The 57,671-nt window shown below is 37.5% G+C and carries 40 protein-coding genes, 1 tRNA gene and 3 pseudogenes (1 of these 44 cut by a window edge); 15 read left to right on the forward strand and 29 right to left on the reverse strand.

What is annotated here, in order from left to right; genetic code table 11:
• The 4 genes from V4B18_RS05910 to V4B18_RS05925 all read right to left on the reverse strand — a co-directional run.
• Window positions 1-406, reverse strand: partial view of a DUF6990 domain-containing protein gene (locus V4B18_RS05910; protein ID WP_455475524.1) — the 5' end (the start) only. It extends 2,264 nt beyond the left edge of the window; only the first 406 of its 2,670 coding nucleotides appear in the window; it begins with the start codon at window positions 404-406; its stop codon lies beyond the left edge, outside the window.
• Between the two features lie 2 nt (window positions 407-408).
• Window positions 409-8,022, reverse strand: a complete 7,614-nt coding sequence (locus tag V4B18_RS05915) for a two-partner secretion domain-containing protein (protein WP_455475525.1) — start codon at window positions 8,020-8,022, stop codon at window positions 409-411.
• A 95-nt stretch (window positions 8,023-8,117) separates the two neighbouring features.
• Window positions 8,118-9,875: a ShlB/FhaC/HecB family hemolysin secretion/activation protein gene (locus V4B18_RS05920; RefSeq protein ID WP_455475526.1), complete on the reverse strand. Its 1,758-nt coding sequence runs from the start codon at window positions 9,873-9,875 to the stop codon at window positions 8,118-8,120.
• A complete protein-coding gene (locus V4B18_RS05925; RefSeq protein WP_455475527.1) occupies window positions 9,875-10,045 on the reverse strand; it encodes a hypothetical protein in 171 nt (56 codons plus the stop codon). The genes V4B18_RS05920 and V4B18_RS05925 overlap by 1 nt, the downstream gene beginning before the upstream one ends.
• 587 nt (window positions 10,046-10,632) lie before the next feature.
• Between V4B18_RS05925 and V4B18_RS05930 the strand changes: the two are divergent.
• The 3 pseudogenes from V4B18_RS05930 to V4B18_RS05940 form a co-directional block, all read left to right on the forward strand.
• Window positions 10,633-11,007, forward strand: a pseudogene (locus tag V4B18_RS05930) (lambda exonuclease family protein); the annotation flags it as partial.
• A 140-nt stretch (window positions 11,008-11,147) separates the two neighbouring features.
• Window positions 11,148-11,344: pseudogene (locus tag V4B18_RS05935) on the forward strand (hypothetical protein).
• A gap of 7 nt (window positions 11,345-11,351) precedes the next feature.
• Window positions 11,352-12,387, forward strand: a pseudogene (locus tag V4B18_RS05940) (tyrosine-type recombinase/integrase).
• An 818-nt stretch (window positions 12,388-13,205) separates the two neighbouring features.
• Here the strand turns inward: V4B18_RS05940 and V4B18_RS05945 are convergent.
• The 3 genes from V4B18_RS05945 to V4B18_RS05955 all read right to left on the reverse strand — a co-directional run bounded on the left by V4B18_RS05945 (window position 13,206) and on the right by V4B18_RS05955 (window position 17,306).
• Window positions 13,206-14,594: an amino acid permease gene (locus tag V4B18_RS05945; protein WP_455475528.1), complete on the reverse strand. Its 1,389-nt coding sequence runs from the start codon at window positions 14,592-14,594 to the stop codon at window positions 13,206-13,208.
• Between the two features lie 569 nt (window positions 14,595-15,163).
• A complete protein-coding gene (gene hutH / locus V4B18_RS05950; RefSeq protein ID WP_455475529.1) occupies window positions 15,164-16,702 on the reverse strand; it encodes a histidine ammonia-lyase in 1,539 nt (512 codons plus the stop codon).
• A 527-nt stretch (window positions 16,703-17,229) separates the two neighbouring features.
• Window positions 17,230-17,306, reverse strand: a tRNA-Arg gene (locus V4B18_RS05955).
• A gap of 267 nt (window positions 17,307-17,573) precedes the next feature.
• Here V4B18_RS05955 and V4B18_RS05960 point away from each other — a divergent pair.
• Together V4B18_RS05960 and V4B18_RS05965 are read left to right on the forward strand one after the other, a co-directional pair.
• A complete protein-coding gene (locus V4B18_RS05960) occupies window positions 17,574-18,347 on the forward strand; it encodes an NAD kinase (RefSeq protein WP_455475530.1) in 774 nt (257 codons plus the stop codon).
• Window positions 18,348-18,491: 144 nt separating this feature from the next.
• Entirely contained in the window at window positions 18,492-19,901 is a 1,410-nt protein-coding gene (locus V4B18_RS05965; RefSeq protein WP_455475531.1) for a DEAD/DEAH box helicase, read from the forward strand.
• 47 nt (window positions 19,902-19,948) lie between these two features.
• Here V4B18_RS05965 and gltX (V4B18_RS05970) read toward each other — a convergent pair whose 3' ends face one another.
• The 7 genes from gltX (V4B18_RS05970) to V4B18_RS06000 all read right to left on the reverse strand — a co-directional run bounded on the left by gltX (V4B18_RS05970) (window position 19,949) and on the right by V4B18_RS06000 (window position 30,055).
• Complete coding sequence (gltX, locus tag V4B18_RS05970) at window positions 19,949-21,334, reverse strand: glutamate--tRNA ligase (protein WP_455475532.1); 1,386 nt, start codon at window positions 21,332-21,334, stop codon at window positions 19,949-19,951.
• Window positions 21,335-21,344: 10 nt separating this feature from the next.
• On the reverse strand, window positions 21,345-23,021 hold the full coding sequence (locus V4B18_RS05975) for an NAD+ synthase (RefSeq protein WP_455475533.1): 1,677 nt from the start codon (window positions 23,019-23,021) through the stop codon (window positions 21,345-21,347).
• Between the two features lie 106 nt (window positions 23,022-23,127).
• Entirely contained in the window at window positions 23,128-24,507 is a 1,380-nt protein-coding gene (locus V4B18_RS05980) for a class II 3-deoxy-7-phosphoheptulonate synthase (RefSeq protein ID WP_455475534.1), read from the reverse strand.
• 73 nt (window positions 24,508-24,580) lie between these two features.
• On the reverse strand, window positions 24,581-25,966 hold the full coding sequence (gene gor / locus V4B18_RS05985) for a glutathione-disulfide reductase (protein ID WP_455475535.1): 1,386 nt from the start codon (window positions 25,964-25,966) through the stop codon (window positions 24,581-24,583).
• Between the two features lie 188 nt (window positions 25,967-26,154).
• Window positions 26,155-26,712 carry a DUF2059 domain-containing protein gene (locus tag V4B18_RS05990; RefSeq protein WP_455475536.1) on the reverse strand — a complete coding sequence of 186 codons (558 nt, stop codon included), beginning with the start codon at window positions 26,710-26,712 and terminating at the stop codon, window positions 26,155-26,157.
• A gap of 106 nt (window positions 26,713-26,818) precedes the next feature.
• Window positions 26,819-27,523 carry a ribose-5-phosphate isomerase RpiA gene (rpiA, locus tag V4B18_RS05995; protein ID WP_455475537.1) on the reverse strand — a complete coding sequence of 235 codons (705 nt, stop codon included), beginning with the start codon at window positions 27,521-27,523 and terminating at the stop codon, window positions 26,819-26,821.
• A 282-nt stretch (window positions 27,524-27,805) separates the two neighbouring features.
• Window positions 27,806-30,055, reverse strand: a complete 2,250-nt coding sequence (locus tag V4B18_RS06000; RefSeq protein WP_455475538.1) for a ComEC/Rec2 family competence protein — start codon at window positions 30,053-30,055, stop codon at window positions 27,806-27,808.
• A gap of 113 nt (window positions 30,056-30,168) precedes the next feature.
• Between V4B18_RS06000 and gltX (V4B18_RS06005) the strand changes: the two genes are divergently transcribed.
• The 6 genes from gltX (V4B18_RS06005) to V4B18_RS06030 all read left to right on the forward strand — a co-directional run bounded on the left by gltX (V4B18_RS06005) (window position 30,169) and on the right by V4B18_RS06030 (window position 37,235).
• Complete coding sequence (gltX, locus tag V4B18_RS06005; RefSeq protein ID WP_455475539.1) at window positions 30,169-31,596, forward strand: glutamate--tRNA ligase; 1,428 nt, start codon at window positions 30,169-30,171, stop codon at window positions 31,594-31,596.
• Window positions 31,597-31,858: 262 nt separating this feature from the next.
• Window positions 31,859-33,154 (forward strand): citrate synthase, encoded by a 1,296-nt coding sequence (gene gltA / locus V4B18_RS06010; RefSeq protein ID WP_455475540.1) that lies wholly within the window; start codon window positions 31,859-31,861, stop codon window positions 33,152-33,154.
• A gap of 970 nt (window positions 33,155-34,124) precedes the next feature.
• Window positions 34,125-34,877 carry a transporter substrate-binding domain-containing protein gene (locus tag V4B18_RS06015; RefSeq protein WP_455475541.1) on the forward strand — a complete coding sequence of 251 codons (753 nt, stop codon included), beginning with the start codon at window positions 34,125-34,127 and terminating at the stop codon, window positions 34,875-34,877.
• 78 nt (window positions 34,878-34,955) lie between these two features.
• A complete protein-coding gene (locus tag V4B18_RS06020) occupies window positions 34,956-35,675 on the forward strand; it encodes an ABC transporter permease (RefSeq protein WP_455475542.1) in 720 nt (239 codons plus the stop codon).
• Window positions 35,675-36,382, forward strand: a complete 708-nt coding sequence (locus tag V4B18_RS06025) for an ABC transporter permease (RefSeq protein WP_455475543.1) — start codon at window positions 35,675-35,677, stop codon at window positions 36,380-36,382. The genes V4B18_RS06020 and V4B18_RS06025 overlap by 1 nt, the downstream gene beginning before the upstream one ends.
• Before the next feature lie 79 nt (window positions 36,383-36,461).
• Entirely contained in the window at window positions 36,462-37,235 is a 774-nt protein-coding gene (locus V4B18_RS06030) for an amino acid ABC transporter ATP-binding protein (RefSeq protein ID WP_455475544.1), read from the forward strand.
• A gap of 18 nt (window positions 37,236-37,253) precedes the next feature.
• Here the strand turns inward: V4B18_RS06030 and lpxB are convergent, their stop codons facing one another.
• The 13 genes from lpxB to V4B18_RS06095 form a co-directional block, all read right to left on the reverse strand.
• A complete protein-coding gene (lpxB, locus tag V4B18_RS06035; RefSeq protein ID WP_455475545.1) occupies window positions 37,254-38,438 on the reverse strand; it encodes a lipid-A-disaccharide synthase in 1,185 nt (394 codons plus the stop codon).
• On the reverse strand, window positions 38,431-39,303 hold the full coding sequence (locus V4B18_RS06040; RefSeq protein WP_455475546.1) for an LpxI family protein: 873 nt from the start codon (window positions 39,301-39,303) through the stop codon (window positions 38,431-38,433). The genes lpxB and V4B18_RS06040 overlap by 8 nt, the downstream gene beginning before the upstream one ends.
• A 2-nt stretch (window positions 39,304-39,305) precedes the next feature.
• Window positions 39,306-40,130, reverse strand: coding sequence for an acyl-ACP--UDP-N-acetylglucosamine O-acyltransferase (lpxA, locus tag V4B18_RS06045; protein WP_455475547.1), 825 nt, complete (start codon window positions 40,128-40,130; stop codon window positions 39,306-39,308).
• A gap of 22 nt (window positions 40,131-40,152) precedes the next feature.
• The gene (gene fabZ, locus V4B18_RS06050) at window positions 40,153-40,620 is read right to left on the reverse strand and encodes a 3-hydroxyacyl-ACP dehydratase FabZ (RefSeq protein ID WP_455475548.1); all 468 of its coding nucleotides are present in this window, start codon (window positions 40,618-40,620) and stop codon (window positions 40,153-40,155) included.
• 1 nt (window position 40,621) lies between these two features.
• Window positions 40,622-41,668, reverse strand: a complete 1,047-nt coding sequence (gene lpxD, locus V4B18_RS06055; protein ID WP_455475549.1) for a UDP-3-O-(3-hydroxymyristoyl)glucosamine N-acyltransferase — start codon at window positions 41,666-41,668, stop codon at window positions 40,622-40,624.
• Between the two features lie 71 nt (window positions 41,669-41,739).
• Window positions 41,740-44,133 carry an outer membrane protein assembly factor BamA gene (gene bamA / locus V4B18_RS06060; protein WP_455475550.1) on the reverse strand — a complete coding sequence of 798 codons (2,394 nt, stop codon included), beginning with the start codon at window positions 44,131-44,133 and terminating at the stop codon, window positions 41,740-41,742.
• 226 nt (window positions 44,134-44,359) lie between these two features.
• Complete coding sequence (gene rseP / locus V4B18_RS06065) at window positions 44,360-45,499, reverse strand: RIP metalloprotease RseP (protein WP_455475551.1); 1,140 nt, start codon at window positions 45,497-45,499, stop codon at window positions 44,360-44,362.
• Window positions 45,500-45,514: 15 nt separating this feature from the next.
• Complete coding sequence (locus V4B18_RS06070; protein WP_455475552.1) at window positions 45,515-46,330, reverse strand: phosphatidate cytidylyltransferase; 816 nt, start codon at window positions 46,328-46,330, stop codon at window positions 45,515-45,517.
• Window positions 46,331-47,113: 783 nt separating this feature from the next.
• On the reverse strand, window positions 47,114-47,674 hold the full coding sequence (frr, locus tag V4B18_RS06075) for a ribosome recycling factor (protein ID WP_455475553.1): 561 nt from the start codon (window positions 47,672-47,674) through the stop codon (window positions 47,114-47,116).
• A gap of 37 nt (window positions 47,675-47,711) precedes the next feature.
• Window positions 47,712-48,431 carry a UMP kinase gene (pyrH, locus tag V4B18_RS06080; RefSeq protein WP_455475554.1) on the reverse strand — a complete coding sequence of 240 codons (720 nt, stop codon included), beginning with the start codon at window positions 48,429-48,431 and terminating at the stop codon, window positions 47,712-47,714.
• A gap of 162 nt (window positions 48,432-48,593) precedes the next feature.
• A complete protein-coding gene (tsf, locus tag V4B18_RS06085) occupies window positions 48,594-49,517 on the reverse strand; it encodes a translation elongation factor Ts (RefSeq protein ID WP_455475555.1) in 924 nt (307 codons plus the stop codon).
• A gap of 104 nt (window positions 49,518-49,621) precedes the next feature.
• A complete protein-coding gene (rpsB, locus tag V4B18_RS06090) occupies window positions 49,622-50,395 on the reverse strand; it encodes a 30S ribosomal protein S2 (protein ID WP_455475556.1) in 774 nt (257 codons plus the stop codon).
• 158 nt (window positions 50,396-50,553) lie between these two features.
• On the reverse strand, window positions 50,554-51,378 hold the full coding sequence (locus V4B18_RS06095) for a cell envelope integrity EipB family protein (protein WP_455475557.1): 825 nt from the start codon (window positions 51,376-51,378) through the stop codon (window positions 50,554-50,556).
• A 264-nt stretch (window positions 51,379-51,642) separates the two neighbouring features.
• Between V4B18_RS06095 and V4B18_RS06100 the strand changes: the two genes are divergently transcribed.
• Together V4B18_RS06100 and V4B18_RS06105 are read left to right on the forward strand one after the other, a co-directional pair.
• The gene (locus V4B18_RS06100) at window positions 51,643-52,104 is read left to right on the forward strand and encodes a RidA family protein (RefSeq protein ID WP_455475558.1); all 462 of its coding nucleotides are present in this window, start codon (window positions 51,643-51,645) and stop codon (window positions 52,102-52,104) included.
• Window positions 52,105-52,240: 136 nt separating this feature from the next.
• Complete coding sequence (locus V4B18_RS06105) at window positions 52,241-52,663, forward strand: HIT family protein (RefSeq protein WP_455475559.1); 423 nt, start codon at window positions 52,241-52,243, stop codon at window positions 52,661-52,663.
• Window positions 52,664-52,672: 9 nt separating this feature from the next.
• Here V4B18_RS06105 and clpA read toward each other — a convergent pair whose 3' ends face one another.
• Complete coding sequence (clpA, locus tag V4B18_RS06110) at window positions 52,673-55,024, reverse strand: ATP-dependent Clp protease ATP-binding subunit ClpA (protein ID WP_455475560.1); 2,352 nt, start codon at window positions 55,022-55,024, stop codon at window positions 52,673-52,675.
• 6 nt (window positions 55,025-55,030) lie between these two features.
• A complete protein-coding gene (gene clpS, locus V4B18_RS06115; protein ID WP_455475561.1) occupies window positions 55,031-55,408 on the reverse strand; it encodes an ATP-dependent Clp protease adapter ClpS in 378 nt (125 codons plus the stop codon).
• Window positions 55,409-55,644: 236 nt separating this feature from the next.
• Here clpS and V4B18_RS06120 point away from each other — a divergent pair, with 236 nt between their 5' ends.
• Together V4B18_RS06120 and V4B18_RS06125 are read left to right on the forward strand one after the other, a co-directional pair.
• On the forward strand, window positions 55,645-56,994 hold the full coding sequence (locus V4B18_RS06120) for a D-alanyl-D-alanine carboxypeptidase (protein WP_455475562.1): 1,350 nt from the start codon (window positions 55,645-55,647) through the stop codon (window positions 56,992-56,994).
• A gap of 32 nt (window positions 56,995-57,026) precedes the next feature.
• Window positions 57,027-57,305: a hypothetical protein gene (locus tag V4B18_RS06125; RefSeq protein ID WP_455475563.1), complete on the forward strand. Its 279-nt coding sequence runs from the start codon at window positions 57,027-57,029 to the stop codon at window positions 57,303-57,305.
• Window positions 57,306-57,671: the final 366 nt, after the last annotated feature.

The raw sequence follows: 57,671 nt of genomic DNA on the forward strand, positions 1-57,671 counted from the left end.
CAGCGGTTGCAGCAAGAAAATGATCGGCAGCTTTTTCGCGTAATATTTGTTCGATATCCTTTGCTTGTGCCCACGCAAGCACCCTATTTAATGCCGCTTCAACATCACTTTCAGAAAGGTCTGGAGCTGTAACTTCGAACTTCTCCTCTGTAGAAATAAGCTTATCTTCATACGGATCCCGCTTTTCACCCATATAATATTCCCAAGCAAGACAATAAGGAGCAGTGGTGAGCTCAACCATCCGTAACTTCAAGCTTCCCTCGCCTCCTCCATAATTTTTAACATTATAGCCCATGCTCACAATACGATCAGGAAAATGATACCGCGCATAGGTATCATTCGCGTCATCACGATAAGTCTTCCAACCATGCTTTTTTAAAATTGCTGTGACATCTTTTGTTTTCATTATTATTCTTTCACTTCTAAACGACCTGGATAACGGATGATCTCATAGCTATGAATTTTCAGTCCATCCTTGAACTGCTTCTTTTGCTCGTTAAGCCACTTTGTATCCAATGCCTTCAGTTGTTCATCAAATTCCTTTGCAGTTCCTGTAAAACCATTCTTAAGTTTTATGAATTTTTTCTGATAGTCAGGAAAGACATGTTTATTTTCGTTCATAAATTCCCAAAAATTTTCCCCTGTAGGTATTGCAGTATTTGTTTTATAGGCCTCTCCCAAAATCTTTTGGTTGTCGCTTAATTTACCTTCACCCGTTTTTATTTCAATAAGGTTGATGTTAACATCCTGATCCATATAAATAATATCAGGGCGTGAACTGACCCACGAAACACCATCCGCATCTGTACGCTTACCACTCTCATGTTGCGTCTTAAATGTTGGTTCCTTTTTACATGCTATACACCCAGCTGCCTCTAATTCTTGTATTTTTTCTTTACGCTTTTCGTCATGATGATCCTTGTTTTTCTTAGCTGTTCCTTCATTTTTTTCCTGAGGATCTTTGACCTTTTTACCAGCCTCATTGACTTTAGAGCTGTTTTTTTCGAGGGATTGGGCAACTTCACTGCCTGTTTTTATAACCGCTGCTTCAGTTTTAGCCGCGACTTTAAGCCCCTGCTTTACAACTTTTCCTGTAAGCTTCACGCCTCCCGTAACTAATCCAGCACCAGCAAAAGCTATAGACCCAACGTCAGCTGTTAAGTTTCCTGTTCCAAAACCAGCATTAAATGCTCCGTCAACACCAGCTTTTTCGAAATTCTCTATGGTATTAGTAACGGACTGTTCAATATCTCCAACAATAGAATTCCATACATTTCCACTCGTAGCCCAAGATATTATTCCTTCGCTTGTTTCGATTGGATGGCTCAAAGTGTCATAAACAACCCTAGGCAGTTCTATGGCTGACATTATTGAACTTGCAATAACGCCAACCATCATACCTGTCGCAAAAAGGTTATCTTGCTCATTGTCAATCTCGTGCCATTTCTCGTTAATGTCTCTTCGACACTGATCGTCAAGACACTCAGCCAATTCTCTCTGCATCTGAGCTTGTTGTGCGCTGCTGAGGTAATTATTCTCTGCGGCATTGCCAGCCGCATCGGCACCGGTATTCACATCCCCACCAGCAAGTGCTGCTGCAAAGCCCCCCGCAACCCGCGCCACATCAATGGTCTGCACCTTAAAGTCAGCAAACTGAGCATCAATCTTTGCGTTTAGACCAGCTTGCTCTTCCGCTGTTAATGTCCGCCCATCTAGATCGCCCACTTCCTCTTGGAGAAGACCTTTAATCCACGACCCATATTGCAGCATTGCCGCTGCCTCACCCACAGCACCGCCGATCGCACCAGCAGAACAATCACCACTAGCTGTGGCTCCGACCAGACAGCCAAGCCCTGCATGGGCAACAATCTGCGTAACCGTGTCAATTTTGCCCTCAGCCTTAGCGGTGCCAATTTCTTCAGCAAGGGTCTTGCCAACAACCCCAGACAACGCTGTACGTAGGTTCGCTAAAAGGTTCTCATCTAAAGAGCCACCTTCAAGAGCCGTCTGAACACCCGTGCTAATAACGGCTTTAATGATATTTTTTTCCGCTTCATGGGCGACACGCTCTATCACCGGAGCGGTTTTGGGCAAAGAGTGACCAACTCCTGCCATCGCCGTTGCTTGGCTGGTTAAGCCTACGGTGACCATCGAGGTCACAACACTAAGAACTGCCTTCGAAGAACCAAGCTCTTGCAGTGCAGCACCAATGTTGCCGCCATTATTGATCAACGACACAGCCCCTTTGTTAATCAGCGATTGCACACCGGCGTTGATCGCCGCACTCATGGCAGCGTTAGAGCCTACACCCAAAGCTCCTGTAATAGCGCTAGCAGCAGTGGAAGCCGTTCCTGAGGAAAGAGCCGTCACAACCAATGTGACAAGAGCGGCTCCTGCTTCTGTCAGACCTTGGCTCTTATAATCCCAGTCTTCAAACTGAGCCTCAACAGCTTGCCAACTTACTTGTTCGGCTAAAATGGGATCATCACGCAACTGCTTGATCCATGACAGCTCTGGTAAGCGTGCCAATTCATCAAGAGATTTTTCAAAACTGCCTGTTTTTTCGTATTCAACAACAATGCCATTGCCGGCATCAATCTTAACGCCACCTCCAGCTTCCATAGTCACATGGTTGATGCTTTCTTCCACGTGTCCTTGGTCGCGCTCACTCCACCAAAAGAGATTTTCATCATGCTGGAAATTTTGCTTAAAATCTTGATCTTTGGTGGTCAAAAGTTTTATCTGACCTTGATCGGCCTTCAGATGCGTCTCACCACCACTTTTCAAGCCTGCGCCAACAACCGTAAGATCCCCACCTTGAGCATGAACCGAAAGCTTGCCACCTGCTTCTACCGTCGTTTTGACTGTTGTAACTTCTTCTGAATGTTGATGGGCATGGATTTTTTTAGAGGATAAACCACCTTTCTTCGTCCTCTGAACTTCCCAATCAGAACTGCGAACATCTTGCACCGAAGCTACACTGATGTCCCCTCCAGCCGTAAGCTGCCCATCACCTTCCGCCTTAAGCTTGGCTCCTTCAAGGCTAAGAGCACTGCCCGTCTGAATCGTCAGATCTCCACCACTGTTGAGACCACTTAACTGATTATGATGGCTTTGGGCGTTTAAAGAACTGTCTTCAAGCCTCTGCGCCTGCGTGCTTTCCAGCACCAAAGCACCAAACGTAGCTGAGCCGTCAACAGTCAGTGCCATCGAACCGCCACTGGTAAACTGCCCACCATACGCGCTTAAATCGCCAAGGGACTGAATGCTCAAATCATTCGCCGCGATGATTTGTGCCTGCTGCCCACTTCGATCAATAAAACCATATTCATTAAAGTCATTGATCTTGGCTGTACTATTCATCACTGTCGCAGCAGTGATGGCGACCGTAGCTCCCTGAACAATCCCTGAAGAGTTGATAAAAAGGGCGTCACTGGCAAACTTTACGCCACCGGTTCCAACCACAAAACCACCGTCATTAAAACTGGTTTTCGTTGTCGTCACATGGAGCGCACCATCACTGACCACGGCACCACTATTGACAAAATTCTCTGCTGTTAAGGCGAGCCCATTTCCTTTTAAACGAGCACCAGCAAAGTTCTCTTGATGTGTTCCTTGAACTTTAGAAGCGTTTGGCGCCAAATAAACACGGGGCACTAAAACCTTTTGTCCCCCCACAGTGTGCGTCTCAAGCCAGATAATATCCTTTTTGAGCCCAACAATTTGCTTGGGCGATAATGGATCCCCTAGCTCTAATCCCAAGAGAGCTTGCTGTTCGACGGCATTGTCATAAAGCCTCTGCATTTGGGCGTTGGGATCGTCAACTTCAACAAGACTACGATTACCTGTGAGCTCAAAGATTTGCTCATTCACCAGACGATATTCAAAATGTGCATCCCCTAGCCTTTTAAATTCTTGCCCAAGCTTAAAATCAAGACGATCTAAAAAATAGTCAGAACCAAAAAATTTGCCTGGGTCGATAAAACCTGGACGCGTTTCTATCAAAAAGGGCGCATTGGGAGATTGAGCACTAACAAGCTCTGTCGTTACTGGTGGAAGCTCATCTTGCGTGGGGTTCCAGACAGATTGGAGCGCCTGTGTTTGAGCAGAAGGGAGAAACAGCGCTGTATGCCCCACCAAGCCATCGATCATGCCATCTAATCGCTCAGCGCTGATCAGCGGCTTTATCCCATCAAAATCAGCATTTTCAACCCCAAATAACCCTTTATCGCCTGAGCTTAAGCCGACTTGATCAGCTCCTTCACGCACCGCATGATTGTCAAGATAGCCTGTCACCTTGGCATCAAGAAAACCACCAGCTTCAATTGTGCCATAAACAGCATCATAGGTGTGGGAGATTATCTCAGTACGAGCTGGATCAGCCCATTCATCTGTAGTGTCAGCTAAACATCCCCCATTCCATACTGTACAATGCTTATACCTATGGTATGTTTTTCTCACAATCTTCGTTGTTTCGATTAAATCTCGCCCCTGATTGAGGAAAGCATCAGCCCGCACAACAATATTGCCATTGGCTGCAATTAAGCTGTAGCTATTGCTGACATCGCCTGCATTAATCGACAGGTGACCTCCAGCTAGAATTTGTCCAGCACTATTGATTAAATGAGATTCTTCACGAGTGATCGTGGTTGCCGTCGTTGTCTTATCAGTATAGTGTTTAATTCCATGGCTTACGAATTCCCCTGGATCGTAATGATAACCAACCACTTTATTGGTAATTTCGACCCCACCTTCGCGCATATTGCTAAGCGTGGAGACATCAAAAGCCATATCCCCTGACACTGCTTCCAAAACACCAGAATTGTTGATCACATGACCTGCACGATCTCCACTAAAACCACGAATGGAGAAATTATCTTCAGCTATGACATCGCCAAATTTATTGATAAAACTTCCATCTAAAGAAATTGCCGCAGATTTCTTGGCGTAAATCAGCCCACTATTGTGAACATCCCCCATCAAATTAAGCGCCACATCTCCACCACTGGAACCAAGCATACCTGCATTGTTCAGCGCATCCATGGTCAAAACAAAAGCACCGCCGCTTTGCAAAACCCCGCTATCGGTATTTAAAACCTGAGCATCCTGCCCCAATGACGGATTATGGTTTGCCGCAACCAGTGTAAAGGCACCATTGGACAAAAGCTGACCAGAATTTGCCAAAGAACCAAGAGTGGCATCAACAATGCCACCAACCATGGTGCCGTAATTAATTAAAACACCGTAGCTTTTCAGAGTGAGTGTCCCGCCTTGCGCTTCTACATCCCCTGCTTGTGTGAATGTGCCTGCTTCAAGTGCTACATCATACGCAGCAACCTTGCTTGTTTCGCCCATCATCAATGAGCCAGAAGCCGATAACTCTACGCGCTTTTTGGCTACAATGCGTCCTGTTTGATGCAAGTCATTGTGCGCATTCAAAGCGATTGCACCATTACTTTCTAGCGTTCCGCTATTGGTTAAATCACCGTAGCTGATGAGTTGAAGGTCACCACTCTCGATCTCAATACGCCCAGTTTGCTTCACGCTATCAGCAAAAACGGTAACTGATCCTTGAGTGGAAATGAGACCATCAATATTCTGGAAAGCACCAACATCTATCAACAAACCACCACGCGCTAAAAGGTACGCTGTCTCATCACTCTCATTAGAAGATCGTTGACCATTCAGCGTGGCATCTTGTTGAAGAAAGTTTGTCGCTTCACCACTTTTATTGACAAAAGAGGTCGCAACAAGATTCATCTCGCCTGTAAAAGCACTAAAAACACCAGCTTCATTTATTACAGAACCGGCGCGTTCCCCTTTTAACCCACCAATGCTCAGAGACTCTTCTGCAATAACCTTGCCATACTTGTTCCTAAGAGTGCCATCTAACGACAATGTCGTGGACTTTTTGGCGTAAATCAGCCCGCTATTGCTAACATCCCCCACCACATCAAGTGCTACATCTGCACCTCTAGAGCCAAGCAAACCAATATTTTGTAATTGTCCTGCTGATAAAACAAAAGCACCGCCGCTTTGCAGGATCGCTTCAGACGCATTCACAACAGCAGCTTGTTGAGAGAAAGCAGCTTGTTGAGCACTGACCTGAAGATGCAAATCACCAGTCGCAATCAGCATGCCTTGATTTAGGAGCGAACCTGCACGCGCATTAACGGTGTCACCGCGTATCGTGCCAAGATTGGTAATCTTATCATCAACCTGAAGAGTTAGCGCCCCGCCTTGCGCTTCTACATCACCTGCTTGCGTAAGAACATTAGCTCTCAAGGTGACATCATGACCTAAAAGCCTACTGTCCGCACCAACTGTGAGTGCACCCCCTGCTGTCAACGAAACCTTCTGCACGCTGACGATGTCACCCTTGTTGTTTAATGCTCCACGGGCTTGCAGGGTTACCACACCATTGGATAAGAGAGCACCTTCTTGGATCAGATGACCACTATGCGCGTAAAGGTCGATTTCTTGTCCCGCAGTTAGGCTAGCGTAAGAAGATATTTCAGCCGCTTCAGCTAAAAAAGAGCCTCCGGCGCTATAATGGCCAGCCCCTATGGTAAGGCTGTCCTCTGCTTTCACAATAACAGTTCCCCTCGCTCCAATATGATTGTTGAAAGCAGTGATTGTATTGGTTTCAAACGTCAGATTGCCAAGGGAAGAGACCCCTGTCTGATTATTATCTTCAGCACGGCTTAGATCAATTGTCTCTGCTTGGATCCACAGAAGGTCACCTGACGCTATACGACCACTTCCCGCATCAAGCTTTGCTGCCTTTAAGTGTAAAGAACCCGTAGCAGACTGTTGACCATCATTGCCAATCCCGCTTGCCACCAAAGCATCATGTTCAAGCTTAATTACAGCCGAATTTACATCAACAGCACCGCTCGCCGCGACCCGCGCATGATCAACCAATTCGACAGCATCAAGTGCCTTAAGCTCAACAGACGACTCTGAAAATAACAAATTTTCTACATGAACGCTGGCGTGATGTGATTGCGCCTTCACCGAACCTTTGGCACGCGCTTTAGCAATCACCAACTTGCCATCGCTCGACAGTTGCATGGCGCCCGCATTGGAAACCATAGAACCATGCATTTTGACCCCAGCGCCTTTATCGTTGGCAATAATGCGAATCTGACCTGCATACATCCCGCCAAGATCACTGGAATCAATCGCCAATTCTGGCTCTTTGCCATCAGTGCCAAGCGATGTTGCTTCACGCTTGTGATAGTCAAAGTGATTGCGACCTGCTATAATAGCCAAATCCCCTTTGACTTGAATCGGACCCGCTACGCTAATCTTGCGCGAAACAAGATCAAAAATATCCAACACGCGCCCATCCGCACCTTGGGTACCAATGGTGAGTGCACCGCCTTCAACCCGAAAACCGCTTAAAGTCCCATCAACGCCAATGAGCGGCTGCCCTGTTGATAAGGTCACCCGTGGTGTATTGATAAAGCCGCAACCGTTACAGGTAATCCCATTGGGATTGGCAATAATAACATCAGCTGATTGCCCATGTACCTCACTTACTCCCTCAAGACGCGAGTGATTGGTACTCACCACTTCGTTCAGAATAACCTTTGCCGCACCAGTATCACGCAAATTACCGTTGCCAAAAACCAAGCCACCAAGCTGTGAACGCGAAATGTTCTCGGTGGAATTATTCAAAATCACACCATGAACACCAACATTGAAACTGTCATATTTATTATGAGAAAGACCCTGATTATTGGGACGAGCTATATCAATCAGCACAACACCGTTGCCTGCTTGCCCAATCGTGGGACGAGTAGAAAAATTCTCCCCTTCAGCCGCTTTAATTCCTTGAATTGCTGGGGATGGGGAACTTGCAGACCCCACCATTTGAGCTTGTGCTAACAGTGGATGAAATGCCAAGCAAAAGCTTAAAACAAGCGAAAGCCCCTTATGCAATCCTCGCTTAAAAACACAAAAAACATACCGCAAAAAAACGCTTACGCACGCAAATCTATCTTTTTTACCCCGCATCTTTTTTCCCCATAAAATCTGATAAATCTTTCTTCGCACAAAAAACTGATAAATCTAAAGAGCTACGAAAACTTCCTCAAAACAAACCCTTTATCCTAAAACCTTAACAATGCTCGCATTTGAAAAACCCCTGTCGCATTCTTATGCCTTAAAGGCGTCAATGCATTCAAAATATTGGAATAAGATACATCAAAATCTAAAGTCTCTCCTGTTTCATGGAATCCTAATGTCGCCCCAACTAAGTTACCACCAAAACTGTTTTTGAGTGGATTATTGGCTGCTTTTCCCAAATCAAGCGCTACATAAGGTGCAAATTGTTCCACAAATTTACGCCCCTTATCGGATGCAAAACCTGGTAATAACAACGATAATTCATTGCGCCAAAATACCGCATTATTGCTGTAATAAATAGCCTCACGCACCCCACGCACAGAAGAGATACCGCCAAGCGACATTTGCTCTGAACTAAACAACGTATCGGGCGACAATTGTCCTGAAAGCAAAGTGTTATAGCGAAAATTAAACTGGCTTAGTGAAAAGGAACGCACATAATCCAAGGAAAAAGACAATTTTAAAAATTGTCCTTTGGGTGCGTTTTTTGTTGCAGTTTCTTGGATTGCATCATTATAAGCGCCAAGAATCGCCAGTCCCTTATGAACGCCTATATTAGCGTTTAATGCACCTCCCGCCCATGCACGCGAATGGTTAAGCTCAAATGTAGCAATGGCCAATTTACGGCTTGAAACATCAACCTTACTGCCCATAATAAAATTATCGGTATATTTCCATGTAAAATGCCCAGTAACCTTCGTTTTTCCCTCTTGATCGCGGTGAATAACTTGCGAAATCCACGGTGTAAGAGATAAAGACTTACCTGAAGTCATAATGTCCGAAAATATTCCCTCTATAGTAGAGTGATATTGACTCCAATTGCCATCAAAACCCGCTGACCAATAACCATAGGGAATAGAAAATGAACCAGTTATCGTATCACTATTGGGGCGCTTTTTTGAAAAGTGATACGGTTTGCCATCCGTAGAACGCTGATAACTAAACGACCATTGATCATTGAAACCTAACAGATCATCAAAAACAAAACTAAGACGCGTTTGATAAAGTCCTGTTGCCTTAGAGCCAAGATTATCACTAGAAAGAGTGAATAACAAAGGTTTTTGTGTGTCAATATGAATATCAAGAACGGATCCACCAGAAGTGCTGCCAGCACCAAGACTAATAGTAGCTCGGCGAGAAGCAAGACGATTGATTTGATCAAGCCCTTGTTCAATATGGCGCAGATTGATTGGCTTACCAAGCAAATTTGGAAAAGCTGTGATGATTTCACCTTGATAACTTCTCTCAACTTTGTGCCCATCAAGGATTATATCTTCTACTTGACCTTCAACAACAACAATTTTTAGACGACCACCACTTAAATCTTGCTCAGGCAAATAAGCCCGTACAGCAATATAACCGCGTTTGATATAAAGCATAGTTACAGCTTTGAGCACTTTATTTATTTCGTCAATGCCCAAACACCGCCCCTCCCAAGGAGCTGTTACGTAATGAAAATCAGCATAAGAAATTAACTGAACACCAAGAAGCTCGATGGTTTTTATCATCAAACATGTTTTATGCGTCGAAGTACCATAAGGCAGCACTGTGTTTTCATCATCACGCGAAGACACACTACGCACTTCTTTCCTCTTGTACAATTGTTGTAAACGCTGTTGTTGCGTTTGTTGACGTTGGATTCTCTCTGATTGATCAATTGCAGCGTCATGAATATTTTGTGCAAAACTCCGCGAAAAAAAAAACACAAAAAAGCAAAGTAAATACAAAAAAAATCTGCGCATTAATCTTTGCTTTCATTTTGAGAAGCAAAATGAACAGTTTCATCATCGTAAAAAAAACTGCCAACTATATAATAATCTTTTACTGTTTTGATGAGCTCAATTTTTTTAAGATGTAAACAAAAAGTATGAATTGCTTCATACGCATCAGCTTTATTAACTACGTAAACCAATTACTCTTCCCCCGCTCTAGAAGATTTTAATCATCCTGTTAAAGTGTAACCTTACGCATTGCACACTCTTTTAAATTTTAAAGGAGAAGTATATAAGATTATTTTTAGAATAAAGGAAAGAATTTATGAAATACTAATTTAATCCACAAAATAATAAATCTGCTTTATAGCATTACAAAATTGGTAAAGTAAAAGATAAGTCTATTCTTTATTGGCTAATGCTAATACAACTGGCTCATTCATAAAAGAATGTTATTTTCACGTCACTCGGCTATAAAGATGTTTATCTGCATATCAATAATAAAAGCATACAACCATACCCAATCATATTTTGATAAAATAATCCCAAATTTTCCATCAATTATAATATAAGCTACAAACGAGTATTCTTGCTCCTACTCACTTCACTTTCAGCTTTCTTTTATCAATTCATCAGAAATTTGTATGGAAAACATTATTTATCAATGTGTTAATGTACTATCAATTTTAAACTCCTATCGCTAGCGATAAGTCACGCTGTCCTGCCCGCAACAGTCCTAACCTTCTGGGAAGTACCTTTTGCAATATTTTTTCTGAAATTTTCCGCTGTAACAAGGTGCGGTTTTGTTCCTTATCCAACAATTGAGATGGCAGGTGCAAGCCCTGATGTCCCCATTGGAGAGCATGGATTAATCGAAGTCAAATGCCCCAAATCAACAACCCATATCCGCTTCTTTATCGATAACGAGATCAAGCCTGAATATCTTGCACAAATGCAATTTCAAATGGCTTGTACAGGACGAAAATGGTGTGACTTTGTAAGCTACGATCCGCGCTTTACTGACCAATCGTCACATTTACGTCTCAAAATACGACGCATTCACCGTGATGAAGAGCAGATTGAACACATCAATACAGCTGTTGAAGCGTTTTTAACAGAGATAGAACAAGACATGACGCAGATATTAACAAAAGCCGCTTAACATTACGGGGGTGTTTTCTCCTCCTCAGCACCACCGCCCTTTTTCATAACAATTTTTCATGAAATGCGTGATTCACGCCACAGATCAACTGCATCTAAAATTAGGAGAACAGATATGGCACGTCGCATCGCCCGCCCACAATAACACAGCCAGCCATTGCTCGTGCCCTAAGAGAAGCTAAAAACAAGGCTGCGAACTAATAGAAATTAAGCCTACGGGAGAGCTACTCATCTATCTCAAATCTGATATTCCAATACCGAATTCAGTCACGCACCCAGACAAGTTCTTAGACTTGTCAAAGAATGAATATTACGAAGCTTTGCTCTCTAAGATGTGAAGTTCCCATGCCAAAGCCACGCCCTCCTCATCTTGTTAAAGAAATTACACGTCATGGCAAAACTCTATGGTATGTGCGTATTGGTCATGGGCAACGAATTAGAATCCACGGGATATATGGAACGCAAGAATTTGTTGACAACCATAAAAGCGCCCTAGCCCAATCACAAGGGCTCATACTTCCTAAATCCAAACCAAGGAAACTTGTTGAAGGTTCCTTTGCATGGCTCCTCAAACAGTATTTTAATAGCGCTAATTGGCATAACCTAGCTAAAACTACACAAAGACAAAAAGAACTCATTCTTATGAAAGTATGCGATACCATAGGAAATATTCCATACAGAGAAATTAAAAAAATGCATATCATAGCTGGTGTTGAACGGCGAAAAGAAACTCCAGCAACTGCTAGAAACTTTCTAAAAGCACTGAATGGTCTTTTTAAATGGACAATTGATCAAAATCTTCTGAAGATAATCCAGCCTCGAGCATAAAAAGACCACCTCTCAAAAACAAAGATGGATTTCCTGTGTGGACAGAAGAAGATATTGAGAAATATTATCAACGATGATCTATCAGTACGCATGAACGCGTCTGGATTGATGTTCTTCTTTATACCGGCTTGCGTCGTAGTGATGTAATACGAATTGGTTGGAAAGACGTAAATAATAATATTATCCATCTCAAAACAAAGAAGAGTAAATTCCAAACAGATGTTTTTCTTCCAATCTTGCCTGAATTAGCAGCAACACTTGAAATTAGTTCTATAGGAGATGAAACATTCATTTGTGGTAAAGGAGGAAAAAATTAACTAAAGAAAGCTTTGGTAATTTGTTTAGAGATGCTTGTAATGCAGCAGGAATAAAAAAATCAGCACAGGAATTGAGAAAACTAGCAGCAACACGCGCTACAAATTCAGGTGCAACAGTACCACAACTCAAAGCGATTTTTGGCTGGACAGAGGATAGGATGGCATCTCTTTACACGAAGAGCACTGACCGGAAAAAACTTGCTCTTGAATCAATCAAAAAGCTTCAAAAAAGTTAGGGATAGAGACAAAAAAACATAATAGAATCAATGATAAGAAAATCCCTTACTATTAATATAACTCATTGATTTTAATATAATTATACACGCCTGTCACGCCCAACATTGTTTTTGCTGCACGTAATAATTAATTTTTAAAACAATAAACTCTATATAAGAATATAAAAAGTTAACAATTTTTATCTATAAAACATACTAAAATCACTATAAGAATAGCAAATTGCTTTATTGCATTTGTTTTTTATATTTTTAGCAAGCACACAATAAATAACAAAACTTATCTTTAAATTGTTTATTAAGAATTTCACTTCCTATTGATTTTTAATCTAGCCTATTATGCAGTAAAAAAGATAAATATGGAAAAACTATAAAAAAATCTTCAACATTCCCTTTACCTGCATAATAATCTCTATATTAAAAATGTGCACTGATTTTATGTTTTAAATAGACATAAGCTTATATTTTTATTTATGAGCTGAAATATACGATTAAAAATAATAATTTAATAATTAGATAATTTATTAATAAATAAAACTTATTATAAATTAATATAGTTATAATATTATTATAATTTATTACATTATTTTACTATTATTATTTATATTAAAAATATATCTACTAAATTATAAATTTATAAATAATTACCTGTTCACTATCTTGTTGTTTTCACTTGACATAATTTAGTAAACATCACAAATAATGATATATGGATAACTCTCAAATAAATGATGATTGTCAAATTGTTTCATATATTGGGGAATAATTATCGAATATTGTTCTTCTATAGAATCATCAAGCATTTGTTTTTGACTAAATTCTTATTCGTATTCTGATACATCTTGCTTCTTGTTCGAATTAAAAAACTTGAGTACATAGAAGCAAACAACAAGCCAAGCAATCCAACTAATACCTACTATCAAAACTGGTCGCGTATCATCAAAAAAACACAACAAAACAAAAATAAAAGCCATAAACAAAATAGAAAAAATTGATCCTATTGGCCAAAATGGAATTGGAAACTTTAAATTGTACTGCATTTCTTTAGGCATCTTCAACCGCATAAAAATTTGCGAAAGTAAAATCATCATCCAAACAAAAACTGTTGCAAATGTAGCCATCGCTGCAATAAGAAAAAAAAGTCGATCGTGATAAAAATAATTTAGAACAACCCCAAAAAGAAAAACACTAAAGAGCAATAAAATAACAAAAATTGGTATACCGTTTTTTGATAAATATTGAAACTTCTTCAACGCATAACCTTCATGCGATAATCCATATATCATACGACCAGCGCCATACATCCCACTGTTCATTGCCGAAATAGCAGCTGTAACAACAACAATATTTAAAATATTAGCTGCTGACGAAATCCCAAGATTTTCAAAAATTGAAACGAAAGGACTATCCATAAGACCAATTTTATTCCAAGGATAAAGTGACATTAAAATAGCTAATGTCATAATATAAAACAGCAAAATACGAACTGGAGTAGAATTAATCGCCTTTGAAATAGTACGATGAGGATCTTGTACCTCCATCACTGCCATTCCAATAATTTCAATGCCACCAAAAGCGAAAACAACAACACTAAAGCAAGCTAAAAAACCAAACCAACCATTAGGAAATACACCACCGTTTTTCCATAAATTATGAACATTAACAACAGAAGAAACTGTATTTGTCCCCCAACCAAGAAAAATAATTGTTATTCCTAAAATAATCATAGCGATGATAGCAATAACTTTGATAAAAGACAGCCAAAATTCTAACTCACCATACACTTTTACTGCTGCCAAATTAATACTAGTAATGATCAGTGTAATGCTGAGCGCCCATATCCAAGGAGCAATATCAGGATACCAAAACCCCATATAAGTTGCAAAAGCTGTGATATCAGCTAAGCCAACCAAAACCATTTCAAAAACATAAGTCCATCCTGTTAAAAAACCAGCCAACGGCGATATGTAATTTGCAGCATAACGAGCAAAAGAACCAGGAAGTGGATTATGAATAATCATTTCACCAAGCGCTCGCATAACCATAAAAATGGCTAAACCAGCAATACAATAGGCAATCAAAACACTCGGACCAGCAAGATTAATAGCTTGTGCAGACCCATAAAAAAGACCTGTTCCAATAGCAGAACCAAGAGCTAAAAAAATAACTTGGCGCTTGCTCATACCTCGCTTAAGTTCATTAGTTGCCATTTCTTTCCTTTTTCAAAATGCTATCACCCCCATTCATAAAGATAAAATTCGTAAATCAACAAACATCAAAGCCAATTAAAACGTTAAAAGACTCTAATGGATCTAAAAGACTTGCAACTCTTATTGTTCCATTTTTACAACAAAGTATAGTGTAAAGCATTATATTGGCTAAAACATATAACTTTATTTTAGGTGATAACACAGCGGACGCCGGTTACAACAAAAGATTGCACCCCCTTGCCACTTCAATTTAAAGTTTTATGATAACGATACGAGCTTACCATGATGATATTTTATATATCTTCACAGAATTTTAGCTTAACGTGTGTTGCGTTTAGCAAAAAAATTTTAGAGTAGCAAGCGCCATCACGAAATACACTTCTTAATAACATAGCGATAAAATTTTTGTATATAACCGCAATAATAATCATCTGCCTGCTCCAAAAATCATGAATATGCTAATTCATATTAGTTAATAAATAAGCATATTTATCAGATTCCAAAATATGTCATCGAACTATAACCTTGTATAAGAATGTCTTTTTTTTCTTTCGATCTCACGACAAATACTATTTGAGTTCCAATTGTGGAAAAATTGTCTCTGGTAAAATAGATAATAAATGTCCTTCACTCACAAGTACATATGCTCTATGAAGATCTAAAGCCATATAACGGTCTACTTTTAGAGTATCAATATCTTTACGTAAACGTGCGATAACAGATTGCAATAAAGAGCTTGTTTTTAAAGGAGCTCGATATTCAATTCCTTGTGCGGCGACAAGTGTTTCAATGCCAATAATAGTCAAAAGATTTTCACTCATTGCCAATAAACGACGCGCTCCATGACAAGCCATTGAGACATGATCTTCCTGATTTGCTGAAGTTGGCGTTGAATCAACGGAAGCAGGATATGCCATTTGTTTATTTTCAGACATTAAAGCAGCTGCTGTTACTTCAGCAATCATAAAACCTGAATTAAGGCCTGCATTCTGTGCTAAAAAAGCTGGAAGCCCATAAGAAAGTGTTGGATCAACCATAAGAGCAATGCGTCTTTGAGAAATTGATCCTACTTCACATAAAGCAAGAGCGATCTGATCAGCAGCAAATGCTACAGGCTCAGCATGAAAATTGCCACCTGATACAACATCACCATTACTTAAAATTAATGGATTATCTGTTACTGCATTTGCCTCAATAACAAGTGTTTTTGCTGCGGCCATAAGAATATCAAAACACGCACCCATAACCTGCGGTTGGCACCGTATACAATAAGGATCCTGCACACGGTTATCATCGCGTAAATGCGCACTTCTAATTTCTGAATCTTCCACAAGCTTTTTTAATGTTTGCGACACTACAATTTGTCCGTAATGACCACGTAAAATGTGGATATCAGGATGAAATGGCGCTGTTGATCCCATAATAGCATCGGTTGTTAATGCTCCAGCAAGAAGTCCACCACACAATGCCCTGTAACCGTTTAAAAGACCTGCAAGAGCGAGAGCTGTAGATGTTTGAGTACCATTGATAAGAGCGAGTCCTTCTTTTGCTTCTAAAGTAATAGGTGATAACCCTGCTTTCTCTAAAGCGGCCGCCCCACTCATACGAGTATTTTTTAAAAATGCCTCTCCTTCTCCCATCATAACAGCCGCCATATGAGCAAGTGGTGCGAGATCTCCCGATGCACCAACTGACCCTTTTTCAGGAATGACAGGAATAACGCCTTTTGCAAGCATATTTTCTAATAAATGCACCAATTCTAAACGAACACCAGAAACTCCTTGTCCTAGCGAAATAAGCTTTAAAGTCATCATTAAACGCACAATATTTTCAGCTAAAGGATCTCCTACACCACAACAATGTGATAAAATAAGATTTTTTTGCAGAATAGTTACATCGCTTGCATCAATTTTAATTGAAGCCAATTTACCAAAACCAGTATTAACGCCGTAAACTGGCTCATTTCCTGAAACAATCTCAGCAATGCGATCAGCCCCTTTTTCGATAGCCAAATACGTATCATTATGGAGTTTGGTTACTTCACCATTTAAATAAACATTCTTAAGTTCGCTAAGTGTTACCTTACCAGGATTTAGTATAATGGTCATAATTTTCTTTCTTGTTCATTTAAGCTTAATAATTAGCATCGTTAGTTGTTATTAATAAAAACAAAAAAGCTATAGCTGCTCTATAATGCTGAGATGATAATTCAAAACTGATGAGACAAATAAGTTTTACCAATTCTTTAATCCATCAAACAACAGTATCAGCCATTTGCCTTTTTAGCATCCTGTGAAGAATAAAATACGAAGAGTAAAACACTTCTTCACTTTTTTGTTTGATAAAAAAATACTGGGGAAATAGTCTTTCATTGCTAAAGCAATAAATAAAACGGCTTTATAGGATAAATTTTTCATTGCTCCTCCCCTCACACATTCAAATATTTAAAATAATTTATTTAAAATGATCAACTAAAAAAGAGCACATCAATTAATTGCTAAAAACTTTACTTTTCTTAAAAATAATTTGGCTACTTATCCATAACTTAACAAGTACCCCAAACAACTGCATTGAGCAAAAAATAAATCTGCTAGATAACATCGTCATAAAATCATATGAAATAAAATTTAAAATTTGGTGCACCTGACAGAATTCGAATCTGTGACCTCTGCCTTCGGAGGGCAGCGCTCTATCCAGCTGAGCTACAGGTGCTTATTATTGGATATTAATCAGCTCTATTCTTTTAACTGATCATGTCTCCTGCTTCAATGATGAATTATCATTCTTTTAAAAAATATTCGCCTATAGCTTATGAACTTATGCAACTATGCAACTTTCTTATCTTACTTTATTAGAAAACTTTACTTTAAAATCACTTGTTATGAAATTTTATTCTTGCAAAAATAGTTTTTATTACAACTTCAAAATTTGAAAAAAGTAAGCTAAAAGATAAGTTTCAAATAACTGGAATAATTCTTAATGATTACGTTACCAAGCCGCTTTCATTTCATTTCTGCTGAAACTGAAGAAGCTATTAATGCTACAGATAAATTAGTTTCTATTTATGGTAATGCTTCTCTTGAAGAAGCCAATATTGTTGTTGCAATCGGTGGTGATGGCACAATGTTACGAGCCGTGCGTGATGTTATGGATAGTGGAAAACCTATTTATGGCATGAATCAAGGCTCTGTAGGGTTTCTTATGAATGAATTTCATGAACAAAAATTACCAAACCGTATTGCTGACGCACATAAAAAGGAAATCCATCCGCTACGCATGATTGCAAAAGCTGAATGTCAAGGATATATTGAGGCACTTGCAATCAATGAGGTATCTCTCTTTCGTCAATCTTATCAAGCAGCTAAGATTCGTATCAGCATTGATGATGAAGTCCGCATGGAACAATTAAGTTGCGATGGTGTCCTCGTTGCTACACCTGCAGGATCTACAGCATATAATTTGTCAGCACAAGGCCCTATCTTACCCCTAATGGCTCCTCTTATGGCACTCACTCCTGTTAGTCCCTTTCGCCCTCGACGTTGGCATGGAGCATTACTTCCTAACACAGCAACAGTACGCTTTGATATGCTCGAACCTGACAAACGTCCCGTAAATGCTGCAGCCGATAATGTCGAAGTTAAATCTGTCCATTCAGTTACTATTTCATCAGCCACTGAAGTAACAGTTTCAATACTTTTTGACTCTAATCATTCATGGGACGAACGTATTTTATCAGAACAATTTCGCTATTAATTATTGTTTATGCTTTTTTACGTAATCGCCGTCATGGTTGACTTTTTTGTAAATGCGTCTTAACCCTTTTCAGTAATGTGAAATGCTTAATCTTGTTAACAATTTGAATAATGAAATTAAAGTTGCAAAGCAATTGACCGAAAAATGATGCCACTTTTAAACAGTTTTGATAATTTAGGTCTTTCCGCAAAGGTTATTAAAGCAGTAAAATCAGCGGGATATAAAGCTCCAACCCCCATTCAAAGTGAAACGATTCCTCATGTACTTCAAAAAAAAGATGTCTTAGGAATTGCTCAAACGGGAACCGGTAAAACTGCTTCTTTCGTCTTGCCTATGCTGACATTACTTGAAAAAGGCCGTGCAAGAGCAAGAATGCCTAGAACCCTCATACTTGAGCCAACACGAGAACTTGCAGCCCAAGTTGAAGAAAATTTTGATAAATATGGAGTGAATCATCGTTTAAATGTTGCACTTTTAATTGGAGGCGTTTCGTTTGAACACCAAGACCGTAAACTTGAACGAGGTGTTGATGTTCTCATAGCAACGCCAGGGCGTCTTCTTGACCATTTTGAACGTGGTAAATTACTCTTGATGGGCGTTGAAATTCTTGTTATCGACGAAGCTGATCGCATGCTAGATATGGGATTTATTCCTGACATTGAACGCATCTGTAAATTGACACCTTTTACACGTCAAACTTTGTTTTTTTCAGCTACAATGGCACCGGAAATTGCAAAATTAGCGAAGCAATTTTTACATTTTCCTGTATCTGTTGAAGTTACAAAAGCATCTTCAACAGCAAAAACAATCACACAACGACTTGTTAAATCTGAAAGTAAAGCGTGGGACAAAAGAGCTGTTTTGCGAAACCTTATCAACAATGAAGGAAACGAGCTTAAAAATGCTATTATTTTCTGCAACCGAAAAAGAGATATCTCTGAACTTTTAAAATCACTTGTCAGATATAAATTTAGTGTAGGTGCACTTCATGGAGATATGGATCAATATTCACGTATGAACACATTAGCTGACTTTAAAGATAATAAAATCACGCTTCTTGTTGCCTCTGATGTAGCTGCTCGTGGGCTTGATATTCCAGATGTAAGTCATGTCTTTAATTACGATGTTCCTACGCATGCTGAAGATTATATTCACCGAATCGGCCGTACAGGACGTGCAAATCGTAGCGGAAAAGCTTTTACGATCGTCACAAAAGCTGACCAAAAATATATCAGCGCCATTGAAAAAATAAGTAATGAAAAAATTGAGTGGCTCAATGGAGATTTATCAACTTTAGAAACTAATGATCATGGGCAAGAAAACAACGTCATTTCAAAAGCAAAGCCTACAAAATTATCCCAAAAAAGTGTTCAAAAAAGACGCGCTGCACAAACACAAAAATCTTTAAAAAGTAACAAAGCAGATAACATTGAAGTGGAAAACAATAAAGCAAATTCACTTAAGCAACATTGTTCTCAAAAAAGTAAAGATTATATCCCTCTTGGATTTGGCGATGATATCCCAGCATTCATGCTCATAAAAATCCGTAATTAAAAACTTGATTCTTAAAAAATAAAAAAGACTAAAAATATCTCAAGTCGCTACTCTTGCTTTTCTTGACTAGTCAATCTTTCTATTGTTTTTTCTCGTCCTAAAAGTTGTAACAGTTTTCCCATTTCAGGTCCATGACTCATTCCCGTAAGTGCTTGACGTAATGGCATAAACAAAGCTTTCCCTTTACGGCCTGTATTTTCTTTTAATGCCGTTGTCCACACTTTCCAACTTTCATCATTTAATGCACCTTCAGGTAAAAAATTAACAGATTGGTGCACAAATGCGCGATCTTCTAGCGCAACCGTATCAAAATTTTTATCATCGTGAATAATTTTCCACCACAAAACAGCATCATTCACTTTGTCAATATTTTCTCTTATCGCATTCCAAAAATCTTTTGCTGTTTCTCCATCGATAAAAAACTTGTTAAGCCGCGTTTTAACTTCTTCATAAGTTAATTCATGAACAAGATGACTATTCAAAGCAAGAAGATCAGCAACATCAAATTTTGCAACCGACCTTGATGTATCTTGAAGATCAAAATGCTCTAAAAGAGCTGCTTGATGAGGATAAGGATGCACATTTTGTGATGTTCCAATCAAAACAGCAAGACATTGAACAGCCATAGATTCAAATCCCTCGCTTCGTAAAGAACGAATGGAAAGATCACCATCACGCTTCGAAAGTCCTTTTCCTGAAATAGTAGTTAATAAATTAATATGCCCAAAAGCTGGTAGCTTTACATTAAGAGCTTCAAAAATAGCAATTTGCGCACCTGTATTGGTAATATGATCATCACCACGAATAATGTGTGTAATGCCCATATCTATATCATCAACCACAGACGGCAATGTATAAAGATAGCTTCCATCTTCACGAATTAAAACAGGGTCTGAAAGGGAAGCCAAATCAATTGTCTGCTTTCCCTTTACAATATCGTCCCAATGAACTTCTGTTCGCTTAGTCTGTAACGGATCATTTTCAAAATTAGGTAAAAGAAAACGCCAATGAGGCTTACGACCTTGTGCTTCAAGCGCTCTTTTGTCTTCCAATGTTAATTTTAATGCTCCACGATCATAAATAGGAGGTCTTTTGCGTGAAAGCTGAATTTTACGACGCCGATCCAATTCTTCCGCCGTTTCATAACAAGGATAAAGAAGACCTATTTTTTTTAAAATTTCCGTAACTTCATGATATCGATTTACTCGCTTAGACTGATAATAAATTTCATTTGGTTTTATATTAAGCCATTCAAGGTCAACCATGATAGCATCGATATATTCTTGTTTAGTGCGTTCAACATCTGTATCATCATAGCGCAAAATAAATGTTCCATTATTTGCCTGTGCATAAAGCCAGTTAAACAATGCAATACGGATATTGCCAATATGAATATAACCTGTCGGAGATGGGGCAAAACGAACTTTTATCATGAAATAATGCTCAACTTTTATCACGAAAATGATTAACAATAGGGTAACGACGATCACGCCCCAAATTTTTGTAACTGATTTTTACACCAGGTGCAGATTGTCGTCTTTTATATTCGGCTAAATAAAGAAGGTGCTCAATTTTTTTTACCGTTTCCCGTAAATGCCCACGTTTAACGATATCACAAACACTCATGTCATTTTCAACAAGAGATTGCAAGATATCATCTAAAATAGGATAAGGAGGTAGAGAATCTTCATCTTTTTGATTTTCCCGAAGCTCTGCTGAAGGTGCTTTTACTATAATATTGGATGGAATCACAATTCCTTTTGGTCCTTTTAAATTTTGTAAATGATTTTTATTACGCCACTCAGCTAACGCATAAACTTGCATTTTATAAATATCCTTAATAGGATTGAAGCCTCCGTTCATATCACCATAAAGTGTTGCATATCCTACAGCCATTTCAGACTTATTGCCTGTTGTTACTACCATTGAACCAAACTTATTCGAAAGAGCCATTAAAATAGTTCCGCGTATACGACTTTGAAGATTTTCTTCTGTAAGATCAGATGGAAACTCTGAAAAAACAGGTGCCATTATATTCGAAAAAGCTTCAACAAGCTGCGTGATCGGTATTACTTCATAATGACATCCTAAAAGATGTGCGCAATTTTCTGCATCTTTCAACGATTCTTGTGAAGTATACTCATAGGGCATCATTACAGTATGAACCCTTTCACTACCAAAAGCATCCACTGCCATTGCTGCGCAAAGCGCTGAATCAATTCCTCCAGAAAGACCAAGAATGACATCCTTAAAATTATTTTTATTGACGTAATCTCTCAAACCCAAAACACAAGCGCAATAATCAGCAGCCAAACCATTAAGAAGACTGTCATTTGGACCGGCGATACATTGCCATTCAGTAGATTTTCGTTGCCAATGGCTCAAAGCAATATGGCTTTCAAAATGTTTCATTTGAAACACAATTTTGCCCTGCTCATTCAACGCAAAAGATCCCCCATCAAAAACTAACTCATCCTGACCTCCAACTTGATTAGCATAAATTATTGGCACACCGGACTGAATAGCTTGCGTACGAATAACTTCTATACGTTTTAATGTTTTGTTACGATGATAAGGAGAACCGTTAAGAACTAGAATAATCTCAGCTCCTTTATTGCTAAGCTCCGCACAGATAAAAGAATCATTCCAAATATCTTCGCAAATTACTATTCCTAATCCTACTCCACGATAAATAATAGGTTCAGGACGCAAACCAGAAGAAAATACGCGCTTTTCATCAAATTCAGCATAATTAGGCAAATCGAACTTCAAGATTTCAGAAATTATCTGTCCCTTATCAAGAAGCATGGCACTATTGTAAATGTTATCACTGCGCCGTAATGGAACACCAATTACAATCCCTGGCCCTTCTTCTGTTACTTTTGCTAATTTTTCAACGGCATCTCTACAGGCTTTTGTAAAAATAGGTTTAAGAACAAGATCTTCTAATGGATAAGCGCTTATAAAAAGCTCAGTAAATAAAATAAGATCAGCTCCCTCTTCTTTAGCTTCTTTATGCGCCATAATAGCAAGAGAAAGATTTTCTTCAATATCACCGACAACGGGATTTAATTGAGCAATTACTACCCGAAAATTATTTTTTATCAGCTTTCGTATCATCTCATCAATTTTGCGATCACGGATCTATTTTAATCACCTAAAAGTATTTTTTAAAATGTTTCTTTTCTATAAATGCTTAGAATGGTGAATTTCGTATTATTTTTATCTAATTATTCACGGCTGTAGCTAATGAATCAATATTACGACTTTTTTTGAGAAGTTCAGCAACAAGAAAAGCCAATTCCAACGCCTGGTCTGCATTTAATCGTGGATCACAATGCGTATGATAGCGATCGGATAAATTTTCTACTGAAATAGCATGCGCACCCCCCGTACATTCGGTTACATCACGACCAGTCATTTCAACATGAATACCACCTGGATAAGTTCCTTCTTCGCGATGCACTAAAAAAAACTTTTCCACTTCTTTTAAAACATAATCAAAGGGACGCGTTTTATAACCATTTAAGGTAACTGTATTGCCATGCATTGGATCACACGACCATATAACCTCACGTTTTTCTCTTTCAACTGCACGGATCAGTTTCGGAAGATAATTTTCAACTTTATCATGACCAAAACGAGCAATAAGAGTTAACCTACCTGGTTCATTTTCAGGATTCAAAATATCAATTAAGCTCAAAAGCTCATCTGGCTCAATAGAAGGACCACACTTTAACCCAATAGGATTTTTAATGCCACGACAATATTCAACATGAGCATGATCAATTTGACGTGTGCGATCACCAATCCACAACATGTGACCAGATGTTGCATACCAATCTCCAGAAATCGAATCAATACGCGTTAAAGCTTCTTCATAACCAAGCAAAAGCGCTTCATGGCTGGTATAAAAAGACGTTTCACGTAATGAAGAATTTGTTTTAGACGTAATTCCTATAGAACGCATAAAATCAATTGCTTCAGAAATACGCTCAGCCAATAACTCATAACGTTCACCTTGGGGACTATTAGAAATGAAACTTAGCATCCACGTGTGAACATTTTCTAAATTAGCGTATCCGCCTTGTGAAAACGCGCGCAATAGATTAAGCGTCGCTGCAGATTGACGATAAGCCATAGACATCCGTTGTGGATCAGGAACGCGGGAATCCGCACTAAATTCTATACCATTAATAATATCCCCCCTATACACAGGAAGTTCTACCCCATCTTTACTTTCTATGTCAGAAGAGCGTGGTTTTGCAAATTGACCAGCAATGCGACCAATTTTAACAACAGGCTTAAAGCTTCCAAAAGTTAAAACAATCGCCATTTGCAAAAACACACGAAAAAAATCGCGAATATTATCCGCTTCATGTTCTGCAAAACTTTCTGCACAATCCCCACCTTGCAACAAAAAAGATTTACCTTGCGCAACTGCAGCTAATTCATTTTTTAAATCACGTGCTTCACCAGCAAAAACAAGAGGAGGATAGCTGCGCAGTTTTTGTTCAATCTCTGCTAACGCAAATTTATCTGGATAAACTGGAACTTGTTTAATTGGCATTGTTTTCCAAGAATTAGGCGCCCACTTTTTTACCAAGATGTTTTCTCCAAAATTTAAATTTATAGCTCATAGTATCAAAAGATTTATTGCATACCATAATTCTTGCTGCTTAATTTTCCACTTTTTTTCCATTTTCATATACATAGCTTGGTTTATACATCGTTACTAACTCTTCTGTTACAGTTGGATGTACTGCCATAGTCTCATCAAACACGTCTTTCGTCAATTTTCCTTTAAGAGATATTCCAATAAGCTGCGCCATTTCTCCAGCACCAGCCCCCAAAATATGTGCTCCAACAACAATGCGACTTTCACCATCAACAACTAGTTTCATAAACATTTTTTCTAAATTACCGGAAAAAACATTATACATAGGACAAAAAACTGTACGATAAATCTCAACACGCTTATAATGACGTACTGCCTCTTCCTCTGAAAAGCCAACAGTTCCAATCTCTGGCTGTGAAAAAACTGCTGTAGGGATTAAATCATAATCAGGCACAGTGGGGGTATTTTCAAATGCAGTTTTAACAAAACACATTGCATCATGGATTGCAACTGGTGTCAATTGAATATGACCTGTTACATCACCAACAGCCCAAATATGAGGTACATTGGTTGTCATCTTCTCATCAACAATAATTCCACCAAATTTATTTAATTTAACTCCTGCCCGCTCAAGCCCTAAGCCTTCTGTATTTGGTACACGTCCCATAGCCAACATAACTTGGTCAGCGTTAATTGTTTGCTCATTTGACAAAACAACATCATAATAACTATCTGTAGTTTGAACTTGAGAAACTGTTACTCCATAAATAATAGAGATTCCTTTTTCAATCATTGCATCATTGAGCAACTGCCGCAAATCATGATCAAAATTGCTAAGGATTAAATTACCACGGTGAATTAATGTTGTTTTCACACCTAATTCATGAAAAATATTAGCAAATTCAACGCCAATATACCCACCACCAACAATTATTATTGATTTTGGCAATTTTTTAAGATCAAAAATTTCATTAGAAGTAAGACACAAATCACTACCTTTTATTGCAGTGTTTGGTACAGTCTTTGCTCCTGTTGCGATTAAAATTTTTTCTGCTCTTATCCGCTCTCCTGTTGCAGAGAGCTCTAATGTATGATCATCTACAAAAACAGCACGGCTTTCATAAATATGAACATTACTATTTTGCAGTCCCTTGCGATAAAGTTCCTCTAGCCTTGTTATTTCTTTATTTTTAGCTGAAACTAATTTTTCCCAACTAAAAACTGGATCAGCGTATTTCCATCCAAAACCAACACTTTTACGAAATTCTCGTGCATATTGTGACGCATAAACATACAGTTTTTTTGGAACACAACCGCGAATAACACAAGTCCCTCCTATACGATATTCTTCTGCTATAGCAACACGCTTACCAAGCTGTCCAGCAAGACGCGCAGCACGTACCCCACCAGAACCACTTCCAATTACGAACAAATCAAAAGATTTCACAAACTATTCCTTTTCATACACCACCAGCAATAGACTATTGTCATTTTAATTTAAATGAAATTTTTTATTCTCAAATACTACTTTGCATAAAGCAACACACTAAAAAGACCTATTTTTATCAAAAACGGCGGAAAACCGCCGTTAAAAATAAACAAGAATCGTTAATCACTGCAACGACATCAATAAAGTTATTTTTTCTTTTCTGAAGAACCAGGAGTCTTAGACGGAGTGGGCTTATCCACATTAAGTATTTTAGACATCTCTTTTTTTACATTTTCTACAAGATCTTGCATGATAACAGAACGCCATGCCTCAAATGTAGAATAAGCGTCACGCGCAATACTTGGAACTTCTGTTAAAAATTTCTTACCAGTATCAGAACTATAAAATGCGGTAATAGCATCAAGTTCTCCTTGAGTAAAATGTGCAGCATATACGTGAGCAATTTCTTTTTCTAAATCAGAACGCCGATTAGCCAAAGCAAGCGCCTGCTTATCAACAAGCTCAGAGATAGTAGTTGCTAAATTTGGATCATCTCCTATCAGTTCATTTTTAAGATCACGTGCTGCAGTTGGTAAAAAGCTATCAAATTGATCAGTGGCATGAATAGCACTGATAGCCTTTTTAGCTGAGCTTAAATGCTGAGCGCTAACATCATTCGCATGAACCATTCCAATGTTCATAACTAAAATAGCAATTGTTCCAAAACATGCTACAAAACGCTGAAAAGAAAGTGTTGTCTTCATTTAATGATTACCTCGATAACTAATTATAATTCAAACTTGTTATTCTAGCTAAAAACCTTCAACGCCCTTTTTATTACGCTAACATATAGACATGTGAATGTCTTATTTAAAAATCAAATGGCTTTAAAATTTTTATCTGACCATCCTCCATCGCAACAATTGCACGCGAAGCTAACCCTAAGAAAAGGCCATGCTCGACAACACCGGGAATTTTAAGGAGTGCATCTGATAATAATTTCGGCTGCAAAATGCATTCCCAAAACGCATCAAGAATGAAATGACCACCATCTGTCTTGAAAGGACTCTTTCCATTCATTCGCAATGTAATTTCTCCAGAAAGCTCTAAATCATCGGCAACTTTTTCTATAGCCCTTCGTGTAGCGTGCATACCAAACGGGTTAACTTCAATTGGCAGCGCAAAAGCACCAAGCGTTTTTACCATCTTTGTTTCATCAGCAATGACAAGCATCGCACGAGATGCTGCAGCTACAATTTTTTCATGTAGCAGTGCACCACCCCCCCCTTTAATTAAAGCCAGTTCTGGACCAATTTCATCTGCTCCATCAATATCAAGATCAAGCTCAGGTATTTGTTCTAAAGTAGTAGTTGGAACCCCAAATTTACGACATAGCTGCTCAGAATTTTGTGAAGTAGTAACACAAATCACACGCAAACCATCTGAAATACGTTCGCCAAGAAGGCGAATAAATTCATTTGCCGTAGAACCAGTTCCTATACCAAGCCGCATATTATCTTGAACAAATTCAAGCGCTTTAGCAGCCGCCACTTTTTTTAACTTCTGAACATCCACGAGACACTTTACCCTTTTACCAATTAGCGATATCAATCCAAAATTTATTTATCACCTTTAGGCTGAAAAAATATTAGCTGTTATAAAGATATGTAGTTATAAAATAGAATAATTAACAATTTTATCTTTTTCTAAAATTTATTTACATTTTTCACGTTCAATAAAAATTTTTGGCTTAACATTCATTATCAATAATGTAATCTAATCATATATTTTAAAAAATTTTTAAATTGTTAAGATATTAAAAAAAACATCTATTTTCTTTATAATATTATGTGATTTTTATGAATGCTGCCTGTGCATATTCCACGGTCTGAAAAATCCTCTTGAAGACCAAATGATATCTCCGTTTTTGTTTATCATGACGCTGCCTCGTGATAACAACTGTTCAGATGTAAATATTGTTTGCGTTTCCTTATTGCAGTTTCTGTTGCTCATTGTAGATCTCTTAATCACAATATCTGCTTTTATGCATTTATCCGTTTTTTTACGTAAAACAACGACTTTTAATCCATTTTCTAGTCTGGAGGTACAAACATGATCATTACAAATGAACTGTTCTTTAAACGGGGGACCATATTTTGTTGGCTTAATGAACTCGCTTACATTAAATGATTTTTTCCATATAGATGCCGTGAATCTAGGGACATAATAATGATCAGTATATAATTTTTTTCCATTAATAACACCTACAAGTTTCATATTATCTGTTATAATCAGTTGTATGGATGGATTTATCCAACAAACATAAATCCCAATTAAAATAAAAAGACTAAAAACGAATCTAATAGGTGTTTTGAAAAAAGTCAGTCCAATCAAGCCTACACTAAATAAAACCAACGCAGATAACGGAATAAACCCAGGATTCAAAGCAGGAGAAATAGCACTTATAGTGTGAGCAATTTTTATCACGAGACCAATACCAAATCCCATAGCTTGTAAAGGAAACCACTCAATGCCTAAAGGCATCGCAAGTGTTGCTATTAATCCAAAGGGTATGATGAATATTGACACAATAGGTAAAACTAAGACATTGCTAATAACACTAAGGAGCGAAATATTAGAAAAATGATAAGCTGCGTAAATTCCACTTGCAGACCCCGCCACAAGCGAAGATACACATATTAAAATAATTGATAAGGAGGCAAAATGTATCACCTTACCTCCAATATAAGATGGTGTCGTTTTTTTTCTACGAAAAGATAACCTTTCATTCCACCAATCAAAAAAAGCTATTAAAGCTGCCGTCGCAGAAAAAGACATTTGAAAGCTAGGACTTAATATTTCATGCGGAGCAATAGCTAAAGTGATCAAACCTGCAAGAGCAAAGTTACGCATTGTTAAAGCAAAACGATTACACAATACAGCAACCAGCATAACAGCAACCATCACAAAACTTCTTTGTGCAGATATGGAGCCACCAGACAATACAAAATAAAAAGCTGTTGTTATTAATGATGCAATAGCAGCAAACTTTTTAGTAGAATAATAGGATGAAAAAACTGGAAAAAGTGCTAAAAAACTACGAACGCTAATAAAAGCCATACTACTTAGTAGAGCCATATGCAAACCTGATATCGATAAAATATGTGCTAATCCAACCGTACGTAATGCTTTATTTGTGTCCTGTGAAATACCACCTCGCTGTCCCGTTATGAGAGCAGCTGCGATATTGCCATTTTCTCCACCAATCGTCATATTAATTTTTTGCGTCATTTTTATTCGCAAATTTTCAATTTTCTGTAAAACTATCCCTAATATGGTATCAGGTTGCGGAACTGATATTTTGATTGGTTTTCTCAAATAAACACCTCGAGCACCAATCCCTTTAAAATAATTATGAAAACTAAAATCGTAACTTCCTGGACGCACTGGTCCAGATAATGCAAGCATTTTGACTCTTCCAGACAAACCATCACCAACAGCTAATCCATATGGCAAATGTCTTGCTAATAGACGAACACGATTAGGTCCATGACACAATGTTGGCTTTTCTGTACTCAAAACATCCAAAATTAAACGAAATTCCCCTTTTTGCATTGCTTCAATAGAAACAATTCTTCCTGTTAATGTAGTTAAAATATCACGATTCAACATTGGTGTAGACATACGCCATGTTTCTATTTTTGCAGTCAAAGCCCCCAATAGAGTGCAACACAAAAATCCTACGATAAACCATATTTTTCGATGGGAAGGTGAAATACGTAAAATATACAATATTCCAAAGAATACACTGCTCAATACAGCAAATTGTCTCCAACTTGGTTCTCGGTTTAAACTAAAATAAAAAATGATGCCTGTAGAAAAAAATACTAAAATTAATAAAAAAAGGAGTCCTGCAGAGACTTCTTTGTCTATGCAATCTACCAACCACTCCCAGCAAAAAATTATTGCTTTTTTAAAAGATGTAAATAAAAAGGCACTTTGTTCATTATAATTTGCTTTATAAAAAATAGAAAGAATATCTTGCCATATCGAACTTAATTGTTTTCCTTTTAATAAATAATTCTTAACTTTATTTTTACTTGACATCCGCACTCTCTACTTTACTTAGCAATGCGGCTATTGCACACTTTGTCACCTATGCTAACATACCCTTTCCATAAAGTCTCACAAGTAATATCTTAATTAAGAGGAAGATATCCGTGTCCGTTATTACCCGTTTTGCCCCTTCTCCCACAGGTTTCCTTCATATTGGAGGTGCCCGTACAGCTCTTTTTAATTGGCTTTATGCAAAACATACTGGTGGCAAAATGCTTTTACGGATTGAAGATACGGATCGAGAACGTTCCACGGAAGCAGCTGTAAAAGCTATTATAGACGGATTACACTGGATGGGACTTAGTTATGATGGTGATCCTATTTCACAATTTGAACGAGCAGAACGTCACCGCCAAGTCGCAAAACAATTAGTAAAAGATGGTAAAGCTTATTATTGTTACGCTTCACCTGAAGAATTGGCTGAAATGCGTGAAAATGCTCGCGCAGAAGGTCTCCCACCGCGTTATGATGGACGTTGGCGCGACCGTGATATTTCAGAAGCTCCAAAAGGTATAAAACCTGTTATTCGCATCAAAGCACCGCAAGATGGAGAAACAATTTTGCATGACCGCGTTCAAGGTGATGTGCGCTTTCCTAATAAAGACTTAGATGATTTTATCATTTTGCGTTCTGACGGCTCTCCAACTTATATGCATGCCGTTGTTGTCGACGATCATGATATGGGAGTAACGCACATCATACGGGGGGATGATCATCTCACAAATGCAGCCCGCCAAACAATTATCTTCAATGCAATGGGATGGGATATCCCTGTTATGGCACATATTCCACTTATTCACGGTGAAAATGGAGCTAAATTGTCAAAACGCCATGGTGCACTAGGCGTTGATGCCTATCGAACAATGGGGTATCTTCCCGCCGCTTTACGCAATTACTTGGTACGTCTAGGCTGGAGTCATGGTAATGACGAGTTGATTTCAATAGAAGATATGATTTCTTGGTTTGATATCGATGATATCAATAAAGGTGCAGCTCGTTTTGATTTCAAAAAGTTAGATGCTATCAATGGACATTATATACGTATGAGCAGCGATCAAGATCTTTTTGATGCTGTTCTTGACATATTGCCAGATATTGAAGGTGGGCTAGAAATAATTAAAAAACTTGATGAACAACGCCGTTTTCAATTCCTAGCAGCTATGCCAAGTCTAAAAGAACGTTCTAAAACATTATATGAACTCATTGACAATGCCTCTTTTATTTTTGCGCAACGACCATTATTTCTTGATGAAAAAGCACAAACGCTTCTAGACAAAAATGGACTAGTCATTTTAGAGGGAGTCTATTGTGCTCTAAAAGGATGTATCAACTGGGATACAAAAACCTTAGATGAAACTCTTCGACATTACGCGCAGACACAAAATCTTAAATTTGGAGCTATTGCTCAACCACTTCGGGTAACTCTTACAGGACGAACAACATCGCCAGGAGTCTTCGATGTTCTTGTTTTGTTGGGACGGGACGAATCCCTTAATCGTATCCATGATCAACTTGTTAAAACCGCATGCTAATTTGCATGTACATAAGGTATGTTCAGCTAAACAATTATCTAAAAATATATGTATTTCAATGCAAATTGAAAGCGATCTTTTATTTTAAATCGTTAAAACACATATTGAGTAAAGTGCACATAAAAATATTTTTAGATTGCATGCGCTAACTTTTAGAGTAAATCTACCCTTAGTATAGGTAGAAAGAGCTTTAATTACATACCTCCATATTTAATGAAGCGGCTCTTATTTTTAGGGGCGAAAAATCTGAAAGGAATATTTAATGTCTGAAAATAAGGCACACATTACTGTGAATGGTAAAAATGTAGAGCTTCCCGTGCTCAAAGGCGCTATTGGTCCTGATGTCATCGAGATTTCATCTCTCTATAAACAAGCGGATATTTTTACTTACGATCCTGGCTTTACTTCAACAGCTTCTTGTGAATCAAAAATCACTTATATTGATGGTGATAAAGGAATATTGCTTTATCGTGGCTATCCTATCAATCAACTGGCTGAAAAAGGAGATTTTTTAGAAAGCTGTTATCTTTTACTTTACGGTGAATTACCAACAAGACAAGAAAAAATCGATTTTGATCATCGCATTATGCAACATACAATGGTACACGAGCAATTTACGCGATTTTTCTACGGATTCCGTCGCGATTCTCACCCTATGGCAATCATGATTGCATGTCTTGGTGCTATGTCTGCATTTTATCATGATTCTATTGATATTACAGATCCTCAACAGAGAATGATCGCTTCTATTCGTCTTATTTCAAAAGTTCCAACTCTTGCCGCTATGGCATATAAATATAGCATCGGGCAGCCATTTGTTTATCCACGTAATGATCTTAGTTACGCTGCAAATTTTCTTCATATGTGTTTTTCTGTTCCTTGTGAAGAATATCAAATCAATCCCGTGCTTTCTCAAGCTATGGATAGAATCTTTACCCTGCATGCAGATCATGAACAAAATGCTTCTACATCCACTGTACGTCTAGCAGGATCATCGGGAGCTAATCCTTTTGCGTGTATCGCAGCAGGTGTTGCATGTCTTTGGGGGCCAGCTCATGGTGGAGCTAATGAAGCATGTCTAAAAATGCTACAAGAAATAGGAGCAGTTCAAAGAATTCCTGAATTCATTGCACGCGCAAAAGACAAAAATGATCCTTTCCGTCTTATGGGTTTTGGTCACCGAGTTTATAAAAATTACGATCCACGTGCAAAAATTATGCAGCAAACCTGCCATGAAGTTTTAAAAGAACTCAACATTCAAGATGATCCACTTCTTGACATTGCTGTAGAACTTGAAAAAATTGCTCTAAATGATGAATATTTTATTGAAAAAAAGCTTTATCCTAATGTCGATTTTTATTCTGGCATTACATTAAAAGCCTTAGGCTTTCCAACTGAAATGTTTACGGTTCTTTTTGCATTAGCACGAAGTGTTGGCTGGGTTGCACAATGGAAAGAAATGATTGAAGATCCTGCACAAAAAATTGGTCGTCCACGTCAGCTTTATACAGGCTATGCATCACGTGAATATATCCCTATAGACGAGCGTACAAACTAGAAATTATAAAGATTAATCCACTAAAGCTTCAATTTATTGAGGCTTTAGGATTTAATGTGAATAATAAGCAGCAAAGTATAAAATCTTTTTATGATTTTTTAATTCAAATTTTTTATAGTTATAGATCGTTAAGCGGTCATGATGAAACCTTTTAGTAAACTAATAATCTCTTCTCAATAAATAGACAAAGTGTGCGGTATTTTTTTTGCAGAGATGCGGAAATATTTTTCCAAAATACATAACAATTCCATTTAAATTAGGCATATACCACCCATCATTTCATCTACGAATTTAAAGATATATTATATATGGAAATTAAGCGATAACTAAGAAACTGTCTTTTTTTCCTAAAATAGCATTACAAAAAATTGCCTAGTCGCTTACATTTGTTGCTTTTATTTTCTTTGTAAATTACTAAAGAAGATGAGCATAATTTTAAAGTTTTTCTATGCAAAATAACAAAACATTATAAAAATATTATAGCACATCTATCATAATCAAGGGCAAGCAACTTTCTTAAAACTATTTATAAAAATACACTTCTTTTTATGGAAAACATTTATCAATATATTAATTGATATTGGTTTTTTATGTTCTTCGATATATAAATGTTTCAGCTATACTAGTGATAACAATAATATTCTCTTTTTGCCACCTTAAAATCTATGCTTTCTTGAACTTAAACTTAAAAAACTTTTTTCAAAGCTAAATTTTTAATGCTTATAAATAAAATGAAGAGAACAAATTATTTTATAGAAAGCAATTTCGATAAATCAATAGGATATTTATTTTTTCTGTGTTTATCATACGTGAACTTGATAGAAGTAAATGATCTTTTTGATCATTACTTACTTATAAATGAGTGCAAAATGAACATCAATAAATTTTTGCATTGCCGCCAGAAGAGCTTACAGAGTATAATAACGTATGATGATCTAATATTTTCCCGCTTATCCAACAGGAGAACATAATGAAATTATTAGCAGCAGCTCTCATAACAATCGCAACACTGTTTATTCAATTGGCCGATGCTAAAACGCTAAAAATTGCGAGTGAAGGCTCTTATCCTCCATTTAGCTACATTGATTCAAACAACGAGCTCCATGGTTTTGATATTGATATATGTTATGCACTTTGTAAAAAAATGAACGTTGAGTGTACTATCACTCTTCAAGACTTCGATGGACTGATCCCCGGCCTTATCACAAAAAAATACGATGCTATCATTGCTTCTCTTGCTCCCACACCAGAGCGATTACAAAAGATCGATTTCACAAACGCTTACTATCACACAGCATTAGCTGTTATCGTTACCAAAGACTCAGGAATTAAAGAAATTTCGGCAAAAGCCTTTAAAGGTAAAAATCTTGGTGTACAATCAAATACAACACAAGCTGCGTACGCAGAAGACCATTATGCCCCTGAAGGAGTAAATATTAAACTCTATCCTACAACCATAGAAGTTAGCCGCGATCTTTTAAGCCATCGACTTGACGGAATCATCCTTGATCAAATGCAAGCATTAAACTGGCTAGAAACTGAAGGAAAAGATTGCTGCCAACTTCTCGGGACTCTTCAAGAAACAAAATCTCCTATTGCAATTGGTATTCGTCAAAATGATAATGATCTCAAAAATAGGCTTAATGAAGCGATAAAGGAAATCCGTTCAGATAAAACCTATGATAAAATTATGAAAAAATATTTTACATTTGATATTTATTAAATATCAATATGAACTAAAATTAAACAGACTGTTTATTTTTGGAAGGTTATTATTTAAATCTTTGTGAGGATTGCAAGAATGACTGAAAGCTTAGCATTGCTATCATTTAGCAATGGTGGATGGGGTATGGTTATACTTTCTAGTGCAGGAATGACATTATCATTGGCTTTGTGTTGTGGTCTCTTGGGGCTCCCTTTAGGACTTTTAAGCGCGATGATGATTCGATCCAATATCAAGATAGCTAAAGCCATAGCTACCCTCTTTTCAGCGGTGTTCCGTAGTTTACCAGAGCTTTTAACCTTATTTTTAGTGTATTATGGCTTACAAAATGTTATTCAAATTATTCTTGATTATTTTAGTCTTGAAATAATATTTAATATCAACGCTTTCATTGCTGGTGTTCTTGCGCTCAGTATGGTTCTTGCGGCCTTCTCTTGTGAAGTTTGGCTTGGAGCATTCAACATCTTTGATAAAGGTCAATATGAAGCAGCTAAAACTCTGGGGCTTTCACGCTCAACTACATTTTTTCGTATAGTCTTTCCTCAACTAGTCCAAAATGCTTTGCCAGGGCTTTCTAATAATTGGCTTACTTTGCTTAAAGATACATCCCTCGTTTCAACTATTTCACTTCTTGATCTTATGCGGCAAACTAATTTAGCAGCAGCAGCCACCAATCAACCCATGCTGTTTTATCTTGTAGCGTGCTCACTCTATTTATTATTTTCAGCGTTTTTTTCCGCAATTCTACACCACCTAGAGACACGTACTCAAGCTGGATATCGAAAGGTTTTAGTCTGATGATTCCTGAATGGCTCTATTTCCTTTTTAATCCTATTCTCTTAAACCTTTATGGACTAAAATTTATTGATGGATTGATTGTTACTTTTGAACTTGTTTTTATTTCTTGCTCTATTGGTTTTTTTCTTGGTATTTTTATTGCGCTTGCGCGTTTATCAAATAGTAAGCTTTTACAGTATTTTGCACATACTTATGTTTATTTTTTCCGCGGTTCTCCCTTATTGGTTCAACTATTCCTTTTTTACTACGGCCTTGGTTCAATGAAAAGCTTCTGGCAACACATTGGTTTATGGTGGTTTTTCCAAAATGCATGGTATTGCTGTCTTTTCATTTTTGCACTTAATTCGGCTGCTTATCAAACCGAAATTTTTAAAGGAAGCTTTCTATCAATCCCAACTGGGCAACATGAAGCATCAAAAGCCTTGGGACTGAGTAGCTCTGTAACATTTTTGAGAGTTATTCTTCCGCAAGCAATGGTTGTAGCATTACGCCCTCTAGGAAATGAGCTTATTTTAATGATTAAGTCCAGTGCTATTGCTTCACTCGTCACTGTTTATGATTTAATGGGAATTGCTAAACTAACTTATTCACGCACATTCGATTTTCAAGTTTACGTTTGGGCCGCTCTTATCTATCTTCTTATCGTTGCGGTCATTCATTATTTTATCGTTCTTATTGAACGTCGTCTAACCCGATATTTACGGTAAATAAAATGATCACAAAAACTTTTAGAAAACCAAAATGTTAAATTAATTAATTTATTCATCAATGAGAGAATACAATAAGATGAACTCGGAAAATAATAAATCTATCTATGCCGATAAAAACCTAGTAATCTCTATTCGAAATTTAAATAAATGGTATAAAACCTTTCAAGTTTTACATGATATTAACTTAGATGTCAAAACTGGCGAACGCATCGTTATTTGTGGACCCTCTGGATCAGGAAAATCAACTTTGATTCGTTGTATTAATCAATTAGAACAAGCACAAGAAGGTTCAATCTGTATTCATAATATTGATATTCATACCGCTCCTATACACCAACAAAAAAATATTCTACGCAAAATAGGAATGGTTTTTCAGCATTTTAATTTATTTCCTCACATGACTGTTATGCAAAATTGCATTTTAGCACCTATGACAGTTCAAGGACTTTCCAAACAACAAGCAAAAGAACGGGCAATTCGTTACCTTACACACGTTGGTATTGAACAACACTGTGAGAAATATCCTTTACAACTCTCTGGCGGGCAACAACAACGCGTTGCGATTGCACGCGCACTTTGTATGGAGCCTGAAGTAATGCTTTTTGATGAGCCGACATCAGCCCTTGATCCAGAAAGCGTTAGAGAAGTTTTAGAGGTTATGGTTCAATTGGCAAATACAGGCATAACCATGCTCTGCGTTACCCATGAAATGGGCTTTGCTCGCAAAGTTTCAGAAAGAGTACTCTTTTTAGAAAACGGAAAAATTGTCGAAGATACAACATCTGACGCATTTTTTACTAATCCTAAAAGTCAACGTGCTCGTGATTTTCTTGCTAAAATAAAACATTAGTCATAAAAATTGTTTTATCTACATAATTTTAAGTGTTCCAATTTCTTTTAGCAAATTGATAATAACTTGAGCAGCAACGACCCCTGATGGCGCTTCAGTCTTCATTTTTTGTTCCATCATCTCAAAAGCGTCAAGTTGTACTTGTCGCAATAAAGGATTATACAAAAGCTGTTCTATCTGCCTTGCCAACATACCTGGTCGTAAAAATTCATTAAAATATTCTGGGACAATAGGCTTATCAGAAATAATGTTCGGAAGAGCAGCACTCCATAACATCACTTTTGGAAAAATAAATAATTTAGAAAAATGATCCAATTTATAACAAAGAATCATTGGAATTTTTGCTAACGCCAATTCAAGTGAAACCGTTCCATGTGCAGCAAGAGCAACATCTGCATCCACAAAAGCACGCCATTTCGCATCTTCATTAATAACGATCTCCACTTTACTTTTCCAATCCTGGACAAAACAGCGAATTTCATCCACCAAACACGGCAACGTCGGTAAAATAATACGTAAATTAGGGATGCGTTGTGCAAGAATTTTTATAGTTTCTCCAAAAATAGGCATTAAATAGCGAATCTCGAAATTGCGCGATCCTGGCAAAATAACCAGTGTGGGAAATGATACTTGTTTACCACACAAACGTTTTTTTTCTGATTGGACAGTCAAAAGCGGAGGATAAGTCAAAAGACGATGTCCGACATAGGTAGTAGTAGGACCTTCAAAATCTTTCATAATTTTTTCTTCAAAAGGGAAAACCGCTAAAACATGATCAACAAATTTTCGCATAGCCTTAGCGCGCTCTGGCCGCCATGCCCAAATAGTTGGTGCAATGTATTTTATGATAGGAATAGAAGGTGCCAAAATACGAACTTTTTTTGCAACACGATGAGTAAAATCAGGGCTGTCAATGATAATTAAACAATCGGGTTGTTCTCGTGCGATAAATTTAGACAAATTGCGAATATGTATCAGCAACAATGGCAATTTTTTTAATACTTCACCTAAGCCTATTAAAGCAATATCATTAGAATCAAAAAGACTTTTTAAACCTAATGCCTTTAAATGCCTTCCACCAACACCAATTAAATGAATATTGCAACCTATCTGTCGAGATAAACACGAAATCAAATCTGCTCCAAGAGAATCTCCGGATTCCTCACCTGCAATAATAGCAATTTTTAAGAAACAATCACTCATGATCGAACTGTTCAAATGTTTCTATAAACAATGAATGTTTGTTAGCTTTTTCTATTGTTGCTTTCACTGATAATATCAGACTTTTATTCGCCTCCACCGCAACACCAGACAATCCACTCTTTACAAGATTGACTATTGTAGAAGGTCCAATTGATGGCAGATCAACTCGATGATCTTGTTGTGGTTTTGCACATTTAACAAGAACACCACCTTTTTGCGGAATTTGCTTTCTTTCTCGCATTTCAAAAATCCGCCATAGCATATTATCAGTTCCTTCTGCCCCCTCCACTGCAATCACTCTCCCATTGATAGCCACAGCGGCTTGTCCAATATCTAATTGACCTAAAAGCTTTGCAGCTTCAGCTGCTAATAAAATATCATTTTTCTCTTTTTGAGTAGCCCGCCGCAATGTCAAATCAAATTCTATTGGAGCTAATAGATCTGGTACTATCTCGTGGGCGCCAATAACACAAAAACCATGTGCTTCAACAATCTGTATAAAAGCTTTCAATAACGCATCATCCCCACCTTTTAAAGCTCCGAGCAACTTAGGTAAAGCCAAAAAAGTTGTCCAATCAGGTCGCAATTGTGTAAGAAATGGACGTTTTTTCACACCACCCGCCAAAACGATATTACAAATTGCAGCTGCCTTTAAGATTTTAAAAAGCCGCGCTAATTCCACAATTGATAACTCGCAATGCTCATAGCGATAAAGTACTGCATCTGCCTCACCACGCAAAAGCACAAGAAAAGGATTTTGTCCGTGCTTTTCAAGTTCCTGAGCAACCGTGATAGGCAGAACACCACTCCCTGCTATGATAGCAGTTCGGCCGGAAAGAAAATTTCTGGCACTGAAGATAGACATTTTTAACCCTTATTTGCTTTTATTCTGTCGTCTTCAAATTTTGGTGTACAATAAAAACGTTTTCCTTCTTCTTTAATAAAATTAATTACGTCAAGAACAGACTGGGAAGTTGAGTAGAAATCAGAAACATCACCTACACGCTCTTTAAACGGTTTACTGCGATCAAAAAGCATGGCAACTGCATGACGTAGCGCATGGATGTCTTTGCGTTTAAAGCCTGCACGTTTCATACCAATAATATTTAATCCAGACAGTTTTGCCTGTACACCAACAGCTGTGCCGTAGGGAATTAAATCACCAACCAATGCAGATACACCACCAATAAATGCGTGATGCCCGATACGAACAAATTGATGAACAGCAGAACCGCCACCAATAATAACATAATCACCAACAGTAACATGACCAGCGATCATCACATTATTCGCAAATGTTACATGATTTCCTACATGGCAATCGTGGGCAACATGCGCATAACAAAAAAATTGACAATCATCACCAATAATCGTCATTCCCACACTTGTATCGGATCCTCTATGCATCGTTACGCCTTCGCGAATCGTACAATTTTTACCAATAGAGAGAGTTGTAGAACCTCCTTTATGTTTATTATTTTGTGGGTCTGTACCCAAAACTGCATGCGCAAATACTTTACTGTTGGCTCCTAATGTTGTCTTCCCCATTATAACAACATGACTCATTAAACTGCATCCATCACCGATAACAGCCTCTGAACCAATATGGCAAAACGGTCCGACTAGTACATTCTCACCAAGCTGCGCCCCCTTCTCCACAAGAGCGGTTGGATGAATTTTCATACCAGACATTTTTAAATTCCTATTGTATCATTTACTCTGATTCAGTAATCATCGCAGCAATTTCTGCTTCGGCAACTCGAACACTTTCAACTTCTGCAACACACGAAAAACGTCTCACGCCAGACCGCTTCTTTAAAAGCTGGACATGAATCCTTAACTGATCACCAGGCACGACCGGCTTACGAAATTTTGCATTATCAACAGTCATAAGATAAACAAAATTTGCTTTCTTGTGATCTAATCTTAGAAGTGAAATTGCTCCTGCTGTTTGCGCCATAGCTTCTAAAATTAAAACCCCAGGCATAACTGCCTTTGCAGGAAAATGTCCCGTAAAATGCGGTTCATTAATCGTTACATTTTTAATACCTATAGCTTCTTGCTCGCCATCAATATTAATTATGCGATCAATTAATAAAAATGGATATCGGTGCGGCAATATTGACAACAATTTTTCAATATCTATAGCCTCTAAGCTTTTAGTTTCTCCGATGCTGTTCATATTAGCGTTTCTCCTTTTTAACCTTGCCAATATTACGCAACGTCGCTACTTCACGAAACCATTGTTTAAGTGGTCGCGCTGGACTGCCACCCCATTTTTCACCATCCGGAATGTCATTCATAACACCACTACCAGCAGCAATCTGAACGTGTTTGCCTATTGCGACATGATCAACGACCCCAACTCCCCCACCAAGCTGAGACATATCACCTATAGATGTACTTCCAGCAATTCCACACTGGGCTGCAATAAGACAATAGCGACCAATTTTCACATTATGTGCAATTTGTACTAAATTATCAATTTTACTCCCTTGACCAATAATGGTATCTTCAAACGTTCCACGGTCAATCGTTGTATTCGCACCAATTTCTACACTATCGTGGATGATAACACGACCAAGTTGTGGAATTTTTTCAATTTCAGCAATACCCCCAACATAACCGAAACCATCTTGTCCAATGCAAGCACCAGGATAAATTTGGACTCTATCGCCTATTAAAGAATACTGAACTGTTACTTTTGGAGCAATATAGCACTCACGCCCAATACGGCAATTTTCACCGATAACAGCAGTTGATGAAATAAGAGTCCCCGAACCAATCTCAACATTTTTACCGATAACAGCCCCCGCTTCAATACACACATCATGTGCAAACTTAGCACTTGGATGAATATGCGCATGCGGTGAGATCTCTCTCCGTCCAAACCAAGGCATTGGCTTTACAGAATCAGGAAATAAAATACGACCAATCTGGGCAAAATCACGCTGCGGTGTGGATGTTACTAAAATTGCCATAGTTTCAGGAACCTTCAAAACGATTTCATTCGTACAAAAAACAGCAACAGCAGAACTTCCCAATAAAGCATCAGAAAATTTTCGATGCTCTACAAAAACAAGAGAACCCTCCCCAGCGCTTTCAAGTGAAGAAAGAGTGTTTATAACTGTGTTAGAAAACTCTGGATTAAGAAGTTTTGCACCCGTCAACTCAGCAATATTAGCAACTGTCAATCGCCGAGACGGCGCAAAAAAAAATGTATCCGCCATAGAAACACTTTCTCCCCCCCCCCAGCCTAATCCATTCTCTTCAAAACTTTTCCTTCTGGAAAAAATTCACATTAGAACTTAGTAGAAATACCAAAATTAAATTTCTGCACACCATCACCTTCTTGCTTGGTGATTGGCCAAGCATAATCAAGACGTAGTGGACCAAACGGTGATTCCCACATCAAACTAGCACCTGCAGATGTACGCCATGCACTTTTGATATTTGTAACCGGCGCTTCACCTTGGAAAACAGGCTTATAATTATTTCCGTAGAGTGTTGCAGCATCTGCAAATAAAGCACCACGCAATCCTAATCCTTCAGGAACAATAGGTATAGGGAACTGCAATTCAGCAGTTGCATTTATATACGTCGTACCCCCTAAGAAATATACCTCACCTTTATTAGAAACTTGACGCGGACCTATCCCATTGTATTTGAAACCTCGAATTAGATCAAAACTTTTAAACATATCGAAGATACGAGCACCTTCTTGACCTATTTCGTGAATATAACCAGCACCGAAGGAAAGTAAACCGACAAGATCCATTGGATCAGAAAGAGTCCTATACATCATCGCTTTACCAGTTGTTTTCAAAAATTTTGCATTTCCGCCAAGTCCAGCATACTCTTGAAGAACACGCACATACAAACCATCATGAGGATTTCTCATATCATCAATAGTGTTATAAGTCAGACCATAAGTAATCGACGAACGCTTCCAAGGACTATGTTTTGCAGCTTGAACAATAGCACCAGAATATTTATCATATAGTTCTTTTGTAACAACATCATTGGTTAAATCATAATTCCCACCAAAATCGTATTCTTCTTGGACATAGGAATAAGTTAGATTAGCAGATAACTGGTCACTAATAGGCACTCCAAATCGAAGCGAACCGCCTGTTTGGCGTACGTCATATGCTTTATCAGCACGATAGGTACTGCGGAAAAGATCAACACCAGCAGATAAGCGGTAACCTAAAAAATGGGGATCAACAAACGATAAATTATAATTACGAGACTTTTCTTGTCCTGCACCTAAACCTAAACGCACATATTGACCACGTCCTCCAAGATTATGCTCAGCAAGAGATACTTCAAATGACATCCCAGGACTCGTACCACCTGTCGTATATCCTCCAGAAAAAGAAAGATTACCTGTAGGAGCTTCCACTACATCTATAACCAAAACAACCTGATCATGCTGATCCGTCGGAATCATTGAAATATTAACCGCTTTGAAAAAGCCTAAATTTTCTAACCGGCGTTTTGCTCTCTGCAATAAAGTTTGATTGAAAGCATCTCCCTCATTTAAATCAATCTCACGGCGGATAACATAATCATGCGTCTTATCATTTCCACGTATTTCAATACGCTGGACATAAGCCCGTGAACCTTGTTCAACATTGTATACAATTGAAATTGTATGATTTGTCAAATTACGATTCCCCCGCGGTTCAATTTTAGCAAAAGCATATCCTGAATCCGCAAATTTATTATTGATAATTGCAACAGATTGCTCGATATTTTCTGCGCTATAAACGTCACCAGGATGTGTTTTTAGTGATTTTCTTATAGACTTAACATCAATTCCCTCAATATCGCTTTCAATCTGGATATCACCAATTTTATAGCGCGCTCCTTCATCAAGAACGAAGTCAATTTTATATGCATTACTTGTTTCATCAAAAACTGCTTTAGATGAAACAACTCGAAAATCTGCGTAACCACGATTATAATAAAAGCGACGTAAAGCTTCTTCATCTACCGCTAAACGTTCTTCACTATAAACATCACCTCTCATCAACAATGACATTATACCCGAAGGCTTCGTTATAATTACATCACGTAAACGCCGACTCCCAAAAGCCTTATTGCCCTTAAATGTAATATTACTAATCTTTGTTTTTCGGCCTTCAACAATATTAAAAACCACATTTACACGCCCTTTTCCAAGATTAATGGTTTGAACTGTAACAGTGACGTTATTGCGACCAACAGTCTTATAAGCTTCACGAATCACATTTATATCAGCCGAAAGCTTAGCAGAATTAAATGGTTCATTTGGTTTTAACGAAATAAATCGTTGAAGATCGGGATCTTTAAAGGATTTATTTCCTTGAAATAATACCTGATTGACTACCGCATATTCTTTAACTAGCACAACCAGCTTATCGTGTACTTGATTTATCTTAACATCATAAAATAAACCTAAACCGAAAAGCTGCTTCACTGCAGCATCAACATCACCACTGGAAAAGTTTTGTCCAGCTTTTATGTCCATATTATCTCGAATTGCCTGAGCACTTACAAATTTATTCCCACGAACTTCGATAGAATTAACCACAGATGCCCGCACCTCTCCAACCATCATAACTGACATCAGAGCTGTTGTTGGAACAACTCCCCCCATAGCTAACGCTAACATAGATACCGCACTTAAAAATTTTAAATTTGTAGTCATTGGCCTTTTTTACCTTGTCTTATTTCCTAGATACGATTCCTCAAAAAGCTAACTTCCATAACAACTCTTTGTGTTCACAATATTCACAGCAAAATCTCCCACCCTTTAACTAATAACCACAACACACAATGCCACACTATTTCACGGACATAGCAAATAATTTTCAAATTACATCTCTCACTATTACTCAATTTCTAAAATGTTTTCCATAATTTAATTGGCTAAACTAACAAAAATAATCATTAAACAGCGCAAAAATCATAAATAAGAAAACTATGCAAAAACCTAAATAAAAAATAACTTCTCGAATTTTATTAGAAACAGACCTACCAGAAAGAGCTTCAATAACATGAAATAACAAATGCCCACCATCAAGAGGTGGAATCGGAAAAAGATTGATAAGTCCAATACCAATTGAAAGAAAAGCTGTAAAGTTCAACAAAGAAATAAAACCTGTTTCACTAACTTGCCAAGCAATTTTAACAGTTTTGGAGGGACCACTTAACCTGCAATGATCTTCTTTTCCTCCTATTAAACGACCAACAAAGAGAATTGTCTGTGTTGCAATGTACATCGTACGCTCTGATGCAGCAACAACTGCTTCTCCCAAATTGTAATAAATATGTTTTTCATAAACCGGATCTAAACGTGTAGGATCATTTGGATCAACAGGCGCGCCAACTCCTATCATTCCACTTAAAACGCGATTACCAAACCCATCATCCTGCTCGATCACAGTTGGTGTAATCACTTTAGTAAACATCTGCCCCATGCGATCTATTTTAAATTCAATAGGATCCCCGCCATGAAAAGCAACATAAGCCGCCAAATCTTCAAAACTTTCAACCCGTCGTCCATCCATTTCAACAAAACGATCACCTAAAACCAAACCAACCTGAGCAGCAGGAGAATTTTCTATCAAAGAACCAACAACAGGCTCAGTAGCTATACGTCCATAAGTAAAGAAAAAAAATGTTAAAATAACAACAGTAAAAAGAGCGTTAAATAAGGGACCAGCAAAGACTGTCGCTGCTTTTTTCCAAGCATGAGCACTAGTAAATGAACCACAAATCACAGAAGATGTTTTAGATGATGGTGTGCTCGCTCTATTTTCGTCATCAACAAACTTTACATACCCTCCTAAAGGAATAAGCGCTAAACGCCATTGTGTGCCATGCTTATCTGTATAACCAACTATTTGAGGACCAAATCCAAGCGAAAAAACCGATGCTTTAATACCGCACCAACGCCCAATGAGATAGTGCCCAAGTTCATGCACAAAAATGATAATCATAACAACAAAAAAAACATTCAAACTTCTCAAAAGCAAGTCGCTTATAGCGAATATGTGATTCCAAAATTCCAAGACATATTCTCCTAATTAAACTATACAAAAAAGATTAAAAGGCGTCTCCATATCAGACATAAACGAACCAATTAAATAAAGAAGAAAAGTAGCACCTACCAACCCATCCATACGATCCATAAATCCACCATGTCCAGGTAATAAAGAACTAGAATCTTTAATGGAAAACTGTCTTTTTAACCATGATTGCCCCAAATCACTCACTTGCGAAACAATTGATAAAACGAGAGCAAGTAATGGTATGAAAAAATTTGCTAAATTCACGTTCAAAAAATAAAAAGCAACTAATACACCGCTAGAAACTCCAACAAGTGTACCACCAATTGCCCCTGACCATGTTTTGTTAGGAGAAAATCGCGGCGCTAATTTTGGTCCACCAAGTGCACGTCCACTAAAATATCCAGCAATATCTGTTCCCCACACGATCGCAAATAAAAAAATAACAACCCAAAATCCCAATTCTCCATCACCTCGTAAAAAGGATAAAGCTACAACAGGAAAAGATGCGTATAAAAAACCAAAGAAAACCCAACTAATATTTTTACAGGATCCAATCGCTAACAGCGTTGCAAAAACTATTAAAGCAGAAAAAATTAATGAAGAAGACATATCTAATACTAAGAAGGAACCAAAAACCAAATAAAAAATACCCGCCAATATTTTTTGTAAATTATTCCACTTTTCTTTAGTAATACTAATCCACTCATAAAGAATAAAACCGCCAATTAACCATACAAACAAAAAAAATGTAATTCCCCCAAACCATGTTAAAAACAAAGCAATGCTACCAAAAATAAAAGCTGTAAGAATACGAGAAACAAGATTAGACAAAACAACATCCAAAATAATAAACTAAAAACACAAATTAAAAAATCAGCGCAAACAAAAAGCTTTGCTGAACAATATTTATACATTTAATTTTGCAAAATTTTCTGTAAATTATCATAAATAATTTGATATATGAAGATGCTGCTCACAAAACTAGTATTAACTATAAAATTTTATTCATCCATTAAGATCAATTCTAAAACACATTTGTAAATATATCTCCGGATGTCAAAAATCAGACAAACGCTTTTTATAACATACGCAAATGATTAAGCTTTGATCAGTAAGTTCTGATCATAAAAGCATCTTTATAGCAAACTACCAATAATACTCTAATGTGCTCAAAAAAAAGATAGTAGAGAATCTAATGTATAAACACAAACTTATCTATCCCTTCCAGCTATACTCTTCATAACTGAGAGCTCATATAATAATGACAGCATTACTTTAAATATATACTCCTTACTCGAGTACCTATTATGGAACTTGATCAATTCATGAACAATAAAAAACATTCTTATCGTGCAATTAAACAATATCATATTTTTAAATTTTAATGATTCAATTAAATTTTTTAATAAATAATCTTACCCAATCCACAGATAAAAATTTTAAAATACTAGCTATTTCAAATTACTTCTACCCATATATGACATAAAAAATGTGCCCACTCTCTTCTTGCGTCATGCTCTACATTACATACTGCGCACGCATAAATTTTCTATTCTTATCGATAAAAACGAGCCACACAGCGTGGATATAATATTTTTTAATAACAAAATCATCTTAAACTTGCATAATTTCAGATTCTTTCACAGCTAAAACTTTATCAATATCAGCAATAGTCTCATCCGTAATTTTTTGAACTTTTTCGGATAAAGTATGAGCTTCGTCTTTACCAATCTCACCTTCTTTTTCTAATTTTTTTAAATTATCCATACCATCGCGACGAACGTGGCGAGTAGCAACACGAGCCTGCTCTGCATATTGATGCGCAATTTTTACGAGTTCTTTACGGCGTTCTTCGTTTAATTCAGGCAAAGGAATACGCAAATTCATACCATCAGTAATGGGATTTAAACCAAGTCCAGAATCGCGAATAGCACGTTCTACAGTTCCTACCATCGTTTTATCCCACACAGAGACTGAAAGCATCCGCGGTTCTGGAACAGAAATATTTGCAACCTGATTTATGGGGACAATCGCACCATAAGCCTCAACTGTTAACGGCTCTAATAAACTGGCTGAAGCTCGCCCAGTTCGTAGACCACCTAATTCATGTTTAAAAGCCGAAATAGCTCCATCCATGCGACGCTTCAGATCATCCATAATTGCTATAACACTCATATTTCTGCCTCCTTTAATTACGCCCTAAAGACTATCCTCATTCCGATACTATTGTAAACTGCCCCGTTCCACTTAATACCTTAGCTAAACCACCTTTTTCATGAATAGAATATACGATAATTGGTACACTATTTTCACGCGCTAAAGTAACTGCTGTTGTATCCATAATAGACAACCCTAACCGCAAAATCTCAATATGCGTTAACTGGTCAAAACGCTTAGCCGTAGGATCTATTTTTGGATCTGCAGAATAAATACCATCCACCTGCGTCCCTTTTAGTAAAACATCTGCGCCAATTTCTGCTGCACGTAAAGTAGCAGCAGAATCTGTTGTAAAAAATGGATTACCAGTACCGCCAGCAAAAATAACGACTTTTCCTTGATTCATATAACCTATCGCTTTACGTTGTGAAAAACTTTCACAAATTTGTGGCATAGCAATTGCAGATAACACAACTGTTTCAACTCCTAACTTTGTCAAAGATGTTCGTAATGCTAAAGAATTAATAGCAGTTGCAAGCATTCCCATATGATCACCAGTTACACGATCTCCACCATGCGAAGCAACAGCAACTCCACGAAAAATATTACCCCCACCTATAACAATGGCAACTTCTACACCCATCGCCCGCGCTTCAGCAATATCAGCAGCGATACGATCTACAACTGAAACATCAATTCCAAAACTCTGCTTTCCCATAAGAGCTTCACCAGAAACTTTTAAAAGAATACGCTTATACTGAAGCGCTAACGTCATTACTCATCTCCCAAAAAGCATATTTATTCTTTGCTTTTTCGATACCACTAAGGGCACCACCTTATCGCGTGACGCCCTCTAAATAATCAATACTTTTTTATATTAGTAATTTTATAATTAGTGGTATGATTTTAAATTCATAACCAATAGCATAAAAAACTATTAACTTTTAGCAGCAGCCGCGACTTCTGCAGCAAAATCAGACTCTTCTTTCTCCACACCATCGCCTAGTGCGAAACGAATAAAACCTGTAATCTTTGCTGGCGCACCAATTGATTTCTCAGCATCTTTTAAGGCTGCCTCAACAGTCACATCAGGGTTCATAACAAAAGTTTGAGATAGCAAAACAACTTCTTCATAAAACTTACGCATACGCCCCTCTACCATTTTTTCAATGATATTCTCAGGTTTACCAGATTGACGCGCTTGATCTGAAAAAATTGCTTTTTCACGCTCAACTGCACTAACATCAACATCTTCTGCTGTTAACGCCAACGGATTAGTTGCAGCAACATGCATCGCGATTTGTCGACCAAAAGCGACAGCAGCTTCTTTATTCCCTGTAGTTTCAACAGCAACCAAAACACCAAGTTTTCCAAGCCCTTCAGCCACACTATTATGTATATAGGTAGCAACTACACCTTCCTCAACAGATAATTTAGCAGAACGACGAAATGTCATATTTTCACCAATCGTGCCAATCGCATCTTTAATTGTCGCTTCTACAGTTTTTTCAGAACCTGGGTAAAAGGATGCAGCAACAGCTTCAACATCACCTTGCGTATCCAAAGCAGCTGTCGCTACATTGCGTACAATATCCTGAAATACTTCGTTGCGCGCAACAAAATCTGTTTCAGAATTGACCTCAACCAAAACTGCGCTTTTGTCTTTTGATACAACTCCAATTAGCCCCTCAGCTGCTGTACGACCAGCCTTTTTATCTGCCTTAGCTATCCCTTTTTTGCGAAGCCAATCAATCGCAGCTTCCATATCACCATCAGTCTCTGCCAAAGCCGCTTTACAGTCCATCATACCAGCGCCAGATAATTCCCGAAGTTCTTTTACTTGTGCAGCAGTAATGCTCATATTTGTTTGCCTCTTTGTTCTATAACGATGAAAGCGCACAACAATCTATGCACGCCTACAATCTTCTTTTTAGAAATAATCACCTTAACAGGCGTTTTGAATTATTATTCAGAAGCCGGAACTTCATTTTCCAAAATGGGCTCCACAGGTGCATCAGCTTGAGCTCCTAAATCAATACCCATCGCACCTTGCTGACGGGCAATGCCGTCAAGAGCTGCACGAGCAACGAGATCACAATAAAGAGAAATCGCGCGTGAAGCATCATCATTACCCGGAATTGGATAATCGATGTTATCAGGATCGCAATTGGTATCAATAACAGCAATCACTGGAATACCTAAACGCTTCGCTTCTTGAATAGCAATATTTTCCTTATTTGTATCAATAATAAATATAAGATCTGGGACAGACCCCATATCTTTAATACCGCCAAGAGCACGATTAAGTTTTTCACGATCACGCTCAAGGTTTAAACGTTCTTTTTTAGTAAAACCCTGAGCCTCAGCAGCGAGAATTTTATCAAGCTTACGCAAACGATGTATCGAATTAGAAATTGTTTTCCAATTTGTAAGCATACCGCCAAGCCAACGCGCATTAACATAATATTGTGCTGAACGATTTGCTGCATCAGCAATACTATCAGCGGCCTGCCGCTTAGTACCAACAAATAAAATGCGACCACCACGCGCAACCGTATCTGAAACGAGTTTAAGCGCCTGATGCAAAAGTGGAACAGTCTGAGCAAGATCAATAATATGGATATTATTGCGCTGTCCATAAATATAAGAAGACATCTTTGGGTTCCAACGATGTGTCTGGTGACCAAAGTGTACACCTGCTTCTAAAAGCTGGCGCATAGTAAAATCTGGTAATGCCATAATTTATCCTTTCCGGTTTAACCTCCGCGAAAAAAAATAGGAAACCCTACACCGGCGGATACTTGCTAAACTTCTTCTGCAAATACCCAAATTTCGCATGTGGAATAAAATAAGCATACTAATATTTGTTTCTTTTTCAAGTTATTTTCTGCAATTATTTAATGTTTACATTGATCACTTTTTTTCTCAATATCAAATAATTCAAGACTATTTAGTTTTGCGCGCACTGCAAAAGTCCCATAATCTACATAAAGATCGCGCATAACACCATTTTCATACAAAAGAAAACTGGTACGATAAACAGGTAAACCATCTTTATTTTCTACATCATCAAAATAAGAAATTGTAACGGGCCAATATCCTTCCGCATCTAATTTTCCTATTTTTTGCGCTTCAGCATCAGATACTTGTGTCTTTTTTTCTCCAATAACTACACTTTCTTTTATGATTTTATTTGCTTTGTCTGTCCCATCAAACACAGTAGTATGATAGAAATTATGTCCTGCCTTTGCATGCTGAATGATATTTTTTAATTGCATGATTGGAAACTCAGCCATTGCAAGCTTATATTCTTTCTTTTTTGGTTTTTGCAGTTTAACTACAATACCATCGGGAGTATGTTCAGCTAATCCTTCAGCACTGTGCGCAATATCTTGTCCTATCTGATCTATAACATTAAAGCGAAATGTACGACCATCACCCGTTTCATAACTAGTTGTTTGTTGATCGGTTAAACGTGCAGGCATATCTTCAATATGGATACGGCTAATAAAACGAAAACGTGTAGTGTACCCCTGACACGCCGAACCCGTAAGTTCGTAAACCATTCGCCCAGTCATTCCTAAAATCGCCATTTCATTGGAAGCACTATCAAGCTGAAAATCGTAGATAGCACGATGAGGTGCAACAAAAATGCTTTTTTCAGCTGTTGCAGAACATAAAAAAGAAACATATAAAATTATTATAAATAATGATCTGATCATTCCCAATTTCCGATTCTATTCTGCTGCACGCCACCATACACTAAGGCATCAGAAACTCACGCCTTAATCAATCAAAAATTTCCTTAAATCAAAAGATAGTTTATGCAATAGATGATGTCTTACAAGCAATAGATGATGTCTTACAATAGTTGTGGAATTTAAATAAGGCAACCAAACAAAACATTTTATTAACCGTACATTTTCTTAAATCAAAAAATAGTTTATGCAATGAGCGTATTATAAAACAACTATGGGATTTAAATTATGACAAACTCTATTGAAAGCTCTCTTAAAAAATTCGGTATTACTATTCCTGAAGCAACAAAATCCATTGCAAATTATGTAACAACATTACGAATCGGCAACCAACTTTTTATCTCTGGACAGCTTCCTCTTTTGGATGGGAAACCAACAGCTATTGGTAAAGTTGGCGCGGACGTTAGCATCGAGCAAGCAAAAAAAGCAGCTGAAATCTGTGCGATCAATATTCTTGCACAAATAAAAGCAGCTATCGGTGATTTAAATAAAATAAAACAAGTGGTAAAAATTACTGTTTTCGTTGCTGCTGATACCAATTTTACCAACATTCCTCTTGTTGCTAATGGAGCTTCTGATTTATTGACCAATATCCTTGGTGAATCTGGAAAACATGCTCGATCAGCTGTTGGTGTTGCGACTCTTCCTATGGGGGTTCCAGTAGAAATTGAAGCCATCATAGAAATTTAAGTTCTTCATAAATAGTATAGTGAAGTACTTACACAAAGCAAAAATTAAATGCAATAATCTCTTTTATTGATATTCTATAAACTATTGCATCATCCTTTTGTTTTGAACATAAAACCCTAATAAAGGAAGTATTTATATGAAACAAACTTATGACAATAACAATATTTTTGCTAAATTAATTCGCAATGAAATCCCTTCTGTTCGTGTTTATGAAGATGAGGATGTCATCGCATTCATGGATATAATGCCACAAGCACCAGGACATACACTAGTCATTCCTCGGAAAGCTTCAAGGAATCTATTGGATGCAGATACTGAAACACTATTTCCAGTTATTAAAGCTGTCCAAAAAATCGCCAATGCTGTAAAAAAAGCTTTTCAAGCAGATGGTATAACAGTCATGCAATTTAATGAAGAAGCCAGCCAACAAACCATTTTTCACCTCCATTTTCATATCATACCACGTATAAAAGGGGTGGAACTTATCCCTCATAATGATGTCATAACATCTACAGAAATGCTTGAAGAAAATGCGAAAAAAATTCGAGCTGTTCTTTAAAGAACACTATTAAGTTGTAGGACTTTTTTTCTCTATCTTCTTTTTTGAAGAAAATATGGCCTTATTACCTTTTGAACGAACAGACGTATCGGAAGATAAAATTTTTAACAGCAAACCTTTCTTCTCTCCATCTTGTTTGTGTGTCGATACGCGCACCATGCCACCATTACGCAATTTTCCAAACAAAATTTCATTAACCAACGGTTTTTTAATATGTTCTTGTATTACACGACTCAATGGACGCGCACCCATCTGAGCATCATACCCCTTATTAGCAAGCCAAGCGACAGCAGAAGCATTTAGCTCAAAACAGATACCTCGATCAGCCAATTGTGCCTCAAGTTGAAAAATAAATTTTTGGACAATTTGGCTGATTACCAACTGAGATAAAGGCGAAAACGGAATAATGGCATCCAGCCGATTACGAAATTCTGGTGTAAACAATCGATTAATAGCTTCTATATCATCACCATCGCGCTGCACTTTACCAAACCCAATAGCCGATTTTGCCATATCCGAAGAACCCGCATTAGTTGTCATAATTAAAATGATGTTACGAAAATCAATCTTTTTTCCATTATGATCAGTTAATTTACCATAATCCATCACCTGCAATAAAATATTATACAACTCTGGATGCGCTTTCTCGATCTCATCCAATAATAAAACTGCATGAGGATTCTGATCAACTGCGTCTGTAAGAAGACCGCCTTGATCAAAGCCTATGTAACCTGGAGGAGCTCCTATTAAACGCGCTATAGCATGCCGTTCCATATATTCTGACATATCAAAACGTAACAGCTCAATTCCCAAAAAAGATGCAAGCTGCTTTGCAACCTCAGTTTTTCCAACACCTGTTGGTCCTGAAAATAAATAACCTCCTATTAACTTTTCTGATTCACGTAATCCCGCCCGCGCCAATTTAATTGATAATACCAACGCTGAAATTGCCTGTTCTTGTCCATAAACGACATTTTTAAGCTCTTTTTCAAGATTGCTAAGTATCTTCTGATCGTCACCAGAAACTGTTTTTGGTGGAATTCTTGCCATAGTGGCAACAGTAGCTTCAATTTCTTTAATGCCTATACTCTTTTTACGCTGTTTTTTTGGTAAAAGCATCTGCGCTGCACCACTTTCATCAACAACATCAATGGCTTTATCAGGCAACCGGCGATCAACCATATACCGTGAAGATAACTCTACAGATGCCCTCATTGCCTCATCTGTGTATTTGATTTGATGAAAATTTTCAAAATACGGCTTCAGTCCCTGCAAAATTTTAATAGCATCGGCAATAGAAGGCTCATTAACATCAATTTTTTGGAAACGTCGCTCTAAAGCTCGATCTTGTTCAAAAATTTTGCGATACTCTTTGTAAGTCGTTGAACCAATGCATCGAATAATTCCTGAAGATAGTGCAGGTTTTAAAAGATTTGCTGCATCCATATTCCCTCCCGATGTAGCACCTGCTCCAATCAATGTATGAATTTCATCAATAAATAGAATAGCACTTGGATATTGCTCAAATTCTTTAATGACTTGCTTCAATCGTTCTTCAAAATCACCGCGATAACGCGTGCCAGCAACAAGCCCTGCCATATCTAGGGAAAATATTGTTGCGTTTGACAAAATTTCAGGTACCTGTCCATCAACAATACGTTTAGCCAGCCCCTCGATTATAGCTGTTTTTCCAACACCAGGATCACCTATTAAAAGCGGATTATTTTTTGACCTTCGACATAAAATCTGAATCATTCGTGAAATTTCCATATCACGGCCAATCAATAAATCAATTTTCCCGCTACGTGCTTTGCAATTTAAATCAATACAATATGCAGTAAGTGCATCCGTAACCTTTTCATCATTGTCTAAAACTTGCTGATCCAATTGCTCTTCAAGATCTTCAAGTAACATAGATAACCCTTCATCACGCGTAACACCGTGTGAAATAAAACGCACAGCATCATAACGCGTCATTCCCACCTCTTGAAGGAAATATGCTGCATGACTTTCATGTTCAGAAAAAATTGCAACGAGAACATTTGCCCCTGATACTTCTTCCTTACCAGCCGATTGAGCATGTATCACTGCACGTTGGATAACACGCTGCAAAAACACTGTCGGTTTTGTATCTCCATCAGCTCTAATCTGTACATCCAATTCTGACTGTATATAATTAGTTAAGCGCTCTCGCAATTCTTCCAAATTTACCTGACAAGCCTGAATAACTGAGCTTGCATCAGTATCATCTAGCAAAGCAAGCAGAAGATGCTCTAATGTCGCATACTCATGCTGTGCTTGAGTTGCAATTGTTAATGCACGATGCAAAGCTTTTTCAAGATTTGGCGTAAAAGATGGCATAACCCCTCACTTCCATTCCATTACACATTGTAATGGATGTTCATTTTGGCGCGCGCATTCCATAACTTGCACAACTTTCATTTCAGCTACTTCATAAGTGTAAGTTCCGCATTCGCCTATTCCATTTTGATGAATATCTAGCATGATACGCGTTGCTTCTTCGAAATTTTTTTTAAAAAACTTCTTCAAAATAAAAACAACAAAATCCATAGGTGTATAATCATCATTAAGCAAAAGGACGCGATACAGCTTAGGCTTCCGAAGTTTTGGCTTAGTCTTGGATATTATGATAGAATCATACCTGCTTTCTTTCCAATTTTCGTCCTTTTTATTGTGCATAGTGGTATAGAATACAGAGTCCATTATTAATTTTTGCATCAGCATTATTTTCGTGCAGTGTTTTTTTTATCAATTTTAAGTCCTTTCATAACTATTGCAATACACATTTGCACAAGAAAAAAGCTTTCTTTATGGTTAAGTTGGACTAAACATGAAAACTCACAAAATGATTCACGTAAACAAATTGGTAATACCATTTGTCTAAACTGTAACGATAGACTGTAGCGATAGGGGGGTCTTAATAGAATTTTCAGAGTAAATGAAAAAACGGGATACTACAAGTGCATATTAATTACCAAAAAATCGTGCGTTATTATAAAAAGCTCACAATATCTTTTATTATTTTAGCTTTTTTTCATTCTTGGGCATTTGCTACTCCTCAGGGAGCATACCCCGATAAATACGCAGCTATTGTTATAGATGCAAATACGGGAGAAACCTTATTTCAAGCAAATGCAACATTAAAACGTTATCCTGCTTCTTTAACAAAAATGATGACATTATATATGTTATTTGAAGCTATACATACGCGTCGTATAACACTAAATACACCAATTCCTATTTCAAATTGTGCAGCTGCACGCCCACCGACAAAAATGGGACTTAAAGCAGGTCAAACAATTTCTGCAGAAGCAGCTGCTAAAGCACTCATTACAAAATCAGCAAATGATGTTGCAACGGCAGTTGCCGAATATCTTGGTGGTAATGAAAAAAAATTTGCTCAAAAAATGACCACAAAAGCTCGCAGACTCGGAATGATGCATACGCATTTTGCAAATGCTTCAGGACTCCCTGATATGCATAATTATTCGACAGCGCAAGATATGGCCATTTTATCATTAGCCCTACGAAAAGATTTTCCACAACAGTATAAATTATTTAAAATAACGAGTTTTACTTTTGATGGGCGGACAATTAACAGCCATAATAAATTAGTTAAAATCATGAAAGGCGTTGATGGAATTAAAACAGGTTATACACAAATGTCAGGTTCTAATTTAGCTACATCGATGCGTATAGATGGACGTTCTATTGTCGCTATCGTTATGGGTGGCAAATCATCTACCGCACGTGATGAGCATATGGCTAATCTATTAAGTACATACTTGCCGAAAGCAAGCCGTGTGAAAAATAATGAAAGTTTAATAGCCTCTGCACGCTACAACCTACCTACTGGCATAAACATTCCTATACCAGTTATTAAAGCTGATCTAAACAATCTAGATGATGAAGTTTCCACTCTTTTGACAGCGCTTGCAGAGCAACCTAAAAATTTTAATGTAGCAATAGCGGCTGTAAACCAAGCTATTATACCAATCCCTAATCCCCAAAAAGCTATTGCTGTTAAAGCCGATAAAATTATAACGGCATCTTTATCTACTAAAACTGGATGGGCTATTCAAATTGGTTCGCTTCCTAATAAAAAACAAGCAAATGCTCTTCTTTTAAAAGCAAAAAATACAGCTTATTCCTCCTTAAAACATGCATCTTCACATACGCAACTATTTGAAAAAAGTGGACACCATTATTATCGTGCTAGATTTACAGGTTTTTCATCAAAAAAAGCTGCATTAGACGCTTGTTCCACTTTAAAGAAAGCAAATTTTAACTGCTATACTGTAGCGTATTAAAAACTTTTAAATTCTGCATTAAGGACAGTACCATGACAGATAACGCCATTGCTTCATCTCCTGAAAAAAAAAAATTGCTGAAGCAGTCATCTCTCCTTTCACTACGTTCTCTTCATGACGCTGTGATAAAATTCGCTGGTTTAAAACACACTCCTCCGACACTAAGCACTCACCACCTTGTCAATCTTCTCATTTGCCAAACAACTAGAAATCGTCGTCTAGCTACACCTCCTGTACGCATTCATTTACGTGTTGTAAGCAAAACTGGTAGCGTGCCTATTAAAATCCGTCTAGGTGCAACAAACGTTTAAGTTCATAGAAAAACTCTGCAAAAATTATTTTATTAATGAAAATATTCGCGCATTATCTATAGGCTTTTTAAAATGTCTCTCTTCTTTATATTTACAAATATAAAAATGTACTGCAAATTTTTGTTCAACTACTTAAGTGCTGTATATCTTCAGCTTTTAAATAGATTGATAGAAACATCTCCCTAAAACAACGTTATAAATATTAAACGTTAGCATAATTCTTGAGTTTAACGTCAAAGAGCATTTTTCGTATTTTTTCTGTAAATCAAAAATAGGCATCTATTAGCCACAAGCATCAAAAAATTGGATATTACCGTAAACAATTTAACAAGCCCTCCTTCTTTAATAATTTATGAACCCTCGTAA

This window comes from Bartonella sp. B17 (genome assembly GCF_053795755.1).

What these genes read in the sequence shown, in the direction of transcription:
- V4B18_RS05915 (WP_455475525.1), bottom strand. Translation starts at nt 8,022, where the DNA reads ATGCGGGGTAAAAAAGATAGATTTGCGTGCGTAAGCGTTTTTTTGCGG.
- V4B18_RS05920 (WP_455475526.1), bottom strand. Translation starts at nt 9,875, where the DNA reads ATGCGCAGATTTTTTTTGTATTTACTTTGCTTTTTTGTGTTTTTTTTT.
- V4B18_RS05945 (WP_455475528.1), bottom strand. Translation starts at nt 14,594, where the DNA reads ATGGCAACTAATGAACTTAAGCGAGGTATGAGCAAGCGCCAAGTTATT.
- hutH (WP_455475529.1), bottom strand. Translation starts at nt 16,702, where the DNA reads ATGACCATTATACTAAATCCTGGTAAGGTAACACTTAGCGAACTTAAG.
- V4B18_RS05960 (WP_455475530.1), top strand. Translation starts at nt 17,574, where the DNA reads ATGATTACGTTACCAAGCCGCTTTCATTTCATTTCTGCTGAAACTGAA.
- V4B18_RS05965 (WP_455475531.1), top strand. Translation starts at nt 18,492, where the DNA reads ATGATGCCACTTTTAAACAGTTTTGATAATTTAGGTCTTTCCGCAAAG.
- gltX (WP_455475532.1), bottom strand. Translation starts at nt 21,334, where the DNA reads ATGATAAAAGTTCGTTTTGCCCCATCTCCGACAGGTTATATTCATATT.
- V4B18_RS05975 (WP_455475533.1), bottom strand. Translation starts at nt 23,021, where the DNA reads ATGATACGAAAGCTGATAAAAAATAATTTTCGGGTAGTAATTGCTCAA.
- V4B18_RS05990 (WP_455475536.1), bottom strand. Translation starts at nt 26,712, where the DNA reads ATGAAGACAACACTTTCTTTTCAGCGTTTTGTAGCATGTTTTGGAACA.
- V4B18_RS06000 (WP_455475538.1), bottom strand. Translation starts at nt 30,055, where the DNA reads ATGTCAAGTAAAAATAAAGTTAAGAATTATTTATTAAAAGGAAAACAA.
- gltA (WP_455475540.1), top strand. Translation starts at nt 31,859, where the DNA reads ATGTCTGAAAATAAGGCACACATTACTGTGAATGGTAAAAATGTAGAG.
- V4B18_RS06015 (WP_455475541.1), top strand. Translation starts at nt 34,125, where the DNA reads ATGAAATTATTAGCAGCAGCTCTCATAACAATCGCAACACTGTTTATT.
- V4B18_RS06020 (WP_455475542.1), top strand. Translation starts at nt 34,956, where the DNA reads ATGACTGAAAGCTTAGCATTGCTATCATTTAGCAATGGTGGATGGGGT.
- V4B18_RS06025 (WP_455475543.1), top strand. Translation starts at nt 35,675, where the DNA reads ATGATTCCTGAATGGCTCTATTTCCTTTTTAATCCTATTCTCTTAAAC.
- V4B18_RS06030 (WP_455475544.1), top strand. Translation starts at nt 36,462, where the DNA reads ATGAACTCGGAAAATAATAAATCTATCTATGCCGATAAAAACCTAGTA.
- lpxB (WP_455475545.1), bottom strand. Translation starts at nt 38,438, where the DNA reads ATGAGTGATTGTTTCTTAAAAATTGCTATTATTGCAGGTGAGGAATCC.
- V4B18_RS06040 (WP_455475546.1), bottom strand. Translation starts at nt 39,303, where the DNA reads ATGTCTATCTTCAGTGCCAGAAATTTTCTTTCCGGCCGAACTGCTATC.
- lpxA (WP_455475547.1), bottom strand. Translation starts at nt 40,130, where the DNA reads ATGTCTGGTATGAAAATTCATCCAACCGCTCTTGTGGAGAAGGGGGCG.
- fabZ (WP_455475548.1), bottom strand. Translation starts at nt 40,620, where the DNA reads ATGAACAGCATCGGAGAAACTAAAAGCTTAGAGGCTATAGATATTGAA.
- lpxD (WP_455475549.1), bottom strand. Translation starts at nt 41,668, where the DNA reads ATGGCGGATACATTTTTTTTTGCGCCGTCTCGGCGATTGACAGTTGCT.
- bamA (WP_455475550.1), bottom strand. Translation starts at nt 44,133, where the DNA reads ATGACTACAAATTTAAAATTTTTAAGTGCGGTATCTATGTTAGCGTTA.
- frr (WP_455475553.1), bottom strand. Translation starts at nt 47,674, where the DNA reads ATGAGTGTTATAGCAATTATGGATGATCTGAAGCGTCGCATGGATGGA.
- pyrH (WP_455475554.1), bottom strand. Translation starts at nt 48,431, where the DNA reads ATGACGTTAGCGCTTCAGTATAAGCGTATTCTTTTAAAAGTTTCTGGT.
- tsf (WP_455475555.1), bottom strand. Translation starts at nt 49,517, where the DNA reads ATGAGCATTACTGCTGCACAAGTAAAAGAACTTCGGGAATTATCTGGC.
- rpsB (WP_455475556.1), bottom strand. Translation starts at nt 50,395, where the DNA reads ATGGCATTACCAGATTTTACTATGCGCCAGCTTTTAGAAGCAGGTGTA.
- V4B18_RS06095 (WP_455475557.1), bottom strand. Translation starts at nt 51,378, where the DNA reads ATGATCAGATCATTATTTATAATAATTTTATATGTTTCTTTTTTATGT.
- V4B18_RS06100 (WP_455475558.1), top strand. Translation starts at nt 51,643, where the DNA reads ATGACAAACTCTATTGAAAGCTCTCTTAAAAAATTCGGTATTACTATT.
- V4B18_RS06105 (WP_455475559.1), top strand. Translation starts at nt 52,241, where the DNA reads ATGAAACAAACTTATGACAATAACAATATTTTTGCTAAATTAATTCGC.
- clpA (WP_455475560.1), bottom strand. Translation starts at nt 55,024, where the DNA reads ATGCCATCTTTTACGCCAAATCTTGAAAAAGCTTTGCATCGTGCATTA.
- clpS (WP_455475561.1), bottom strand. Translation starts at nt 55,408, where the DNA reads ATGCTGATGCAAAAATTAATAATGGACTCTGTATTCTATACCACTATG.
- V4B18_RS06125 (WP_455475563.1), top strand. Translation starts at nt 57,027, where the DNA reads ATGACAGATAACGCCATTGCTTCATCTCCTGAAAAAAAAAAATTGCTG.